The sequence below is a fragment of the Bacillus cereus group sp. BfR-BA-01524 genome (assembly GCF_022662595.1).
GTDB classification, from domain to species: domain Bacteria; phylum Bacillota; class Bacilli; order Bacillales; family Bacillaceae_G; genus Bacillus_A; species Bacillus_A thuringiensis_S.
This window is the reverse complement of sequence record NZ_JAKUDW010000032.1, coordinates 1-57,671: the sequence shown is the minus strand read 5'-3', so window position 1 is coordinate 57,671 and position 57,671 is coordinate 1. Positions and strand designations below refer to the sequence as shown.

Here is a 57,671-nt window from a genome sequence, read left to right as displayed (position 1 = left end):
TTGAGAAAAAATATATATGCATAAAAGCATATTTTATCCTACTCATTATCGTATACAATATTAACTGTAACAATACCGATTACAACTTATAAGGAGGCTTTTTCTATTATGAAAAAAATGATTTTAGTAGGTGCGTTAACTTTAGCAGGAATTACCGGCGCTACCGCGTTTATTCCTGAAACAAAAGTCGCTGCTGCCGCTCAAGAACAAAGCTTTACAAAATTTTATTCTTTGCAAACTGGAGGTAGTTCTGAACAAGAACCTATTTTCCTTCAAAAGGGACAAGAGTTAACAATTCAACCTAACAGCAAAACTCCTAGTTACAGTGTTTATGACTCAAATCATAACCTTATTGGACGTTATTCTGATGGTTACGGCCGAATTTTCACTGCAAAAACAGATGGAAATATGTACGTTCAATTTCATGCACCTTACGTTTACTATAGTCCTGTTAGCTTTTCTGTCACTTATACAATCCAATAAAATAAAGGGCCTTTCTCAGGGGCCCTTTATTTTGCTTCCCAATTCACTTTTACAAAACCATCTTTCACCATTAAACCACTTATACTAAATACATACTTTTCATTTGCTTTTAATGTAGCTTTAAAAGTACCTTTTTTCGATTCACAGATTTCTTTTAACTCTCTTATACCTTCTCCTTCTCCTTTCCTTTCATACAAGCTAAAGCATAAATTCCCACGTTTTGCATCTGTTTCATAAGAAAATGTTACTTCTGTATCTTTTGCATACTCAAGTTCAATATCTTTCCCAGCAATATCCCATGATGAAAATTTTGCCTCATAACTTGTCTCCCCTTGCTTCTCATTTTCTAAATATATATCACCAGCTCTCCACATATCATCTAACGTTTGAACAAAAGCAAAGCCGCTAAGTAATACAAACATCGCACTTGCAAATATAACAACTAATGTTACCTTTTGCTTTTTCATACTCTTCATCGTATATTCTCTTTCTATTTTCTTGTTACTTCTTCGTATCATATATAACAAAACTCCAATAAAAAATGGCAATACAATCGCTATAACACTCCACCACTTACTTATTCCACGCGTTTTCGCATCTGTATACACCCATGATGCTACACATACTAAAAGTGCTATAAAAGCCAAAAACATTGTAATCCCAGCTATCTCAAATACTACAAATGGATTAGCGAACTCTATCATGTAATTTATACTCCTTCTTTAAAAATGACTGTATGACAACATATATCGGAATGTATAGGTGCATCATAATAACTATCGTTATAATGACAGTTATTTTATGATCCAAATGACTAACAAACTGCTCTAGGGTGACTGTTAATACAATCATCCAAATAGCATGAATGAAAATAACCCACTTTTTCTCTAATTTCCGAGCATTTCGCACGCTCTGTTTCGTATGATTTATCAGCTCTTCACTAGGAATCATCTCTCCCGCTAAACTACTTTTTATCTTTTGATCAAATTTATCTTCCTTCATAAACGAACCCCTCCAAATGTTCTCGCATTTGCTTCTTCGCATAATTAAGGCGGTATTTCACTGTACCAATCGGTATATTTAATATTTCACTCATTTCTTTATAAGAATATTGTTCATAATAGTAGAGTACGAGCACAGTTTTATACTTTTCATTTAATAACTGTATAACTTCCCGTATCATTTCCGCTTCCACTTTTTGAATAAATTCTTCTGATATATTCACTTCATCTGCGAAATCTATTTCTCCACCATCTTCTTTATGAAACAAATCCAATATTCGATCTTTCCATCTTTTTTTCTTACGATAAAAATCATAAAACGTACGAACACAAATTGTAGTAATCCACTTTTTATAATTATCCACATAAGAAAGTTGGTGCCTAGAGGAAAAAACTTTTATCCACGTCTCTTGAAAAATATCTTCCGCATCTTCTTTCGTTTTCGCTAACTTATAGCATAAGGAATATATTTGCTGCTTATATATATCAATTAATTTTTCTACCTTTTCTTCCATCATAAGCCTCCTGTCATTTATATAAGACGACGCAAATTATCCTTTTGTTTGATAAAATTTTATTTTTTTATTATCTCCATACAAAAAGGCAATCACAACATCGTGTGATTGCCTTTTATTTAAAAACGAAAGTCCGCTTCCGTTTTTCTTTATTGTCCAGCTCCAGTGGCTAGAATACTCAGTGGCTTCGGGACTAAACAGTCGGTTCCGCTTTTCTTCATTACATTTTTTCCGGTGCAGATACTCCTACGATTGCTAATGCATTTTGAAGTGTAGTGCGTACTGCTTTCATTAACTCGTAACGAGCTTTACTTAATTCTAAGTTATCTTGGTTCAATACTTTTTCTGCATTGTAGAAGCTGTGTAATGCTGCTGCTAATTCAAATGCATAGCTTGTAATGCGGTGTGGCAGACGTTTTTGTGCTGCATCCGCAACTACAGCTGGGAATTCACCAAGTTTTTTCAGTAACTCTACTTCTTTCTCAGAAGTAACAAGTTTGTAATTCACGTCTCCATCTGCAGCTAATCCTAACTCTTCACCTTGACGAAGGATACTGCATACACGAGCATGAGCATATTGTGCATAGTATACTGGGTTTTCATTAGATTTTGATACAGCTAAGTCCATATCGAAGTCTAAATGAGAATCACCGCTACGCATCGCGAAGAAGTATCTCATTGCGTCCACGCCTACTTCTTCCATAAGCTCACGAAGTGTAACTGCTTTACCTGTACGCTTACTCATTTTCATTTTTTCACCATTTTGGTACAGTTGTACCATTTGGATGATTTCTACTTCAAGTGTTTCTTTATCGTAACCTAGCGCTTGAATAGCAGCTTTCATACGAGGAATGTAACCGTGGTGGTCAGCACCCCAAATGTTGATTAGCTTATCGAAACCACGCTCTAATTTATCGCGATGGTAAGCAATATCTGGCGTTAAGTATGTGTAAGAACCGTCATTTTTAATTAATACACGGTTTTTGTCGTCACCGTAAGTCATTGAACGGAACCAAGTTGCTCCGCCTTCTTCGAAGATTTCGTCACGCTCTTTTAATACAGCAAGTGCAGCATCAATTTTTCCGTTTTTGTATAATGATGTTTCTGAGAACCATACATCAAATTTAACACGGAAGCTCTCTAAATCTTTTTGAAGTTTTGCTAACTCATATTTCAAACCATATTCACGGTAGAATTCATAGCTTTCTTTTTCATCAGCTTTTGCGTAACGATCGCCAAACTCTTCAGCTAAACGTTTACCGATTCCAATGATATCCGCACCATGGTAACCGTCTTCTGGCATTTCTTTCTCTAAACCTAAAGCTTGCATGTAACGAGCTTCAACAGAAAGAGCTAAGTTATGAATTTGGTTACCAGCATCATTAATATAGTACTCACGAGATACATCGTATCCTGCTTTTGCTAATACGTTACATAAAGTGTCACCTACTGCCGCACCACGTGCATGTCCTAAGTGAAGGTCACCTGTTGGATTCGCAGATACGAACTCAACTTGTACTTTTTCACCTTTACCAGTATTCGTTTCACCGTAAGCTTCACCAGCGTTTACGATTGTTGGAATTAAATCTGTTAAGTAGCTATTATCCATATAGAAGTTAATAAAACCAGGACCAGCGATTTCGATTTTTTCAATAGAAGCTTTTGCTTTATCGAAGTTTGCAACTAGTTCTTCTGCAATCATACGAGGTGCTTTTTTCGCAACGCGTGCAAGTTGCATTGCCATGTTTGTAGAGAAGTCACCATTTGTTTTATCTTTTGGAGATTCTAATACAACGTTTGGAATCTGTTCTTCTGTCGCTAATTCTGCCTTTAATACAGCAGCTTGAATTTCTTCTTTAATCAATCCTTTTACCTGTTCTAAGGAATTCATTATTTTGCCTCCTTCAAATTAATTGTAATTGTATATCTGCCAGCTTCTTGTTCACTTAGAAGCAATGCGTACGTTAAGAAGAGTTGTCCTTTTTTCTTTTCATCCGACCATTTAAAAAGAACGTTATCAGTTTTCGTTTGCAGTGCAAACGTACCAAGTTCACTCGTATACGTACCCGTTGTCCATTCACCTTTCACATGCGTCTGACGCATAGAAATAGCACCTGAACGCATAATGAGAACTTGTTCATCTTGAATTTTAATAATTGTTTTCACTTCGCCTTGTTCGTTCGGCTCCTGGAATGTTACATATGTACCTTGACCTTTTACATAGTATTGACCATTTGCTTCAAAAGCAACGGTTTCCTTCCTCGCCCCTTCACGGATTTCTGTTACGAAATGAACGTGTACCGGCAAGCCTGCAAGTTGTTTCTTCACGTCTTGCACACCTTTCAAATGTTATAGATATTAAATACTACTTATAATAAATCACTTTTCCTATCATATCAAAAAAAGACGCTGTCTGTCTGCTGAAAAATCAGGAAAACTCCATTTCGAAAAATAATTCACTTCTACTTTATTTCATGTGATAAAATATTTTTTAAATCTAAATATTCTTTTAATTAGAGAGGTGAATTCAGTGATACCAACAAAGTTAAAAAAGGGTGATGAAATACGCGTGATTTCACCATCCTGTAGTTTAAGTATTGTTTCAAATGAAAATAGAAAACTTGCTATAAAAAGATTAACTGACATGGGCTTTCAAGTGACATTCTCAAAATATGCCGATGAGATAGATCGATTTGCTTCCTCTTCTATTTCTTCCCGCGTCCAAGACCTCCATGAAGCATTTAGAGACCCTAATGTAAAAGCTATTTTAACTACACTTGGCGGATACAACTCGAATGGTTTATTGAAACATCTCAATTATGATTTAATTCGTGAAAACCCAAAATTTTTCTGTGGTTATTCTGATATTACTGCCTTAAATAATGCAATTTACGCAAAAACGGGTCTCGTTACATATTCAGGTCCCCACTTCTCTTCATTTGGAATGGAAAAAGGACTCCATTACACGGCTGATTACTTTTTACAATGCTTAACCACTAATGGGCCTATTGAAATCATTCCGGCGGAAACGTGGAGCGATGATTCTTGGTATATGGATCAGGAAAATCGAGAATTTATTAAAAATGAAGGGTATGTTCCAATTCAAGAGGGGGAAGTGACAGGAGAAATTATCGGTGGCAATATGAGCACACTTAATTTACTACAAGGCACACCATATATGCCAAACTTAAAGGGCAAAATTTTATTCCTTGAAGAAGACAGTTTAACAGGAAAATCGACGCTTAAAACTTTTGATCGCTATCTACATTCCCTTATGCAGCAACCTAATTTTGAACATATAACAGGTATTGTAATAGGAAGAATGCAAAAAGAAGCAGAATGTACGATAGCGGATATTCAAGAAATGATTTCTTCAAAACCTGAACTTGCACATATTCCTATCATTGCAAATGCAAATTTTGGACATACAACTCCAATTTTTACTTTTCCAATTGGTGGACATGCCAAAATCATTTCTAACAAAGAAAATACATCTATCACTATTTTAACGCACTAAAAAAGGAGCGAACGATTCGCTCCTTTTATGGTTTTTCTATTTTTTGCAATGCTTTTTGCGGGATTGACTCTTTCGGTATTTCAGCCCATCCTTTTCCTTGCATACCTTTTGCATAAATTTTTATAAAAGCACCTGCATGCAATTCACGATTTACCATTCTTTTAATAATTTGTTGATTTCCGTCCTCTGTATACCCTTTAAATGTATACAAATACTCACCGTCTTTTTTCTCACCTTTATCTACAACCGCATAATAATCTTGTATTTCTTTATTTGAAAAGAAGTTGTCTACAAAAGCATGTACACCTTCTGTTTTTGTGTTTAAATAATATGCTGTTCCCCCTAAAATGATGGCGAATACAGCTAAAACTTTAATTACCAATTTCATACATGCGCCTCCTGTTTGCACTTCTTTCTCACTAGTATTATATCTATACTTTTATTATACGGAAAAGAGCATACTATACTCTATCTAAAAGTCTTACACTTTCCTTACATTATTGTAAGGGATTTTTTCTTACAGCAAGTTCCCAAGAAAAAATTTTTCCGTTTCATACACTTTTATATTATTATTGAATGATACGAATTTTTATCCCGCATTAACGGACAGTAAGACTCCCACCCCCAAATGCGGTGAATACGGGAAAAGTCGGTGGGAAACAACTGCCCGTAAATGCCCGATTGGTTCAACTAATAATCAGTGGGAAGGGACAAAACACCCACTGATTAAAGTTTCACTTTATTACAAAAATCAAAGGAGACAATTTTCAAATGGCTATCTTGCAAGGTTTAGCACTATTACTTGTTGTACTTTGTCTATTTACACTTTTCAGTTACCGTGCACCTTACGGAATGAAGGCGATGGGCGCTTTAGCTAATGCAGCAATCGCAAGTTTTCTTATTGAAGCATTTCACCGTTATATAGGTGGAGAAATGTTTCATAATGACTTTTTACAATCAGTAGGAGAAGCTTCTGGTAGTATGAGCGGTGTCGCAGCAGCGATTTTAGTCGCATTAGCAATCGGCGTTTCCCCCGTATACGCTGTTTTAATTGGTATCGCTACTAGTGGATTCGGTATTTTACCAGGATTTTTCGCTGGATACGTTTGTGCCTTCGTCGTGAAATTTCTCGAAAAGAAATTACCAGCTGGTGTAGAGTTTTTGGCAATCCTATTTATCGCTGCACCAATCTCACGTGGAATGGCAATGCTTATGGATCCGCTCGTTAACGCAACACTTGGTAAAATCGGTTCTATGATATCAGTTGCAACTACAGAAAGTCCTATCATTATGGGTATTATGCTTGGTGGATTAATAACAGTTATTTCTACCTCTCCACTGAGTTCTATGGCACTAACTGCAATGCTTGGATTAACAGGTTTACCAATGGCAATTGGTAGTCTTGCCGTAGCAGCCTCAGCCCCGATGAACTTTATTTTCTTTAAGCGACTAAAAATTTGCTCAAAGAAAGACACAATCGCTGTAGCGATCGAGCCTTTAACACAAGCCGATGTTGTTTCAGCAAATCCAATTCCAATTTATGCAACAAACTTCGTTGGCGGTGCACTTGCCGGTATTATTACATCGCTATTCCAGCTTGTTAATAATGCACCAGGAACAGCATCACCAATTCCAGGTCTTCTTGTCCTATTCGGATTTAATGACGTTATAAAAGTAACGATTGCTGCTGTACTATGTGGAATCGTTACCACTATTGTCGGATACATCGGATCTATTGTGTTCCGCAAATATCCGATCCGCTCTGCTGATGAAATTCGCGGCATTAATTCGGAAGAGAAAGTTGCATAAGAAAAAGAGTTGTTCTCAAATGATGAGAATAACTCTTTTTTTGTCCAGCTGCAGCGGCTAGAATGATCGGTGGCTTCGCGGCAAAAAGCGCCTCTACGTCTGAAGCTCCATCCCCCTCACATTCTGAGCGAGCCGCTTCCGCTTTTACTTCTATCCAGTTACGCCTCCTAGACCCTTGCGTCTAAGAACCTTAGTCACCGGGTCTAAACAGTCGGCTTCACTTTTATTTCACCCAACCGAGCAGCATTTCCCGCACGAATTTGCTTGCTGCGACTGGTGTTTGATCACTATGGTCGTAGACTGGAGCTACTTCTACTAAGTCTGCTCCAACTACATTTATATTTGAATTTGCAATTGCTACGATGGAATCTAATAATTCTTTAGATGTGATACCGCCAGCTTCTAACGTTCCTGTTCCTGGAGCGTGAGCTGGGTCTAATACATCAATGTCGATTGTGACATAGACTGGGCGTCCTGCAAGTTTCGGTAATACTTCTTTTAACGGTTCTAATACGTCAAATTTGTATAAGTTCATACCTACTTCTTTCGCCCATTCAAATTCTTCCTTCATTCCAGAACGAATTCCGAAAGAATATACGTTTTCCGGACCAATTAAATCACACACTTTACGAATTGGTGTAGAGTGGGATAAAGGCTCCCCTTCATACGATTCACGTAAATCAGTATGAGCATCCATGTGGATGATTGCTAAATCCGGATATTTTTTTGCCATTGCCTTAAAAATTGGCCAAGACACTAGGTGCTCACCGCCGAGACCTAGTGGAAACTTATCGGCATCTAAAAGTTTTGATACATACTCTTCAATCATGTCTAAGCTGCGTTGTGCGTTTCCGAATGGTAATGGGATATCACCCGCATCAAAATATTTTACCTCTTCTAGTTCACGATCTAAATACGGACTATATTCTTCAAGACCGATTGATACTTCACGAATACGTGCAGGGCCAAAACGAGATCCTGGACGGTAACTTACTGTCCAATCCATAGGCATCCCATAAATAACTACCTTTGACTCTTCAAAACTTGGATGACTTTTAATAAATACTTTACCTGAATAAGCTTCATCAAAACGCATATTCTTTTCCTCCTTATGTGGAACTTAAGGTATCCCAACCTTTCACTATTTCTCAAATTTGGAGCGAATTGCTCCTCTTTCTCGATTTACCGGGGTCTTCTTTTTAACAACAAGAAGACGATTTTCTCTACAGAAGTGTAAGTAGCTAGCATGTTCAAGTCTTCTGGACAAACACCTTAAATGAGCTACTCACACTTTATTTGTTCAAATTCGATTTTCTTACTTAATTAAATCGCCAACAAATTTCGGTAATGCGAATGCTGCGTTGTGTAATTCTTTTGTGTAGTATTTCGTTTCGATTTCGTGGAAACGCTCTTCACTTACTTCTAGTGGATCATGTTTTTTAGATCCGATTGTGAACGTCCAAAGACCACTTGGGTATGTTGGAATATTAGCTGTGTATAAACGAGTAATTGGGAAAATCTCTTTTACATCTTTAAACACAGTCGTAATTAACTCTGGTGTGAACCAAGGGTTGTCCGTTTGCGCAACGAAAATACCGTCTTCTTTTAATGCTTTAGAGATTCCAGCGTAGAAACCTTTCGTAAATAAGTTTACTGCTGGTCCTACTGGCTCAGTAGAATCTACCATAATTACGTCGTATTCATTTTCGCTTTCTGCGATGTGTAGGAAACCGTCTCCTACTTTTACTTCTACACGCTCATTATCTAATGCGCCTGCGATTGATGGTAAGTATTGTTTAGAGTACTCAATTACTTTTCCATCAATTTCAACAAGAGTTGCTTTCTTTACACTTGGGTGTTTTAACACTTCGCGAATAACACCGCCATCGCCGCCGCCAACAACTAATACGTTCTCAGGGTTTGGATGTGTAAATAAAGGTACGTGCGCTACCATTTCGTGATAAACGAACTCGTCCTTTTCTGTTGTCATAACCATGCCGTCTAAAATAAGCATGTTTCCGAACTCTTCCGTTTCAACCATATCAAGTTTTTGGAATTCTGTTTGCTCCGTATGTAATGTGCGGTTAATACGCGCCGTAATCCCAAAATGTTTTGTTTGTTTCTCTGTGAACCATAGTTCCATCGTACAATCACGCCTTTCAATGCAAATTTATAATGAGGACATCATTAATGTCCCCTAACAAAAATAAAACAAAACATCCAAAAAGTATAGTTAAAAGTACAAAAATACCGAAAATATATTTTAGTCAGAGGGTTCTAACATATATGTATAAAGAAAACCCTTTCTTAAGAAAGGGTTTTTGTCTCTAGTTCTACTGGTTTACGAATTGGAATTAGGATCATAATACAACCAACTAACACGACAATTCCCCCAACTAAAAATGGGCTTTGTGGTGAAACTGTGTGCCCGATAACTCCTGATAAAATTGGAGCAATCGCACCACCTAACCAACGAACAAAGTTATAAACACCTGACGTAACAGATCTTTCATAAGGTGAAATATCCATTACATAACTTGTATATAATGCATTGTTTAAACCAGATGCCAATCCTGATAAAACGATAAGAGTAATTTGTAACCACATAATTTTCACAAAGAATAGTGCAATTAAGAAAATCGCAAATACGAGTAAACTACCCTTCAATAATGTTTTTGGTTCATATTTCCCTTCTAGCTTATGTGCTAAAATTGCAGAACCGTAAGCTAACGCTAATCCCCATCCGCAAAATACAAAGCCTAATTGAATAGCTGATAAATGCATAATAAGTGGTGAATATGCTAACACGACAAAAAATCCGTAGTAGTATAGCATCCCTGAAATGGCACCTTGCATAAATGGTTTATACTTCACCAGGTTAAGTAATTCTCCCACGCCAGCAGCCTTACGCTTCACTTTTCGCTCTGGTTCTTTTACAAAAAAGAATACTAAAATAAATGCTAAGAAAATTAAAATACTCGTCGCGAAAAACGGATAACGCCAAGAATGTCCACCTAGTATTCCACCCAATAACGGCCCCCCAGCCATACCTAAACCGATCGCTGCTTCGTATAATCCTACTGCTTCATGAACTTCTTTACTTAATGCTATTAACAGCGTCATTGCTGTCGCAAAAAACATCGCATTTCCTAATCCCCATCCAGCGCGGAAAAGAGATAATTGAGCAATCGTTTGCGATATACCGCATATAAACGCAAATACAGTCACAATCGCAAGACCGATTGTCATCATTCGTTTATCACCAAATCTCGATGCAAATATACCGGCTGGTAACATCATGATTGCCATCGTTAAAATATAAGCGGTAAATAACATTTCAACTTGCCAATGCGTTGCACCAATTTTCTCAGCAATAATCGGCAAGATTGGGTCAACTACCCCTATACCCGAAAAGGCAAGAAAGGTAGCTACCACTGTAATCAATCTCCCTAGTTTTTGTTTGCTCTCCATTTTGATTACTCTCCTTTTGTACTCTCTAAAAATGTTACTGCACGATGTAAACTATCTTCAAGTTCTGCCTTTACACGTTGCATTTGCTCCATTTTTTCGTCTAACGTTTGCACTTGTTTTTCAAGCATATCTTTAATTTCTTGAATCACTTCGCGGTCGCGAGGGTTCTCGCTATTTCTTCTTTGTTCCATTCTTTCTTTTAATGATAAGAAATGTTGCATTTCTTGAAGTGTGATTCCTAGCACTTCTTTCGCTTCTACAATTCTTTTAATTCTTGCAATATCCTCATCCGTATACAGACGAATATTCCCCTCACTACGTTCCGGGGGATGAATTAAACCAATTTCCTCATAATAACGAAGTGTACGTTTTGTTAAACCAACTTGTTTTGTTACTTCATCAATTTTATACATGTTTATTCCTCCCTTCACTCAATTATTACATTTTACGTTAACGTTAACTTTTGTGCAACTGTTAGACTTTTGTAAATGTTTGTCATATTCAATTGTATTTTTCCTAAAGCAGTTTCATAATGAAAGAAAAGAGATAATAAGGAGATTTTCACATGAGTAAACCACTTATTTTCGCTCACCGCGGAGTAAAAGGAACACATCCCGAAAATACGATGATTGCCTTCCAAGAAGCTGAACGCATTGGCGCTCACGGAATTGAACTCGATGTCCATCTATCAAAAGATGGTGAACTTGTCGTAATTCACGATGAAACCGTCGATCGTACAACAACTGGCGTTGGACTTGTTTCGGAAAAAACGGTAGAGGAACTACAATCATTAGACGCCGGTAGCTATAAAGACCCTTCTTTCCATGAAGCAAAAATCCCAACGTTGCGCGAGGTTTTCATTTGGCTTTCCACAACGAACTTACAACTAAATATTGAATTAAAGACAGATGTTATTCATTACCCAAATATTGAGGAAAAAGCTGTTGCACTTGTGCGTGAATATCATCTTTCTAATCAAATTGTATTTTCATCATTTAACCATGACTCTGTTTCATTATTAGCAGAAATTGCTCCTGAAATCCCAAGAGCAATTTTATATGATACACCGATTGCTGATCCAATTGCCGAAGCAAAACAGAGAAAAGCAAGTGGGTTACATCCAAACTTCCAGCTATTAACGAAAGAATTTGTGCATTTAGCACAAGAGCAAGGATATGTTTTCCGTCCATATACAATTAACGAATACAAAGATTTACAAACTATGATTGATTATGGTGTAGATGTCATCATTACCGATTGGCCAGCACGTGCCTTTGAGCTCCTTTCTTAATGGAAGGGGCTTTTTATTTTCGAAATTTCATTGTTTAAAATAAACGAAAACCCTCAATACTAATACAATAACGCTTGTATTAATGAGGGGCTGAAAAAAGATGGATCAAACTATGAATCCAAAACTTAAAAAATATAAACGTCTTTTCTTCACCGCAATGTTTTCTTGCGTCCTTTTCTTCGTTTTTTCTTTTTTTGTTATTATTATAGTTGCAAAAATTATGGGACCTCCTCCTGTTGCGGTCCCGCAAACAAGCGTCTTTTACGCAAACGATGATACTGTTATTGGACAAAGTAACGAAATTCAAAAACGTTACAATGTCTCTCTTAATGAAATTTCACCTTATGTAAAAGAAGCGACTCTTTCTATTGAAGATCAAAGATTTTATAAGCATCACGGCTTCGATGTGAAACGGATTGCAGGTGCAATTGTTGCTGATTTAAAAGCGATGGCAAAGGTACAAGGAGCTAGTACAATTACACAACAATACGCGCGTAATCTGTATTTAGATCATGATAAAACGTGGAAACGGAAATTATTAGAGGCAATGTACACTGTCCGCCTTGAAGTAAACTATAATAAAAATCATATTTTAGAAGGATATTTAAATACAATTTATTACGGACATGGCGCTTATGGAATCGAAGCTGCGTCCCGTCTATATTTCGATAAAACAGCAAAAGATTTAACATTAGCAGAAGCTAGTATGCTCGCAGGTATCCCGAAAGGGCCAAGTGTCTATTCTCCCTTTTTGAAAGAAGATCGTGCTAAAGGGCGACAAGCTCTCATATTAGATGAAATGGTAGAACAAGGATATATTACGAAGCAACAAGCAGCCTTAGCGAAGCAAGAGCCACTAACTTTTGCCTCATTAGATACGAAAAAAGTAGCAGAAGTCGCACCATATTTCCAAGATGCTGTACAAGCTTCGCTTCTTCGTGATGTTGGATTAGACGAACAAGCTTTACAACGAGGTGGCTTGCGAATTTATACAACGCTAGACCCTAAACTACAAGCTGTAGCAGAACAGGCTGTAAAAGATCATATACCTGACACAACAAACATACAAACGGCTCTCGTCTCTATGAATCCAACGACAGGTGAAGTGGCTGCTCTTGTTGGCGGAACTGATTATACTACGAGTCAATTTAACAGGGCTACACAAGCCATTCGTCAGCCTGGTTCTACATTTAAGCCATTTCTATATTATGCGGCATTAGAACGAGGATTCACGCCTGCTACGCGCTTAAAAAGCGAATATACTGTATTTACTTTAGGTGACGGCGTTTCAAAGTATAAACCGAAGAACTATAAAGATTATTATGCAGATGATTTCGTAACGATGGCACAAGCTCTCGCAGTCTCTGATAACATATATGCTGTAAAAACGAATTTGTTTTTAGGAGATGACGCACTCGCAAAAACAGCGAAACAATTTGGAATTACAAGTGCATTAAAAGATGTGCCTTCTCTAGCTCTCGGTACATCACCAGTAAAACCAATTGAAATGGTTAACGCTTATAGCATGCTCGCAAACGGTGGAAAAGAAGTAAAACCTACTTTCATTCGCCGCATTATGGATCATGAAGGAAATATATTATATGATGCTCATTTAGAGAGTAAACAAGTTCTCGACAAGAGCAAAGCGTTTGTAATGCAAGAAATGATGACTGGTATGTTTAATAAGAAACTAAGCAGTTATGCCGCTGTAACTGGCCAATCGATGTTATCAAAATTATCAAGAACATATGCCGGAAAATCTGGTTCTACTGAAACGGATAGTTGGATGATCGGATTTACTCCGCAAATCGTAACAGGCGTATGGGTCGGATATGACCAACCTAAATCTATTTCAAACGTAGCAGAACAAGGATATGCGAAGAAAATATGGACTGATACGATGGAGAAAGGCTTAGATGGACAGCCCAAAAAAGAATTTAAACAACCAGGTGACGTCGTAGCGGTTAATATCAACCCAGAGAACGGTAAAATTGCTACAAAAAATTGTCCTATTTCTGTGAAAATGTATTTCGCTAAAGGTACCGAACCGACTGAATATTGTATGGATCACGTCGATGATAAAGAAGAATTTGAAAAAACGACTGAAGAAAAGAAAAAAACAAGTTGGTGGAAAAAATATCTTCCTTGGTAAAAAAAATAGCTGACGGGCATCCGTCAGCTATTTTTTATTCACTTAATAATGCACGGCGCAATTCTTCACTAGATTCGTTCCAAATCGCTTCATTATGTTCTTTCAAGAACGTACCAAGTACTTTTTTAGATGATTCATCCATATGTTCAACCATAATGTGACGCTTCATTGATTTATCCATTTTGTTTACGTGTTCTGGAAGTGATTTATATCCGCGGCGAATTTCACGGTCTACTGTCATTTCACAAGCTGTTACACCTGCGTAATAAGCACCAGTTGCAGTTCTTTCAATCGTTACCCAAACAAGCCAAAATGGTTTTCCGTTTGGAACTTCATCTTTATTTGTTAAAAACTTAATACCTTTTTCTACTGTACTACGCGCATGCATCGCACCGATATCAACGAATGCAGTTTTCTCTAGTACATCAACAAATACAGGTGAAATGTTTTCTAGGCTTAATGCCCCAACACCAAATCCACCATGTCCATCTGTTGAATCATTTTTCACGATATTAAAACCGATTTTTTTCTTTTTCTCTGTCATATGTAAAATCCTCCTCACTTAAAAATTATAAAAGGCCAAAAATAGGCGCAATGATACTTTGTAAAAACATTAATACATGCGGAATAACTACCTGGAAAATAGGTTGAATTGTGTAATTACTAAGCGGTGTAATAACGAGAATTAATAACGCAATCGCTCCATATTTTTCATACTGTGTCATTTTCGCGCGAATATTTGCTGGTGCTAAATCTTCCACTACACGATACCCATCAAGTGGCGGGATCGGTAATAAATTAAATACAAGTAAAACAATATTTAGCATAATAAAGAGCTCAAAAAACTTTCCTAATGTTTCAGCTACTGCAACTGGAACCGCATCTAACACTCCAAATACTGCTAAGCTATACAAAATAATTAAACCAATTGCACTTAAAATTAAGTTACTAATCGGCCCTGCAATTGAAACTAATATGCCTGCAAGACGCGGTCTTTTAAAGTTATATGGGTTAACAGGAACCGGTCTTGCCCAACCGAATCCAAGAATTAATACTGCAATCAAACCGATAGGGTCTAAATGAGCCATCGGCGATAACGTTAAACGCCCTTGTCTCTTTGCTGTATCGTCCCCAAATTTATATGCAACATATGCATGTGCAAATTCATGAACGGATAATGCAATAATAATCGCCATTGCTACCAACGGAATTTCGTGCAATGGATATCTAAATAACTGATCCATACTTCATCTCCTCTTCCATATGTCAAAAAAAGAAATTATTTGTTTTTTCGATTGTTCTTCCCCATAATCCGCTATAATAAGAGTGTAACTTACATAAAAGGAGCGATTGTACATGCCATACGTAACAGTGAAAATGCTAGAAGGACGCACAGAGGAACAAAAGAAAGCTCTTGCTGAGAAAGTAACAGCAGCAGTAAGCGAAACAACTGGTGCTCCTGAAGAAAACATCGTTGTCTTCATCGAAGAAATGTCTAAAAACCATTATGCAGTTGGCGGAAAACGCTTAAGCGACAAATAATTTCAAGTTTTTTCATAAGAAGCAGCCATTAGCTGCTTCTTATTTTTTTCCTTCTAACAACTCGATAATTCTCTCTTTATATTTTCCTTTTCTTCCATCTTCATAGATTAAATCATGCGGATAGAATAATTTTTGATCCGTTCTCTTCTTACCTGTAATCGCCTCAACAATATCTGATTCACGTGAAAGCTCTCTAAGCTCTCCATTTGGCATAAGCAGTAAGATTGGCAGACGTTCTTCTTCTTCTCCTGCACGATAAAAGTCGTACGGTAAGTCTGATGTTGAATCAACTATTAAATAGTACTCTGGATCAAGTCCAATTTTTTTAAATAAGCTACTTAATTCCATCCAATTATCTAAGCCATGCTTATCTGTAAACTCTACATATTTAAATAGATTTCGATTCATAAAACGTCGGCATAAATCGCTTAAAATTGGATCTTCTTCGTCTTGCCATACTTGGAAGTAATAATACATAACGTTCTCGTCTAACTTTAAATAATCCTCTACTGTTACTTCTTCTTCAAATAAAGAATAGAAATGAACCGGATGATTTTTAAATGTATAATACTTCTCATGCAATGCTTTAGCACGGTGTAAAATCTTCGTTAAAATAACTTCAGCACTTCGCGTTACCGGATGGAAATATACTTGCCAGTACATTTGATAACGACTCATAATATAATGCTCAACAGCATGCATACCACTATTTTTAATAACTACTTGATTCCCGTACGGACGCATTACACGTAATATACGTTCCATATCGAAGTTTCCGTACTTTACGCCTGTGAAATAAGCATCTCTTAATAAATAATCCATACGATCCGCATCAATTTGGCTTGAAATCATACTAATCGCTAATTTATTAGTAGACGTTTTTGCAATTACATCTGCTACCTTTTGTGGAAACTCCTTATCAACACGACTTAATACATCATTAATCTCCGTATCGCCCACAATAATCTTTTGCGTAAATTTCTCATGATCTAATGAAAATACTTTTTCAAACGAGTGAGAAAATGGGCCATGGCCGACATCATGAAGTAATGCCGCACATAAACATAACAATCTATCTTCAGCATTCCAATTTGGTCTGCCATCAAACACATCATCAATCATACGACGAATAATTTCGTATACACCTAACGAATGAGTAAAGCGACTATGCTCTGCACCGTGAAATGTAAAAAATGTCGTTCCAAGCTGCTTAATACGGCGCAAACGTTGAAATTCTTTCGTTCCGATTAAATCCCAAATAACACGATCACGCACGTGCACATATTTATGTACTGGGTCTTTAAACACTTTTGTTTCGCTGAGTTTGTCGTTTAAATATACCACTTTCCGACATCCCCCTTTCTTTACTACATTCTTACTTTATATTATAAACGAAATGAGAAACAGAAAGAAATGAAAGACTGTATTAATTCCCTTTATAAAAAGAAAAAATCACCTTTACCGAAGTAAAAGTGATTTCTTTTATACATTATTTCCCTAAAACGAACTCAGCAACTTCGTCTAAGATCATATCTTTCCCTAATGGGAAGTAACCTTTGTTTAAGTCTTCATTTTTAATTGTAAATACATGGTTGTTTTTAACAGCGTTCATGTTTTTCCAAATTGATTCTTCTTGGAATTCTTTTAAGCGCTGAGAACCGTCACCAGTTGTAAATACGAATAAGTAATCTGGGTTGTAATCGATTAAAGCTTCTTTTTGTACTTGCACTAACGGTTTATCAGTTGGTGTACCTTTAACTGCTGGTAGTTTTAAATCATTAAAGATTACGCTACCGTAACCGTAGTCACCGTATACGCGGAAAGCATTTGGATATGCAGCCATTTTCATAAATGTTGCTTCACCAGTTTTAGCGACGATTTTGTCATGTAATTTGCTTGCTTTTTCATCATACTTTTTGAACCATTCTTTTGTTTCTTTTTCTTTACCGAAGATTTGACCTACTTCTTCGAATTTTGGACGCCATTGATCTAATGGAGTGTTTAACATAACTGTTGGTGCAATTTTAGATAATTGATCATAAATCTTTTCTTGACGATTATTTACAAGAATTAAATCTGGTTTTGCAGCAGCTACTGCTTCGATGTTAATTTTATCGCCCCAAGCAGAACCAACTGGTTTAACGTCTTTTAGTTTCTTTTCAATATGTGCATCAATTTTTTCTTGAGATGTATTAGCAGTAATAACCGGTTTCATACCGAAAATTAATAATTCTTCTGTTGAACCACTAAGGTCAGCAATTTTTTTGGGGTTTGCAGGAATTTTAATTTCCCCTTTTGCATGTTTTACAGTGCGCTCTTCAGTCTTTGCATCTGCTTTCTTTTCTTCTTCTTTGTTAGAACAAGCTGCAAATAGTACAGAAGTTACAACTAATACCATTGCTAATAGTGCCATTTTAAAATTCTTCATGTTCCCACTCCTTCTAGCTGTATTTATCTTATAAGTTGCAATGAACTATAAGAAACGAAGATAACAATTAATCAATATATTTTTATTAATTGTTGTTAATAACCCATTCTAAAGGGCGTTCAACTTCCCATTCTTATACAAGAAGCTCAACGTCCATTAGAAGTCCCCCCTCTTCAGGAGGGGGTTCTACTTATGCTTTTTTACGCAATTGATTACTAATTATCGCTAAATCATATGTTAAACAAATTGGCTTACAGTTTACTGGACATGGAACGATTTGAGCTTCAATCTCAAATACGTTACGAAGTGTTTCACTTGTCATAACTTCATCTGGTGTTCCTTGTTTCATTAACTTACCTGCTTTTAATGCAATCATATGATCTGAGAAACGAGAAGCGTGGTTTAAGTCATGGATAACCATAACGATCGTTCTACCTTCTTCTTCGTTTAATTTTTTCAATAAGTTTAATACTTCTAATTGATGAGCCATGTCTAAGTACGTTGTTGGTTCATCTAATACAAGTAATTCTGTTCCTTGCGCAAGAGCCATTGCGATCCACACACGTTGACGTTGACCACCTGATAGTGCTTCTGCTGGACGATTCGCAAATTCTTTCATTCCTGTCACTTCAAGTGCCCAGTTAATGTAGCGATAATCCTCTTCTTTCAACGTGCCAAACCCTTTTTGATGAGGGAATCTTCCGTATGACACAAGCTCAAATACAGTAAGACCCGTTGGTACTTCTGCAGTTTGTGGTAAAATCGCCATTTTCTTTGCAATTTCTTTCGTTGGCTGTTTCTCAATTGCTTTTCCGTCAAGATAAACAGTACCTTGCTTTGCCTTCAAAATACGAGACGCCGTTTTTAATAATGTGGACTTCCCACAACCATTTGGTCCAATAATTGTTGTAATTTTCCCTTCCGGAATTTCAACTGTTAATCCATCAATAATTAAACCTTCATTATAGCCAACAGATACCGCATCTACCGCTAAAGTTGCCATACGAAAAGCCTCCCTTTATTTTGTCCTCATAAGTAAATAAATGAAATACGGTGCACCAATTACAGAAATAACAAGACCGACTGGTATTTCTGAAGTTGTTAGTACACTTCTTGAAATTACGTCTGCGAATAAAAGTAAAAACGTTCCTATTAGCGCAGCTGTGGGCAACATAATTTGATGCTTACCACCAACAAGGCGCCTTGCTAAATGCGGGGCCATTAAACCGATAAAGCCAATTCCGCCGGCAACAGCAACAGATGCACCTGCTAAACAAACTGCAATAAATAATAATTTACGTCTTTCTTTTTCTACGTTTACACCAAGGCCAACTGCTGTAGAATCGCCTAGGTTCATTACATTTAATATGTGTGCTTTACTTATAGCAAGAGGTAAGAAAATAACCATCCATGGAAGTACACTTAATACAAATTTCCAATCTGTACCCCACAGACTTCCCGCCAGCCAAATCGTAGCAAAACGAAAATCGTTAGATGTCATCTTCATAGAGAAAATTAAACTAACAGCTCCAAATCCAGCTGCAACGGCAATACCAACAAGTATTAATCGAGTCGATGAAACGCCGTCTTTCCATGCTAGTAAATAAATAATTACCGCTGCTAATATCGCTCCAACTAGTGCGAAAAATGGAAGAATGAATACAGATAAAAATGTACCAGTCCCTACTTTCCCGAAGAAGAAGTAGACGAATATAACAACTGTTAATCCCGCTCCAGCATTAATCCCTATAATACCTGGATCAGCAAGCGGATTTCTTGATAAACCTTGCAAAATCGCACCTGACATAGCTAAAGCAGATCCGACTAGTATAGCAATTACCATACGCGGCATACGGAATTCAAATAAAATAACAGACTGATCTTCAGCCCCTAGTCCAACCAATGACTTTAATACGTCCATTGGGGGTATTTTAAAAGTTCCTGTATTTAAACTAATAAGAAATATAGAAACGATTAGTCCTACTAAAATCGTTAATATAGAAATGTTCTTTTTTGTTAAGACACTCGTCCTCACATCTTTCCTCTCCCTTCATTACGTGCTAAGTAGAGGAAGAATGGAACCCCAATTAGCGCTGTAATTGCTCCAATTGGCGTTTCAAATGGCGGGTTAATAACGCGAGATAACATATCTGCACATTCAATTAACAGCCCGCCTAAGACCGCAGAACATGGAATAACCCATCTATAGTCCGAGCCTACAAGGAAACGAGTCATATGCGGGATTACAAGACCAACAAACCCTACTGATCCTGCCATGGAAACTGCGGAACCCGTTAAAACAAGAACAAGTACTGTTCCGATAAATTTAATTAATGTCGTATTTTGACCAAGTCCAATTGCAATTTCTTCACCGAAGCTCAAAATTGTAATATATCTCGACATCATAATTGCGATAAAAAGGCAAACAAGGCCAATTGGCACTAACATATTAATGCTTTGCCATTTCACTCCAGCAACTCCGCCTGCATTCCACATGCTCACCTCTTGGGCAAGATTGAAATACAATGCGATTCCAGATGAAATTGCCCCTAATAAAGCACTAATAGCTGCACCTGCTAAAGCTAATTTCACAGGTGTTAATCCACCTGGTGAAGAAGACCCAATTCCATATACAATGCTTGCACCAAACGCAGCTCCAATAAAAGATGCGATAACAAACAGTAAATAAGGTGAATTAGGGAAAAATGCATACATAATTGCAATTCCAAATACAGCCCCATCTGTAATCCCCATTAACGATGGTGAAGCAAGTGGATTTCTCGTCATACCTTGCATAATTGCTCCTGATACCGCTAAAAAGGCACCTGCAACTACGCCCCCTATTGCTCTAGGCATGCGAAGCTCTTGAATTACATTATGATGTGTAATAGATCCATCAAACTGAAATACAGCTTGCCATACAGTCTTTAAACTAATATCTGCAGCCCCAAAAGAAATAGAAACTGCCATGCTTAAAGCTAACAAAATTGTACCCGCTACTAAAATAATAGAAGCGATGAGCGGTCTGCTCTTAATCTCTTTAACATTCTCTTCTTGCTGTTCTATACTGCTTGCGCTCGCTTCCATCCCTCAACCATCCTAACCAACAACATATATTTATTAAAATGAAATTTATTCTCAAATAGTAATAAAAAAAATTAGGTGAATTGTTATTTTCCTGATAATGATTCTCAGAATCAGACACTTCTATTCTACCTATCGCTTTAAAAGACTGTCAACCATTATTTTGAAATATAAATTTATATAAATTGGAACTTTAATACAAAAGTTATGTCCATCCTTTAGAAAACGTTCGGCCACACAATAGTACTTTCGCAGAATAAATCGTTCCTCTTATGGGCATAAAAAAAGAAGAGTAATCTTTTCACTCTTCTTTTTCTTACTTATTTAACTTTGCTTCAATTTTTACGATTAACTCATCTTCCGTTGGAGCCGCAACTGGACGGTTATTTACAAATGCGAATGATTTTTTACGACCAGGACCACAGTAAGACTGACATCCAACTTCAATCGTTGCACATGAATCTACTTTTTTTAACTTCGGAACTAACGTTTTAACGTTCGTTGCCTGACAGTCATCGCACACGCGAAATTCGTTTCCCATTATATAACACTTCCTCTATTTTAAACTTTTCTCAAGTACGTTTAAAAATAAACACTAAATGGTATTTTACCGCTCTTTGAAGCTCGTTGCAAGTTTCCCTACAAAGCCTATTCTCTACATAATGCTACATATTTATATGCTCTCCTACAGAAGCGCTCACCATTCATGGGAAAATTTTTACCTTTCATCGAAATCTACCATATTTTTAAAAGCTTTGTATAAAAGTTTATTTTTTTGCCCATTATAAAAATAGGAAGTTCATAAAAAGAAAGGGAGTTGAATCTATGAAAGTAAGACAAGATGCTTGGACAGATGAGGATGATTTATTACTTGCTGAAACAGTACTTCGTCATGTTCGAGAAGGAAGTACGCAATTAAATGCATTTGAGGAAGTAGGAGATCAGTTAAATCGTACATCTGCTGCTTGTGGTTTCCGCTGGAATGCTGTCGTTCGCTATAGCTATGAACAAGCTCTTCAACTAGCAAAAAAACATCGTAAAGATAAAATGCGTGCTGCAAGCGGTGAACAAGCGAAAAAACGTTTACTTTATACACCACCAGCTTCAGATTCGGTAACTGATTATGAAGAATTAATACAAGAAGAATCAATTGTACAATATAAAGAAGCTATTCCATATCAAGAATCTACTGCTCCTGCTGCAAGAAGCTCTATGACAATGCAAGATGTTATTTATTTTTTACAAACAGTCGGATCTTCAAATATAAAAGTGACAGCTCTTGAAAACGAGAATACGAGATTGAAACAAGAAGTTAAAGCACAAATCCTTCGGAATGAGGAACTAGAAAAGAAACTAGAAAAGTTAGAAAAGCAATCTCATACTGTACAAGAAGATTACGAAACACTTATGAACATTATGAACCGAGCTCGTAAATTGGCAGTCATGGATGACGAAGAACGTTCTCAAACATCTTTCCGAATGGACCGAAACGGTAATTTAGAAAAAATTGCAGAATAAAAAGGATGCATGTAATGCATCCTTTTTATTATTTCACCTCTAAGCTCCCCCTTTATATGTGAGAAAACTCCATTCTTCATTTTTTGCTATAATAGAGATTGTCATTTTAAAGATAAGGGGTTAGTTATATGAGCAATTCCCGTTCCATTTTATCTCAGCCAGAGTGGCGCATTGTAGATCAGTCTAGTTTGGGACCAACATTCCATGCACTTCAGTCATTCGCAATGGATGACACATTATGCACAAGCATTGGAAATGGCAAGTCAGCCGCAACAATGCGTTCTTGGGTTCATCACAATACAATTGTCCTTGGCATTCAAGATTCACGCCTTCCGCATTTAGAAGAAGGTATTTCTTTTTTAAAACAACACAATTTCAATGTTATTGTTCGTAATTCTGGCGGGCTTGCAGTCGTGCTTGATGAAGGTGTTTTAAACGTATCACTTTTATTCCAAGAAACAGAAAAAGGTATCGATATTGATCTTGGATACGATACGATGTGGCATTTAATTAAGGAAATGTTAAAGGATTACAACGTTACTATCGAGGCAAAAGAAATTGTTGGCTCTTACTGTCCTGGTAGTTATGACTTAAGTATTCGCGATCAAAAATTCGCTGGTATTTCACAACGTCGTATTCGCGGCGGTGTCGCTGTCCAAATTTATCTCTGTGCTACCGGAAGTGGCTCTGAGCGTGCCGCACTCGTTCGTGATTTCTACAACCTAGCAATTCAAGGAGAAGAAACACGCTTTACGTACCCTGAAATTGTACCAAGTACGATGGCCTCACTCTCAGAATTACTTGGCGAAACCATTACAGTACAAGATTTAATGATGCGTCTTTTAAAAACATTACAGCAATTCGCTCCGAAGTTAACACCATCTCAATTAACAATAGATGAGATTCCTTTATATGAGACGAATTTACAACGTATTATTGATCGTAATAATAAAGCACTTGGCTTAGAAAAATAAAAATGACCACCCTAAGGGTGGTCATTTCCCATACTAATTCATTTTAGAATTAAAGTGCTTGAGCTGCTGTAATTAAAGCTAACTTGTACACTTCTTCTTCGTTACATCCACGAGACAGATCATTTACAGGCATGTTTAAGCCTTGTAAGATTGGTCCTACTGCTTCGAAGTTACCTAAACGTTGAGCGATTTTGTAGCCGATATTACCAGCTTCTAAGCTTGGGAATACGAATACGTTAGCATCACCTTTAATTGTAGAACCTGGAGCTTTTTTCTCAGCTACAGATGGTACGAATGCAGCATCGAATTGGAATTCTCCATCTAAAGTTAACTCAGGAGCCATTTCTTTTGCAATGCGAGTTGCTTCTACAACTTTTTCTGTTTCTGGAGATTTCGCAGAACCTTTTGTAGAGAAGCTTAACATAGCAACGCGTGGATCAATGCCGAATAACTCAGCAGTTTTCGCACTTTCGATACCGATTTCAGCTAAATCTTGGCTGTTTGGTGCAATGTTAATTGCGCAATCAGCAAATACATATTTCTCTTCTTCACGTACCATGATGAATACGCCAGAAGTTTTTGTAACGCCTGGTTTTGTTTTAATAATTTGAAGTGCTGGACGAACTGTATCAGCTGTAGAGTGAGCTGCACCACTTACTAAACCGTGTGCTTTACCCATGTATACAAGCATTGTACCGAAGTAGTTTTCGTCTTTAAGAATTTTACGAGCGTCTTCTTCTGTTGCTTTACCTTTACGGCGTTCAACGAAAGATGCTACCATTGCATCCATTTCTTCGTATGTAGCTGGGTCGTAAATATCAACGCCTGCTAATGTTAAATTCATGCTAGCAGCTTTTGCGCTAATTTCTTCCTTATTACCAACTAAGATTGGTTTTACTAACTCTTCTTTCGCTAAACGCTCTGCAGCGCCTAAAATTCTTTCATCAGTTCCTTCAGGAAGTACGATAGAAATGCCTTTTCCTTGAACTTTTTCTTTTACTGTTGTAAATAAGTTGCTCACGAATAAACCCTCCTACATATGTTAAAAAAACTCTATCTTTAAGAATACTGCTTTTCTTCTATATTTTAAACTTATAGCTCCCAAAAAATAGATAAAATAAAAATGATTATATTTTCATAAAATTCAGCCGTTAAATTCACCTTACTTAAACCCTTAAATGTGACAATTTTATGCGCCAAGGTTTTATATAGATGATTTTAAAACTATATATGCTATAGTTAACGTGTAAAACTATCATTAACTGAGGTGAATAGAATGAGTGAAGCAACAACAACGTTAGATGGCTGGTATTGTTTACATGATTTACGTTCTATTGATTGGGCTGCATGGAAAACATTATCTAGCGACGAACGCGGACAAGCAGTGTCTGAATTTTTAAATGTCGTTGAAAAATGGAACGAAGTAGCTACTGCGAAAAAAGGTAGTCACGCAATGTATACAGTTGTTGGTCAAAAAGCTGATATTATGCTTATGATTTTACGTCCAACAATGGAAGAGTTAAATGAAATTGAGACAGAATTGAATAAAACAACTTTAGCTGAATATATGGTTCCTGCATATTCTTACGTATCTGTTGTTGAATTAAGCAACTATCTTCCAGCTGATGAGGATCCATACCAAAACCCACAAATTTTAGCTCGCTTATATCCTGAATTGCCGAAAGCAAATCATATTTGCTTCTATCCAATGGATAAGCGTCGCCAAGGTAATGACAACTGGTACATGCTTCCTATGGAAGAGCGTAAAAAAATGATGTACAGTCATAGTAAAATTGGTCGTCAATACGCAGGTAAAGTACGCCAAGTGATTTCAGGATCTGTTGGATTCGACGATTTCGAATGGGGCGTAACATTATTTGCTGACGATGTTCTTCAATTTAAAAAACTTATATATGAAATGCGCTTCGATGAAGTAAGTGCTCGTTATGGTGAATTCGGAACATTCTTCGTTGGAAACATCTTACCAGACGAAAAAGTAGAGAAATTTTTACACATATAATATTGAAAAAGGGACGAAATTCGTTCCTTTTTTTATTTCCCTCTATATTTCTCCTCAAAAAACTCCTTTTTCCCGCAAATCCGAACAAAAATCGACAAATTCCTTACAAAATTGTAACTTTTCTATATCCAAATTCATGCTAAAATGATACGAGCTATATGCTAAATAACGATGCGAAGGTGATAATCTATATGAAAAAAATCTTGTCTATTTTACTATTGCTTGTATTGTCAATTTCTTCCTTAGGAGTAACAACATCCCATGCGGAAGAAAAAATACATATTGAGGCTGCTGCTGCACTTTTATTTGATGCAGATACAGGAAAAATACTCCACGAGCAAAATCCAGATGAATTGCTAGCTATTGCTAGTATGTCAAAATTAATTGTTGTTTACGCTGTTTTAGAAGCAATTAAAGAAGGAAAAATCACTTGGGATACGAAAGTAAATATTTCTGATTACGCTTATGAAGTCTCTCGTAATAATGAATTCTCTAATGTACCGTTCGAAAAAGGACGTCAATATACTGTAAGAGAATTATATCATTCTATTGTTATATTCTCTGCAAATGGATCTAGTATTGCTTTAGCAGAACTTCTTGCAGGAAGTGAGAAAAACTTCTTAAATCTTGCAAATGAACATGCAAAAAAGCTAGGGTTAAAGAAATATAAATTTGTAAACTCTACCGGGTTAAATAATGCTGATTTAAAAGGAAAACATCCTGAAGGAACCGATCCGACTGGAGAAAACTCCATGTCAGCTCGCGATATGGGTATTCTCGCAAAAACGATTATTACAAAGTATCCAGAAATGCTAGAGGATACAAAACAAAGATTTAGAAACTTCCCAGACAATCATCCAAAACCAATTCGTATGGAAAACTGGAACTGGATGTTACCAGGCGCTGCCTTCTCTTATGATGGAACGGATGGTTTAAAAACTGGTAGTTCTGATACCGCTGGATATGGATTCACTATTACAGCGAAACGTGGTGATGTACGTCTTATCTCGGTTATTATTAAAACAAAATCAATGGATGAACGCTTCACAGAATCTCGTGAATTAATCGAATATGGATTTAATAACTTTGAAAAACAAAAACTAAAAGTTAATAAAAACAATACAATCTCTGTAGTAAAAGGGAAAGAAGATCAAGTAACTGTTGCACCAGAAAAAGAAATAACAGTAATTGCGAAAAAAGGTAGCAAAGATCCTTATAAAATTGGGACTGAATTAGATAAATCTCTTGCTGAAGATGGACATTTAGTTGCTCCTATTAAGAAAGATGCCAAAGTAGGCTCAATTACTTTAGAATCAACTGATAAATATGGTTTCTTAGATGGTAATAAAAATATGAAAGTTACTGCAAAAACGACCGAAGAAGTTGAAAAAGCAAATTGGTTTGTGTTAACAATGCGCTCTATTGGAGATTTCTTCTCAAACTTATGGTCTAAAGTATTTTAATAATGAAAAGCTAGCTCACGCTAGCTTTTTTTATTTTCCGCTCTCAATGTAAAACTTCGTTTGGTTGTCATATCTGAGTCCTTTTCCTCATACGTATGAACTAGTAATTGTTCCACACTTCATCTAGAAATAAACCTCTTTCCAGCAGGTATTACAAAAAGAGAGGTGACACATAATGGGTGTTATTGCTTATAACGAAGAAGATGTAAAGTTGTTAGCTAGACTGATGCGTGCTGAAGCCGAAGGAGAAGGGCAGCAGGGGATGTTAATGGTCGGAAACGTTGGGGTAAATCGTGTCCGCGGAAATTGTTTAGATTTTAAAAAGGTCCGCAATTTACGTCAAATGGTTTATCAAAATCCTGGCGGTTTTGAAGCAACGCAAAAAGGATATTTTTATCAACGAGCGAGAGAGCAAGATATCGCTTTGGCGAGACGTACGATTCAAGGGCAACGTTTTTGGCCTGCCAATTTTGCCTTATGGTTTTTCAGACCTGAAGGTCCTTGTCCGCCAACTTGGTATAACCAACAAAACTCCGGCCGCTTCAAAAAGCACTGCTTCTTCCAACCATCTGGTGAAGACTGTCCTAGCGTATATTAAGAGATGAAAATGAGGAGGGATTTTTGAATGGCACAGCAACAAAATCCGTACTATGGAACAGGTTTTTATCAACCATCTGGAACTTATGTACAACCGCAACAAATGACTCAACAACAGCAGCAAGCGATGCAACAACAAACAGCTCAAGCTGCGCAAGCTCAATATGCAATTTCTCAAGGCATGTTACCTCTAGAGCAATCATATATTGAAAATATCCTTCGTTTAAACAAAGGTAAGCAAGCTACAGTTGTAATGACTTATGAACGTGGCAGTTCCCTTGGTACACAATCTTATACAGGTATTATTGAAGCAGCTGGCCGTGACCACATCGTTATTAGTGAACCGCAGTCAGGGAAGCGTTATTTACTACTAATGATTTACTTAGATTATGTAGAATTTCCAGAAGAAATTGCATATTTACCTAGTCAACAAGCAACTTATACTCCAAGACCATAAAAAAAGCTGGCAAATGCCAGCTTTTGTTTTTTATAATCCTTTTACAACTGCAGTCCCTACTAGAATCCACGCCACAATAAACGCTACACCACCAAGAGGTGTAATTGGACCAAAGAACTTAATGCCTGTCGTACTTAATGCATACAAACTACCTGAGAACATAATAATCCCAGCTACCATTAGCCAACCAGCAGTAGTTAAAAGTGATGATTGAACCTTATCCATCAATAAAGCAACTACGAATAGTCCACCTGCATGAAACATTTGATATGTAACGCCTGTTTTCCAAACTTCTAACATTTTTGCAGAAATTTTATTTTCTAAACCGTGTGCTCCAAAGGCCCCTAACGCAACAGATAGCCCCGCTGCAATACAGCCTAGTAAAAAGAAAATTTTCATCTTAATTCCCCTTTTTTACCTCTATCATAAGCAATTTTTTCATATAAGCCAAACGATTTAATCCTTAAAAATCAAATAAAGAATTACCATTTGCACCTTCTTCTTTAATATACACAGGTTCTCCAGAAACTGGCATAACTGGTTGAACTGTCGTTATAGGCTGCGCTCCAATTACTTGCGATTGAATTTGCGGCTCCCTATACGTAGAAGATTCAACTTGTTCATCTAATAGTAAATCGCATAAAGCACGCACAACTAATAAATGATCTTTTGATTTTTGTCCTTCACTACTTTTTGCCTTTGCAATTTCATTCGCCATTTTATTTAAAATCTTATCGCTCGATATTTGCATTCCTTATCACCTCGTACTTTGTAATTCTTTCTCAAATTGCCTCAGCTTCTCTACTGAACCAAATACTATTATCATATCATGTTCTTGTAATTTTTCCTGCCCCGTTGGATTATGTATAATATCCCCATTTCTCAAAATCGCTAATATCGTTACATCAAATTGATTCCTCACATCACTCTCTAGTAACGATTTACCAACTAGTATTGTATCTTTTCCAACTAAAATTTCTTCAATGACAAATGACTGTTCTATCCCATACAGCACTGTATCAATATAATGAACTGTTAATGGATTCGCAATACCTTTTGCAATATGAATTCCTGCCATACTAGATGGATTAATAACTTTATTTGCACCCGCACGCCTTAATTTCTCTTCAGTTTCTGGCTTTTCAGCTCTCGCCACAATTTTAATTGCATCGTTTAATCCTCTTGCTGTTAATGTAATAAATACATTTTCAGCATCATTTGCTACGATAGCAACTAAACCAGCCGCCTTTGAAATTCCAGCATGATGTAAAACTTGATCCTCCGTCGCATCTCCATGTATATACAAAAGCTTTTCCTTCTCTAATATGCTTTCATCTTTATCGACAACAACAAATGGAATTTTCTTTTCTTGCAATTCATGTACAACTTGAAGCCCCACTCTACCGCAACCACATACTATAATGTGATTTTGTAACTGCGCTATTTGTTTATCCATCTTCTTCCTCCGCACTGCATGAAATAAATTCCCTTCAATAATCATAGCTGCCACTACTCCAATTGCATATGTAACAATACCAACACCAACAGGAATAATAAGGAGCGCAAATACTTTCCCCACCTGTGTTACAGGAACGGCATCTCCGTATCCAACAGTCAATACCGTAATCATCGTCATCCAAAATGCTTGAAACAAACTAATCTCTTCAATCGTCATAAATCCTATTGTTCCTAGAATTACAACAAAGGTCATGCATATAACCGCTATCCATAATTGCTTACGTGCATTCATATCGTGTTTCAACTCTTTTCTCTATCTACAAATCTTTGCCAGTGGAAATAAAATACGTATATACTAGATACGGAATCTACGAAAGAGGTTGATATAATGAAGACATTTCTTTCCGCCTTACAATGGGCACTATTTATTTTAGCTGGAAGCCTTATTGTACCAATTAGTGTCGCAACTAGTTATGGCCTTGATGGTGCTGAAGCCATCGCATTCGTACAAAGAACATTATTTGTGCTTGGCTTTGCTGGTCTACTGCAAGCTATATTTGGGCATAAACTTCCTATTCAAGAAGGTCCTGCAGGCCTTTGGTGGGGAATTTTCTCCCTTTACGCAAGTTTAGGTGTCGTATTATTTGGATCAAGCAATGAGACACTTAAAGTTCTTCAATATGCTTTCTTATTAAGCGGTATTATTTGTATTATTCTTAGCGTTTTTGGACTTATTGATAAACTCGTTCGCTATTTTACACCGACAGTCATTGGAACGTATTTATTTCTTCTTGTCGCACAGCTCAGTGGCTCCTTCTTAAAGGGGATGTTTGGCCTTGATGGAAAACATACAGAAGTACAACCTAACGTATTTATTCTTTCACTCATTGTTATTTTACTATCCTTTTTCATCATGAAGCTACCTATTATTGGACAATATTCCGTTCTTTTCAGTATCATATGCGGCTGGATATTATTCGCATGCTTCGGATTATCTAATCCAATAACACCAGTGACAGACATAATCCGTTTTCCATCCTTATTTGTTTTCGGAATGCCTCGTGTTGAATGGAACATGGTAATTACGGTCATTTTCGTTACACTCTTACTTCTAACAAATATGTTAGCAAGTATTCGCGTTGTACAAAAGGTTGTCTCTAAATATGAAGAAAATGCTGCATCAGATCGTTTTAGACAAGCCGGTATTATAACAGGAATCAACCAATTGCTAGGCGGCCTGTTTTCAGCTATTGGACCTGTCGCTATTTCTGGATCAGCAGGTTTTATTGCAACTACTAATATTTATAAACGTCTCCCATTTATATTAGGGTCAAGCTTTATTATTGTCGTTAGTATATTTCCAAAGATTACTTCATTCTTTGCAGCAATTCCAGTTGCAGTTGGTTATGCCGCTATTTATCCTGTATTCGCAAGCATGATTGGCCTTGCCTTTCGAGAATACGAAACTGTCCAGGATAAAGAACGATTATTTAAAGTAGCCGGTCTTTCAATCTTCACAGGAGTCGGAGTTATGTTTGTTCCAGCAGGAGCATATTCCACACTTCCACCATTTCTAGCATCGTTTTTAAGTAACGGTCTCGTTCTTGGATCTGTAATGGCAATCTTGCTAGAAATACTATTTTCTCGTTCCACAGCAAAACAAATATCGTAAATTGGAAAACTTCCATTATTGCACTCTACCTTTAGAGTTGTTACGATAAAATCAAGCTTTAATCATTGGGGTTTTATCCATCCCCAATGATTATTACCCGATATTATGAGCAACACACTCATAATAATTTATCTACTTCTTTTCAAAGAGGTTTGATGTCTTACTATTATTCCTCATCCTCTTCATGAACATGTATTTTGATTTCAATTAAAGAAAGGAATTTTCTATATGACTTATAAAATGATTGTTTTAGATTTAGATGATACTTTATTACGTGATGACCATACTATTTCACCTCGTACGAAAGAAGCGTTAATGACTGCACAAGAGCAAGGGGTAAAGGTTGTACTTGCTTCTGGACGTCCAACGTTTGGTATGCGCAATGTAGCCAAAGAACTTCGTTTAGAAGAATACGGCAGCTTCATTCTATCTTTTAATGGCGCAAAAATTATTAACTGTAAAACAAACGAAGAAATCTTTAGTAGTACACTATCTCCTGAAATCGTTCACAACCTATTTGAAATTAGTAAAACTGAAGATGTATGGATTCATACTTATATGGGCGATGATATCGTAACGGAAGAAAATAATCCTTATACTGAAATTGAGGGCGATATTACTGGTATGCCAATTGTTGTAGTAGATGACTTTAAAGCCGCAGTTAAAGAGCCTGTAGTAAAAGTATTAATGAATAAAGAAGCTGAACGCCTTGTTGAAGTTGAAAAGAAACTACAAAAACAACTAGAAGGCCAATTAAGCGTGATGCGTTCGAAACCATTCTTCTTAGAATTTACTGAAGCCGGTGTTACAAAAGGAACGAGCTTAAACAAACTGATTCAAAAGCTTGGCATTAAGCGTGAAGAAGTTATCGCAATGGGCGATAGCTATAACGACCAAGCAATGATTGAATTTGCTGGTCTTGGCGTTGCAATGGGCAATGCACCTGATGATATTAAAGAAATTGCAAACTACGTAACAGATACAAATATGAACGATGGTGTTGCAAAAGTTGTAGAGAAATTCGTTTTAAAAACGGATGTACTTGTTTAATATTTTCATTCACAAAACCTATTTGAAGTCAAATACTTCAAATAGGTTTTTATTTAAATTCTCATGCTTTTGTGACTATATTTTGAACTTTGCACTATTCTCGTAGTGTAAACTTTCTTTTTGTATATAATGAAACAAAATAGACTATTTTATTTTGAAAAAGAATACAAATTTACTATATACAAGCATACGTTAAAGGAGGCTACTTTATGTTATCTACACCAATCGGACGATTAAGAGCAATTGGACTAGTTGAGGGGATTTCTTTCCTATTACTATTATTTGTAGCAATGCCATTGAAATATTTCGCAGGATTTGCAACAGCTGTTAAAATTACAGGCATGGCTCATGGTGTTCTATTTATTCTATTCATCTTTGCAGTAATTCAAGTAACAATCGTACACCGTAAATCAATTTTATGGGCACTTGGAGCATTTGTTTCATCAGTTATCCCATTTGGTACTTTTGTACTAGATGCAAAATTAAAGAACGAGCAACAATAATAATAAAAAGGTAGTTAACGACTGTTAACTACCTTTTCTATTTATAAATTTGGAATTTCCCAATCAATTTCTCTTTCTCCCATATTAGCTAAAATCGTATTTACTTTAGAGTATGGCTTACTACCAAAGAAACCACGTCTTGCCGATAATGGGCTTGGATGTACAGATTCGATAATATGATGATTCGAATTCGTAATTAACTTCTTCTTCGCCTGCGCATGGCGCCCCCATAATATGAAAACAACTGGCTTTTCACGTTCATTCAACAGTTCGATCACACGATCTGTGAAGTGCTCCCATCCTTTTCCCTTATGAGAATTTGCTTCACTTTGACGAACTGTTAATACGGTATTTAGTAGTAATACTCCTTGCTCCGCCCACTTTACTAAATAACCGTTATTCGGAATTTCATAACCATATTCATCTCGAAGTTCTTTATACATATTTAACAATGATGGTGGTGTCTTAACACCAGGTTGCACAGAGAAGCTTAAACCATGCGCTTGATTCGGTCCATGATACGGATCTTGTCCTAAAATAACAACCTTTGTATTTTCATAACTTGTATACTGAAGAGCGTTAAAAATATCTTCTACCTTCGGATAAACCACATGTGTGCTGTATTCTTCTGTCAAAAAACTGGATAGAGTAAGATAATACTCTTTCTCAAATTCTGGTGCCAATAATGGTCCCCAATCATTTTTTAAAACATTTTCCATGCTTTCACTTCCTGTCAAATTAATTCAACATATCCTGTTTTGTAAATACTAAGAACGAAATAATAAGAGAAACAACTGCCCAAACAGTTAAATTCATCAAAGAAAATCCCATTGATAAGCCTTGTAATGCAGGTAATTTTCCTGATAAATAATCCGTTAATGATAAATTCACACTAAAAATATATTTCGCGCCTTCCCAAGATGTTGCGAACGAGCTTAAGATACCGCCTGCAATTAATGCAGCTAGCATAACGCCCATACCCGCTGGTGTATTACGAATTAAAACAGAGACCATAAATGATATAGTTCCGACAACGATAGCAACAAACCAGGCTAGTCCATATGCCATTAAGATGTATTGCCACTGCGGAATAAGATGCACAAAGTTTGTATTTAACGTTTCCTTATCAATGACAAACCCTGTTAAAACAGGTAAATTCCATCCCGAGTACCCAAATACAAGCCCTGATAATATGTAAGCAAACAAACCTACAAGAAGCAGTATGAGCGAAATGAAAAATAACATCGTCACGTATTTACTAAGGAGTATTTTCCAGCGCCGAATCGGCCGCGTAAGTAACATCTTCATCGTCCCATCACTTCGTTCTCCTGAAACGATATCAATGGCGACAATCATTACGAGAAGCGGAATAAACAATGTAATTCCTTGTTCAATAAATGCCCTGACAAAAGTCGGTGCACCCGGCGCCATCGGGTTAATATCATGATCTAAATAATATTGTTGTTGCTCAACTCTTACCTTTAACCAATCACGCCATTCTTCTGGCAACCTAGAATTGTTTAACCGGTTCTGAGAATCAACAATTTGCTGTTGCAATGAAACCTTCCAATCAGTTGTACCGAGTCTTTTTTGTGTCGTTTCTATTTCACGATACTGCGCATACACAAAAAGCGGGATCAAGATTGCTAAAATAAGCATGACAACAAAAATACGTTTCTTACGGTAAATCTTTTCTGATTCATTTAAAACTAGATTCGCAAATTCACGCATGCTGCTCACCCCTTGTGAGTTCAATAAATAAATCTTCTAGCGTAAATACAAGCTCCTTAACGCTATGTACATCTATCTCATTTTCTACAAAGTTTTTATTCCAACTACTTATAGATGCAATATCCATGCGGCATAGTAATCGCTCGCCTTCTACACTCACTTCTCTTACTTCTTCGGCCGCTTCTAACATATCTTTCGCCTTAGAAATTGGTGTAACAATCCATTCTACACGATCACTTGCCGTTTTAATTAATTCTTCAACCTTGGCAACTGTTATCATCTTTCCTTTATGAATAATAGCAACACGATCGCATATCATTTGCACTTCACTTAGCAAGTGACTTGAAATAAACACGCTCATATTTTCTTCTTCCACAAGCTTATGTATAAATTCCCTAAGTTCTCTAATCCCAGCTGGATCTAAACCATTCGTTGGCTCATCTAATATAAGCAATTTAGGATTCCCAAGGAGCGCCTGCGCAATTCCAAGGCGCTGTTTCATACCAAGTGAGTACGTTTTTACCTTGTCATGAATTCTTTCATCCAAATGAACCATTTTAGCAATTTCAATAATACGTTCATCTGATATATCACCTAACATACGAGCAAATTGCTTTAAATTTTCCCATCCCGTTAAATATGTGTACAACTCTGGGTTTTCAACGATACTCCCAATTTGACGCATCGCTTCTCTGAAATTTTCCTTAATCGAATAACCACCGATAGAAATTGTACCTTCTGTCGCCTTAATTAATCCGACTAACATTCGAATAGTAGTCGTCTTTCCAGCACCATTTGGTCCTAAGAACCCGAACACTTCTCCTTGCTTTACATCAAAGGAAATATTCTCTACAAGAGTCTTCTTTCCAATTACCTTCTTTAAGTCTCGTACGGAAAGTATCGTCGTCATTTTACCCCTCCTTGTTCTAGTTTTAATTTACTTACAACATTTTGAACTAAACGTTCTGCCATATACGTATAACCTACTTCGTTCGGATGAAAATGATCAGAGTATAATAAATCTTTCCCGCGGTTTTGGAATAAATCAAATGTCGGTGTAATATACACATTTTTATCGTTTAGCGCTAACTTCTCTAAAGATGCATTCCAGTCCACAACTATGTTTGAAGACCCTTTTAAATCTTCTACATCTTCAAAAGGATTGTATAAACCAAGCCAAAAAATCGGACTATCTGTATTTAATTTACGAATTTCTTCTATAATTTTCTTCGCTTCATTTTGAAACGTTTCTGTATCAGGACGATACGTCTCTAAATCTATTTTCCCGAGCGATTCCCAGCCTGGAAACAAATCATTCCCACCAATCGTTAACACGATTACATCTGCTTGCTTAATTGAATATTGAGCGCCACTACTTTCAATTTGTTTTAATAAATCAGGCATTTTTGCACCACTAACTGCTAAATTTGTTAATGCAATTTTTTGCTTATAATCTTTTTGTAAATCTTCTTTCATTCGCCCAACATAGCCAATTCCTTCTTTATCACCAACGCCACGCGTTAATGAATCACCTAAACTAACGATTTGTAACGTTCCCGTTTTCTTTTTCTCTTTCGCCACTACATCGGTCTTTTTAATTAAATTTGAAGCTTTCGGATTTAATACATCATTTACACCTGAAACAAAGCCATATGCAAATAAACAGAAAGATGCAATTGTAATGAGTAGAATTACTTTTACTACTTTTGATCTCATATCAAAACCCCTTTTAGCCCTCATAGATTGTCCATAATTATACCAAACGACATTTTGAAAAGCGATTTTCACACCTTCTCAATTATGTCGTTTCTCTATCTACTAACTCTGGTAATAACTCTATATGCTTCACATCTAATTTCTCTTCATTAATTTTTTCATATAATAATTCAAACGCTTTCACTCCAACATTTTTACTAGAATGCGAAATCGTCGTTATACCCAATATATCTGCCACCTCTTGATCATCACACCCAATAATCGTAATATCCTCCGGAATACGAATTCCTTGTTTTTTTGCTTCTGTAACCATCCCCGCTGCAATATGGTTACAAGATACAAGGAACGCCGTCGGTTTTACTGACATATGAGCCCATTCTCTAATTACATTACGTCCATCTTCCACTGTAAAACAACCCTCAAATTTCCAGGTCTCTAACGGTGTTACGATACTCTGTTGAAGCGAATCTTCATACGCCTTCTTTCGTCTTTGGCTATTAACACTATTACTTCTTCCAATACAATATCCAATACGTGTATGACCGGCATCTATTAAGCTTTTCATCCCATGTGAAAATACTTTGTAGTAATCAATATGGACACTTGAAATGCACTTCGAATCTATTTCTTCACACATAACAATCGGGCCGAATTTCGTATATTCTTCAAGCTTCTCCTTACTATTTGCCCGAGAACAAATAATAACCCCATCAAGCTTTTTCATTTTTAACATATTTAAAATTTCTAGTTCTCTTTCTTCGCTATAATTTGTCTGGCAAAGCATCATATTATAATTATTCTCTGCTGTTTCTTTTGATATTCCCTCGATAATAGCGCTATAATATTGATCATTTACGTGTGGCAATAAAACGCCAATTACATTCGTTTTTCCTTTCACTAAATGAATTGCATTCACGTTTTGCGTATAATTTAATTCTTCTATAATCGCTAAAATTTCTTTTCGTTTCTGTTCATTTACGTACGGATGATTATTTAGTACACGTGAAACAGTTGAAACAGATACTCCAGCAAGTTCAGCAATCTTTCTTATATTTGTCATCTCATTTTCCCCTTCTCACAAAAATTCTCCCTTGACCTGGTAAGCTTTCCACAATATATCCTTTCCTAGCAAATACATTTAGAAAGGATATACAACTATGCTTCGATTCAAATTAGAATATATATTTTTCATTAGCGGTTTACTCATTCTTGCCATCGGTATTAATATGATGACGACAATTACTTCCTTTGGACTTAGTCCTTATGATTCCTTCTTTATTGCACTATATCAAAATTTTGGGATAAGTATTGGTTTTTGGATTTTCATGATTAACTTTGCCTTTACACTTATCGTACTCTTTTGGAATAAAAAACAAATTACAATCGGTACAATTGTAACGATGGTTCTTATTTCTCTTTTTGTTGATTGGATTGGTTCCATTACAACTATTATGGACGCTATCCGCTCTCTTCCAAAATATATAACACTTATTTGCGGAAATCTATTCGTTGGAGCTGGAATTGGTCTTTACGTCTCTACAAACCTTTGCGCAGCGCCTCAAGAAGCTTTCGTTTTAACGGTTGCTGAAAAGAAAAAATGGACGTTTAGAAGAACAGAGATTTCATTAGCCTTTTTATTTTTAACGTTAAGCTTTTTATTAGATGGACCTATCTATTTTGGAACAATCATCTTATCCTTTACAACAGGCTGGATTATCCAAGCATTTATTCAAGTTGGTACGCAGATTTTAAATAGAAAAGAGCCTATTAAGCAAGCTGCTTAATAGGCTCTTTCTGTTTTATGGTAAGAGATACTACTTAGCATCCCCTTCAATTCGATAGTTCGCTTTCAAACAATCTATTTCTTCATACCCTTGCAACGTATGTAGAATATAATCATAATCAGCAAGCGACGCACGATGCGTTACAATTACAATTTCAGCCTTTCCTTTCTCTTCAAGCGGCATTTGAATAATTTTCTCAAAACTAACTCCGCGCTCAGAGAACAATGAAGTAATTTTTGCAAATACACCAATTTCGTCTTTTACATGAAGTCTTAAAAACTTTTTCACGACAATTTCGTCTGGCTCTTTTAATACTTTTTGATATTGCGGGACTACAGCACTATTTCCTGTTACCCCTAATCTAATATTTTGCATTACAGCAACTAGATCAGAAACAACAGCTGTCGCTGTCGGTAAACTTCCTGCACCTGGTCCATAAAACATCGTTTCTCCAACCGCTTCACCATACACATACACAGCGTTATATTCATTTTGTACCGCCGCAAGAGGATGTGTATTTGGCAGTAAAGTTGGTTCAACCGTAACCTCCAATTTTTCACCATCTCGTTTTGCAAGACCGATTAATTTAATTGTATAACCTAAGCTCTTACTGTATTCAATATCTTCCTCTGTAATAGAGGTAATTCCTTTTACTTTCACATCTCCAAGCTCTACATTTGTAGAGAAACCGAGAGTAGCTAAAATCGTCATTTTTCTTGCTGCATCTAAACCTTCTACGTCTGATGTTGGATCTGCTTCTGCAAATCCAAGTTGTTGGGCTTCTTTTAACACGTCGTTATATGCTCTCCCTTCGTCTGACATTTTCGTCAAAATAAAATTTGTCGTTCCATTTACAATTCCCATTACTTTCGTAATAAGATCTGAAGAAAGTCCTTCTACGATACTGCGTAAAATTGGAATTCCCCCTGCCACACTCGCCTCATAGAATAAATCAGCCTTATTATCTTTTGCTATCGCTAATAATTCAGCTCCATGTAATGCCATTAAGTCTTTATTTGCAGTTACAACATGCTTTCCGCTTTTTAAGGCTTGTAAAATATATGATTTTGCATCATCAATGCCACCCATCACTTCGATGACAACATCAATATTTGGATTATCTAAAATTTCATTTGCATCTTGTGTTAATAGAGTAGAAGGTACCTCTACCTCTCTCTCTTTCTCCATGTTTTGCACTAATACTTTCGTTACCTTCACTGGACAACCTACTTGGTGTATGAGTCGTTCTTGATGATCCGTAATAATACGAACCACACCACTGCCAACTGTCCCAAGACCTAATAACCCAACTTGAATTTCTTTCATAGTACTGTCCACCCCTCAAAAATTGTGTTTAGATGAAATTATATGAGTAAAAAATCTGAAAAACAATGTATTTTGAACATTCGGAAAAATATAAGTTAATCTTTACAAGGAAAACGTTGCCACGTGTTACACAATCTTTCTTTACAATATATAAGGGGTTTCTTGATACACGTAATAATTCAACCAATTAGAAAACAATAAATTCCCATGACTCCTCCACCTAACAAGCGGCTTTTCATCTGGATTATTATGTTTAAAATAGTTTTTTGGCACATCAATATTTAATCCCTTGTCACGATCTCGTTCGTATTCTTGTTTTAACGTCTCACAACTATATTCGCTATGTCCAAGGGCAAAAACTTGCCTTCCTTCTGGCCCAATAACAAGGTGAACACCTGCTTCTTCAGAGTTTGCTAACAATGTTAATTCTTTCACTTCTCTAATATCATTCTCTCGTACTTCTGTATGACGAGAATGCGGAGCAAAAAACAATTCATCAAATCCTTGTAACAATTTCACATGTTGCTCGCAAACCTCATGTTCAAATACACCGAACATTTTTTCCTTAAGGGGATACTTTGGAACACCATAATGATAGTACAAGCCAGCCTGTGCCCCCCAGCAAATATGGAGCGTAGATGTTACATTCGTTTTTGAATACTCCATAATACGTTTAAGCTCTTCCCAATAATCTACTTCTTCAAAAGAAAGAGTTTCAACTGGTGCTCCTGTAATAATGAGCCCATCAAATTTTTCATTTTCAATATCACGAAACGTTTTATAAAAGCTCATTAAATGGTCCTGCGCTACATTACGAGACAGATGTGATTCCATATGAAGTAAATGAACATCTAATTGCAACGGTGTGTTTCCAATTAAGCGAAGTAATTGCGCCTCTGTGTCTTGCTTCGTTGGCATTAAATTTAATATAGCAATTTTTAAAGCGCGTATATCTTGTGTTTCTGCTCGCTCCTTCGTCATTACAAAAATATTTTCTTTTTGCAACACTTTGCGAGCCGGTAAATCTTTATCAATTATGATCGGCATGTGTTTTGCCTCCAACTAGAGCTGCTTCCAAATCTGCAATAATATCAGAAACATCTTCTATACCAACCGATAAACGAATTAAATCAGATGTAACACCAGCTAAACGCTGATCTTCAGCACTTAATTGTCTATGCGTCGTACTAGCAGGATGTATAACGCAAGTTCGTGCATCAGCTACGTGTGTTACGAGAGTTGCTAGTTTTACATTTGCGATAAATTCTTTTGCTGCTTCTAATCCCCCTTTAATCCCAAATGTTAAAACCCCACTAGCACCTTTTTTCAAATACTTTTGTGCTAACGAGTAATTTTCATTACTATCTAATCCCGGATAATTCACCCATTCAATACGTTCATGATTAGCAAGCCACTTAGCAACCGCGAGAGCATTTTCGCTATGACGCTCCATTCGTAAATGTAAAGTCTCTAAGCCAATATTGCTAAGATATGCATTGAATGGGCTCATACAATTCCCATAATCTCTTAATAGCTGAACACGTGCTTTCACAATATACGCTGCTGCACCAAAGTTTTGAACGTAACTTACACCGTGATAACTTGGATCTGGTTCAACAAGCTCAGGATATTTTCCATTTGTCCAATCAAAGTTTCCACCGTCAATTACAATACCGCCTAAGGAGCTCGCATGCCCATCGATATATTTCGTCGTAGAATGAACAATAATATTCGCCCCATGTTCAAACGCTTGGCATAAATAAGGAGTTGCTAATGTATTATCAACGATAAAAGGTACCTCTAATTCTTTAGCGGCAGCTGAAAATTCTTTGAAATTTAAAACGTTCATCGCTGGATTTCCTAATGATTCTGCATAAATGAGTTTCGTCTTGTCATTAGCAAGTGCCACAATTTCATCTGCCGTTAAATTTGGATTAAAGAACGTAACATCAATGCCAAGTTTACGCAAACTCACTCCAAATAAATTAAACGTTCCCCCGTAAACCGTTGAAGAGCAAAGCAAATGGTCTCCACTACTACAAATATTTAAAACTGCGAGCATAATGGCTGCTTGCCCAGAAGCCGTTGCAACAGCTCCTACACCGCCTTCTAAATCTGATAACTTCTGCTCAAATGCGGCTAGAGTAGGGTTTCCAATACGCGTATAAATATATCCTTCTGCCTCTAAGTTAAATAGGGCTGCTAAATCATCTGAAGTATCGTATTTATACGTTGTACTTTGATAAAGTGGTAAAACACGTGGTTCACCATTCTTTGGCGTATAGCCACCTTGCACACAAATCGTTCCTTTTCCCCATGATTCTCCCATCTCTCATTCTCCTTTCTTTTATACAAAATAAAAAACTGCCCCTTTCCTGAAAACAAGAAAGGAGCAGTTTGAAAACACGCTCTAAAGGCTCTTTCTTATCTCTCAGGATTACTACCTGCAGGATTTGGCACAATTCCGTTATACGGCTGTTGCCAAGGTTTCATCGGGCCTGTCCCTCCACCTTTTCTTGATAAGACTATGCAATTACCGTTGATTTTATAGCAATAATTTCCTAATGTCAAACTATTTTTCTGAATGTTCTAAAATAAACGTTAACAATTTCATATAAAGCAACAAAAGAAATATATTCTAATCTATTTCAAAAAAGACCTTTAAAAACCTCAAATCAGTCTATAAAATTAAATAAGTAATTTAACCTATAAATTCAAATTCTCCAAAATTTAGCCTACATGTTGAATAGGCGATCCTCTCAAAAAGATACTATATATATTCAATCCATTTTCCACTAGTATATTTCACTTTTTTCCCTACTAAGATTTACATAACGGAGGTATAACATGACAGATAAAAAAGATATGCAGTACATACTTGCTCTATATGGCATTCTTCTAGGATCTATAGTAGGAGCTACAGTTTGGTTATTTTTAGTCACAATAAATATTGGAATCCACTTTATTTGGGGATACTTGCCTGAAGTTCTCTCTTTTCCCTCTTATTACACCCTTTGCATAACAATAATTGGCGGGGTCCTCGTTGGTCTATCACAAAAATATTTCGGTACATACCCACGCCTTATGCCTGAAGTGATGACTGAATATAAAAAAACTGGTCGAATCGAATATCGCTTTGTCCATCGGGCTACTTTAACCGCGATTATTGTTTTAATTTTCGGTGCTAGTCTTGGTCCAGAAGCCGCACTAGTTGGAATTATAGGCGGACTTTGCACATGGGTAGGGGATCGCTTTAAATTTGCCTTGAAGGGTATGGATGAGCTAACCGAGATCGGAATTGGCGCTACTTTAAGTGTCATTTTCAACGCACCATTATTCGGTTATTTAGCACCGAATGAAAATGAGGGAGAACAAATTGCTGCTTTTTCTAAAGGAAAAAAGGCGATTGTATACTTAGCTACTACCTTCGCAGGTTTTTCTGTTTATTTACTACTGAGTAAACTCGATAATCGTGGATCCTTTATTGTTGATTTCGGGGAAGGTTCACTTTCTTTCAATGAATGGATCGCATTTCTTCCACTTGCTAGTATCGGTGCTATAGTTGGTTTCTTTTATTTCAAGTTAGAATTCACATTAGAGAAGTTAATTCACCCTTTTAGAGAATACAAGCTGACACTCGGAATTCTCGGTGGTATTTTATTAGGAATTTCAGGAACTTTTCTTCCATACACATTATTTTCAGGGGAACATCAATTAAAAGAATTAGTTGTTGAATGGAGCCATTTATCTTTTTGGATACTACTTCTTTCAGGGATTTTAAAGTTGTGCATTACTGCCATTTGTTTGAACACAGGGTGGCGAGGTGGACATATCTTCCCAATTATATTTTCTGGGTCAAGTATCGGATACGCTGTAGCATCTATTCTTCCTATAGATCCAGTAGCATCTGTTGCCATCGTAACGACAGCAATTTCGAGCTATGCGTTACGAAAGCCAATAGCTATAACATTACTATTACTTATGTTTTTCCCGCTTAATTTGCTATTGCCAATGCTTGGTGCAGCTGCTATCGGGAATGCCTTTCCACTTCCAAAACATAACGAAACTACAAATTAATCAAAATAGGCAGTGGGGACGAAAGCTCCACTGCCTATTTTTTTATTACACGCGCTGCTTTAATAACGCTTCTAACTCTTCAAAATTATGCACTTCATATGTCGGTATAATTCCACTATCATTTAATTTACTTTCTGGGTTAAACCAACAAGTATCAATTCCCGCTACGTATCCACCTTTAATATCGGCGCTTAATGAATCTCCAATAATCAGCCCTTCTTCAGGTGCAAAGTTAGGAATCCGTTCAAAAACATAATCAAAATACTCTTTCATCGGCTTTTGAAAACCTGTATCTTCAGAAACAAAAACATCTTTAAACAATGAATGTAGCCCTGCATTACGCAAACGTTTATCTTGCGTCTTAGAAACACCATTTGTCACTATATACAACTCATACTCCCCTTGAATTTGATTTATAAATTCAAACGCACCTTGCATGAGTTGATTTCCTTCTTCTAAGTAGCTACGATAATTATTTTCGAATAATATACCATCTGCTTCTTCTCCATACTCTTTAAACAACATAGAGAATCGTGTATTTACAACTTCATTGCGTGATAGTTCACCTTTTTCAAAAGCATCCCAAAGGCCTTTATTTATTTTTTTATAACGAGCCTCTATCTCGTCCGTTAAAGGAATCCCCTTCTCTTCAAAAAGCACCCGTAAAGCTACTTTTTCAGCCTTCTGGAAATCTAATAATGTATCATCTACATCAAATAGCAATGTTTTATATTTTTTCATAAATTCATCACACTCTCTTTTCTACAAAAACAAATTTACATCAATCGTATCATTCCTTCTTGTAAAGATAATAGGAGATATCTCATACTATAAATAGGGGTGAAAATATGAAAGTCAGCAAAAATGAGGAAGAAATTTATCAATACATGCGAATCCATCAATTCCATACCCTATTTTCATTTCATGTCTTGCCATATGTAGAGCTACATTCTTTTCAAACGAAAGAGATGATATGTAGCGAAGGAAATGCTCTCCCTTATCTCTATTACTTAATTTCTGGGAAAGCAAAAATATATATGAATCATAAAAACGGGAAAGTTTCATTAATTAATTTTATTCAAGCACCATCTTTTATCGGGGAATTAGGATTAATAGGAGTAGAAAATATTACTAAGTCCGTTGAAGTACTAGAAGATTGTGTTTGTTTGGCACTTCCTCTTAAAGATTGTCAGCAACTTTTATTACAAGATGCAACGTTTTTACAGCACTTATGCAAATTTATTGGAGAAAAGACAATTACTCGCACTGAAAATTACGCAAAAAACTATAGTTATCCTTTTGAAAATCGATTAGCTGCTTTTATTTTATTAACAGAACAAAATAATTGTTATATAGAAAAGCATACCGAGGCCTCGGAATATTTAAATGTCAGCTACCGTCATCTTTTATATGTATTAAATCAGTTTTGCCAACAAAATTACTTAAAAAAAGACGGAAGAACCTATTACATACGAGATCGAATTCAATTAGAAAAACTTGCTGATGAACTAAAAATATAAAAAAACAGCATTAACATTTACATGTTAATGCTGTTTTTTCGAGTGACGATTATAATTTTAATTAAAATTTACTTGCTACTTTAGCTGCTTCTTCAAGACCTGCAGCAATGATTTCTTCTGCTTTATCTGGGAATTGGTTATGTCCTTCAATAACTATTGTTTCCATGTTTGTCGCGCCGAAGAAGCCCATCATACTTGCTACATATTTAACAGCCATTTCTACCTCAGCTGCTGGACCTTCTGAATATACGCCGCCTCGTGCATTTAATAATGCAATCTTCTTATCTCCGATTAGGCCAACTGGACCTTCTGGTGTATATTTGAACGTTTTACCAGCACGGTTTAAATAATCAATATATGTGTGTAGCACTGCTGGAATCGTTAAGTTCCATAATGGGAAGCCGAAAACAACTTTATCAGCTTCTAGGAATTGATTTAAATACTTATCAGCAACTGCTACTGCTTTTGCCTCTTCTTCTGTTAAATCAAATCCTTTACCTGCCTTGAATGTACCATTGATCATGTCTACACCTACATATGGTAATTCTTCTTTATATAAATCCAGTTCTACCACTGTATCATTTGGATGTGCTTCTTTATAGTTTGCTAAAAATGCCTCATATAATTTCACACTAACTGCTTGTTCCGCTGGACGGTTGTTTGCTTTAACGAATAAAACTGTTGCCATTATTTCTTCCTCCTAGTACTCACTCTTATGTTGTTATATGCTTTCAAAAAAGGTATCCCTTGTAATTGTTGTTTTGTTGCTTACAAACATATTTTATCTTTATATCAGGACAATTTCGTCCTCACATAGACGTATTTTTCCATAAAAAAAGTCCACCTTCTAAAGGCGAACTAGGTCTTACGACTTTCGTCTTATACAATTCCATTTTTCACTGCATATAATGCCGCTTGCGTACGATCAGATAAATTCAACTTACTCAAAATGCTACTTACATGCGCCTTAACTGTCTTTTCTGTAATAACTAAAACAGATGCAATTTCCTTATTGCTCATCCCTTTCGCTAATAGCTGCAATACTTCATTTTCTCTCGCTGTTAGTACATCCACTTGAATAAAAGGCTCTTCTTCCTTTTCTTCTACAGGTAATGTTTGAGAGAGAAGAGCATTTGCTATATCCGGATGTAATTGAATATTACCTTTATATGCGCTTCGAATAGCTTCAACAAGCTGATCCGGTTCTACATCTTTTAAAATATATCCACTTGCTCCAGCCCTTAATGCAGGTAACACATGCGCCTGATCAGAAAAGCTAGTTAACACAATTACTTTCACATTTGGATACTCTTTTTTAATATATGCCGTCGCCTCAACACCATCCATTTCAGGCATATATAAATCCATTAATATAACATCAGGATTTGTTTCTCCTACTTTCACTAACGCTTCTTTCCCATTATTCGCTTCTCCAACTAACTCTAAATCTTCTTGCGTACTTAAGAAAAATGCTAATCCTTTTAAAACGACTGTATGATCATCAACTAACAATACTTTTATTTTCACAAACTTCCCTCATTTTCACATCATAATGGTACATTTACTTTTACGCTCGTTCGTTTATTACTACTTACAATTTTAATTGTTCCACCAACTAATTCTACTCTTTCACGCATCGTAGTCATACCTAGTGATTTCTTTTCTTTTATATTCTTTTCCACAAAGCCCTTTCCTTGATCAACTATTTCTAATGATACATTTTTCTCATTCACTGTAAAATAAATCGTCGCTTCTTTTACACCTGCATGCTTACTTACATTGTTCAGTGCTTCTTGGCCAATGCGCCACAAAGCTTCTTCTACTACACGAGGTAAATCACGAACACCTGTAACTTGCTCCCTAATTTTCAGTCCCAAATTTTCACCGTACTGCTTTAGAGCTGGCAATAATCCTTTTTCTAATCCTGCCGGACGAAGCTGCCAAATTAATGTCCTCATTTCTTTCAAAGCTCCTTGCGCAAGTTCACGCATCTCATGCAAAGATTGATCTACCTTTTCATTTTTACCTTTTAAAACTGCCTCGGCGCCTTTTGTCATAAAGGTTAATGAAAATAATTTTTGCGAAACAGAATCATGTAAATCTCTTGCTAGCCGATTTCTTTCTTCCATTCGTACAAGTTCACGGCGCTGCTCGTTTAACCTCAAATTCTCTATTATTAACGAAACATGGTTCGATAGTGCTTGAATTACATCTATTGTATTAGCATCAAACTCTCCATTATTCAAGCTAACACATAAAACACCAAATATATGGTTTTGAATATGTATTGGCGTAGCGATAACAGCTCGATTTAGATGTACATTATGTCCTATTTGATGTTTTATTAGAACTGGTTCATCTTGTTCTAACGCCTTCTTGGCCGCCTCTTTTACATCCTCTTGTAACTCTTCCTGAACGTAAGACGCTCGCAAAGATAGTTCTTTTTCCTCCCTAATAAAAAGTGCCACTTGATTCCATTGAAATACCTCACCTACGTGATTTACCACCTTTTCAGGTAGTACATTAAACTTATGAATCGTTTTTAAATCTTGAATGAAACGCTCTAATTTCACATAATAATGTGCTCTTCTCTTTTCATTTTCATATAATTTTGTTCGCTTTAAAGCCGTACCAATTTGGAAAGCAACCGATTGGAGTAATACTAATTCTTCTTCCGAAAAATGTGTTTTACCCGGACTTGCAACATTTAACAACCCAAATTTTTCTCCTCCAGCTTTTAAAGGAACCGTAGCATGATGAAGAATACCCTCCGTATCTCCCCAATTATATTCAATTGCATTATTAATTCTTTTACATTCAATAATATTAACGGCTCTCTCTAATTTCCCATCTACAAAACCTCGTAAACACCAACACTCACCTTCGCACATCGGGCGTTTATTTTCATATGTAAGTGCCTCTGGTAATTGGTAATCAATCAACTTCGTATACTTCCCATTTTCATCCGCAAGAAAAATCCATCCTGTCGTTAAGCCTGTCACACTTAGTAATTTCTCTAGGACAGCTTGCAATACATGATATGTATCATTTGATGTATTTAAAGTTTCTGCAATTTCCTTTAATATAACTAATTCATTTGTACGATTATCTCGAAACATACTCAGTCTCCTGCATACAAGATTTTAAATAGCTCTTAAAATAAATCATCTACTTTTCACTTTGTACTTATTCGTAACATTGATATAATGGTGAAAACATAGTTTTCATTATATCACTTGAGGGGGCTTTCATAATGACATTAAATAAAGCACTTACTATCGCTGGTTCTGACACAAGTGGCGGTGCTGGTATACAAGCAGATTTAAAAACATTCCAAGAACTTGGCGTATACGGAATGACATCTCTTACAACAATCGTAACGATGGATCCACATAACGGTTGGGCACATAACGTATTTCCAATCCCAGCTTCTACATTAAAACCACAATTAGAAACAACAATTGAAGGTGTTGGCGTAGACGCTTTAAAAACAGGTATGCTTGGATCAGTAGAAATTATTGAAATGGTTGCAGAAACAATTGAAAAGCACAATTTCAAAAATGTAGTAGTTGACCCTGTTATGGTATGTAAAGGTGCAGATGAAGCATTACATCCTGAAACGAACGATTGCTTACGTGACGTTCTTGTGCCAAAGGCATTAGTTGTAACGCCAAACTTATTTGAAGCTTACCAATTAAGCGGTGTGAAAATTAATTCTCTTGAGGACATGAAAGAAGCAGCGAAGAAAATCCATGCTTTAGGTGCCAAATACGTACTAATTAAAGGCGGAAGCAAACTTGGTACAGAAACTGCAATCGACGTCCTATACGATGGAGAAACATTCGATCTTCTAGAATCAGAAAAAATCGATACAACCAATACACACGGTGCAGGTTGTACATATTCTGCTGCAATTACAGCAGAACTTGCAAAAGGAAAACCTGTGAAAGAAGCAGTAAAAACTGCTAAAGAATTCATCACAGCTGCTATTCGTTACTCATTCAAAATTAACGAATACGTAGGTCCAACTCACCATGGTGCATATCGTAAATTCGTTGTATCAAAAGAACTTGTCTAATATATAAATAAAAACACTCACAAGGTTCATACATTGCCTCTGTGAGTGTTTTTATAAGCTTTATGTCTTCTGGTCATCTTATCTTTAAGATGCAGAACTAACCTTATTTCTACCATTTCGTTTCGAGTAGTATAACGCATCATCCGCCGCTTGAATAAATTGCTCTGGTGATTCTTTATATTCTGAAATCCCTACCGAAACTGTAATTTTTATTTTCGTTCCATCTAACAATTGAAATGAATGTTTTTCAACAGCTATACGAGTTTGTTCCCCAATACGAATTCCATAAGCTATTCCTTTCCTTGGTATCAAAAGCGCAAACTCCTCTCCACCCTTTCGAAAAACCAAATCCGGAAATGCTGACATTTCTCGCAAAATATGCCCTACTTGTTTTAACACTTCGTCTCCCGCTGGGTGCCCATACGTATCATTTACATGCTTAAAGTGGTCAATATCTATAAGTAGTAAACAAAGTGAATCATTTTTCATACGCTTATTACCAATATGACGATTCATCTCTAAATCAAATTGTCTTACGTTTCCTAGGCTTGTCAATGCATCTATCGTTGCGTATTGCTTCATCGTTTGAAATAACCCATTGGATTGTAAAACATATTTTGCACTTATGAATGTTATGTAACCTGTAATAATACTAGAAATTAAATATAATCCCACTATGTGAATGTCTTTAATTAGCCATATATATAACGCTGGGATTAGAATAGATAAAATATATGCGTGTAACCATACCCACTTTTCCCCTAAAGAAAGCTTCATTCGCGAAATAAAGATACTCCCTATTCCTATCGCAATGATTGTATAAAAAGCCACTTGAGAAGCTAATGAATAATCCATAAACAACAGCCTTGTTACTAAAATCATACCAATTGTTATAGTACTCGCTATCGGCCCTCCAATAATAACAGCTAGAATAACTGCTAAGTAGCGTAAATCCAATAGGATAGTACCAACATGAACACCGAAATACATTAGTAATATACCTAATATCCCAGTAAAAATGCCCACTACACATTTCTGCCCAAAAGAGAATCCTTCTTTTAACGGCTTATCTCTTAAAAGCTGACCTCCAACAAAAATAAAGGAAAGAATAATTGTTGTATTTACAAATAAGTCCCTTAACATAAAATAATCTCCTTACTTTTCTATCTATCCCTTTCCTTACTTTATTGTATACGAAATACCTTTAATTCCCAAAGTTTTTTGTTTATTTTTGCTGTTTCACGTGGAACAGCAAAAAAATAAAAAGGGCGAAAGCTCGCCCTTTTTCATTAACAACAACGTGATATTTTTCCACCCTTTGCGTTAAATCTCGCTTCTTGTGCCTCAGCAAAAAACTGCTTTTGACATACAACCTCTTCTTCTGGATGATGCTTTTTCATATGCTCTACGTATACTTCATAACTTGGTACCCCAACAAGCAAACTAATAAAGCGCTTCCTTTCCTCCCATACTTGCCACAGCTTTTTAAGCATAGTTCCTCGACTCACTTTCATCTCTAGGAATATATGGTGCCTCTTTTAACGGCATTGGCTTATTTCTTAATACTTGGATCCAAATTCGAAGTGCTGAAATTAACACAGCAATTACAACTATCATAAAAATCCCACAAAGCGCTGCATCGATATAATCATTAAAAATAATTTGCTTCATTTGAGAAACATTTTTAGCTGGTGCTAACACTTTTCCTTCATCTAACGCTCCCTGGAATACCTTCGCGTGAGATAGAAATCCGATTTTAGGATTTTCGTGAAATAGCTTTTGATAACCAGCTGTCATCGTTACAATAAGCAATCCCACAGTTGGAATAAGTGTTACCCAAACATACGCCTTTTTCCCCATTTTGAACAAAATTGTCGTTCCAAGTAATAATGCGATACCCGCTAACATTTGATTTGCAATACCGAAAAGTGGCCATAATGTATTAATTCCACCGAGCGGATCTATTACCCCTTGGTATAAGAAATATCCCCACCCTAATACACATAACGTTGTAGCTATTACATTCGCTAATGTAGAATCTGTTTTCGCAAACGGCTTATATACATGCCCTAAAATATCTTGAATCATAAATCGTCCTACACGCGTTCCTGCGTCAATCGTTGTTAAAATAAATAGTGCTTCAAAAAGAATGGCAAAATGATACCAGAATGCCATCATCGCCGTTCCACCTATTACTTGTGAGAAAATATATGCCATACCTATCGCTAACGTTGGTGCGCCACCTGTACGTGATAAAATTGTTTGCTCTCCAACATTTACAGCAAGTTCTTTTAGTTCATTTGGTGTAATAGCAAATCCCCATGAAGAAATAACTTGAGCTGCCTGCGATACATCCGTACCAATAAGTGCCGCCGGACTATTAATCGCAAAATAAGTTCCTGGCGTTAATACACAAGCTGCAATCATTGCCATCGCTGCTACAAACGACTCCATTAACATTGCTCCGTAACCGATTGGCTGTGCATGTCCCTCTTGCTCAATCATTTTTGGAGTTGTACCAGATGAAACGAGAGCATGGAATCCAGAGACCGCACCACAGGCAATCGTAATGAATAAGAACGGGAATAAATTACCGGAGAAAACAGGACCAGTTCCATCAATAAATTGCGAAACTGCTGGCATTTGTAAATCGGGTGCTACAATTAAAATGCCAATCGCCAAGCCAACGATTGTTCCAACTTTTAAAAACGTACTTAAATAATCACGTGGTGCTAATAACATCCAAACTGGTAATGCAGATGCAATAAATCCATATACAATAAGCATAATAGCAATTGTTTCACCACTAAATGTGAACATACTTGCAAGTGTTGGATTTTCTGCTACATACTGTCCTCCAATAAGAGATAAAATAAGTAGGATAATACCAATTACTGACCCTTCTCCAACACGACCAGGCCTAATATAGCGCATATAAACTCCCATTAAAATAGCGATAGGAATAGTTGCTGCTATCGTAAACATTCCCCAAGGACTTCCGATCAGTGCCTTTACTACGACTAACGCTAATACTGCTAATAAAATAATCATAATTCCTAAAATACCTATCATTGCAATTAGTCCTGTAACAGGTCCAATCTCATCCTTGATCATTTCTCCTAACGATTTACCATTACGTCTCATCGAAGCAAATAAAATGACAAAATCTTGGACAGCCCCCGCAACAACTACCCCAACGATAATCCAAATGGTCCCTGGTAAATATCCCATTTGTGCTGCTAAAATCGGTCCTACTAAAGGTCCCGCCCCAGCAATCGCTGCAAAGTGATGCCCAAACAATACCCACTTATTTGTTGGAACATAGTCTTTCCCATCGTTTAATGTATGGGCTGGTGTTTGCCGATTATCATCTAAATTAAAAACCTTTCTCGCTATAAATCTACTATAAAAACGATAAGCAACTGCATATACACATACGGCAGCTACTAAGAGCCATACAGCATTAATGGTTTCACCTTGTGATAAAGCTATTACCCCAAAAGCACCTGCTCCTACTGCTGTAATAACGCCCCAAAGTAAGATCGATTTCAATGTCTTCACATACAATTCCCCCAATACTATTTCTTAGTGGAGATTGTACTAAATTTTCTGAATATTTAACTTGAATCCTCCTTATCATGAAGGATTTTCAGTTTATCATGTTAAAATACTATCATTACCTACTATAATTCAATGTTATTTCGAAGGCGTTTTACATAATTACGACTGACTGGAATCGGTTGCTCATCATACCTATCTAAATACAAATTATACGTGCCATTATAATAAGGTTTCAGTTCTTTTACATATGACATATTAATTAAATAGCTTTTATGCACACGTAAAAAATCATATGCATTTAGCTTATTTTCTAATTCCTGAAGTGTATATGTTGAAATATACTGATTATTCGTTGTGTAAATTGAAACAGTTTTATTTTCTTTATTTTTACTTACATATACAATATCTTCTGGGAGCATATATCGTATACCCTCTTGACTTTCTATCGGTAGTTTCCGCAAATAACTCTTTGCTTTCTCACCTTGTTCTTTACCTATTTTATATAAAAGAAATTGTAAATCTTCTTCACGAAATGGTCGTAATAAATAATAAAATGCTTGGAAACGAAAAGCTGTAATAGATTCCTCTATGTTTTCACCTACAAAAATAAATTTTGTATAGCAATTTATTTCTCGTAATAAACTTGCATATTCAAAACCAGTACCATCTAGTAATTTGGAACTTAAAAAAACAAAGTCTGGTATATGTTTTTTCATCATAAATAAAGATTCTGTTCCTGTCTTTGCTTCAAAACATTCTACATTTCTCATATTTTCAGTGAAATTTTCAGCTAACTCTCTTCTCTCTTCTGCCTCTTCCATGATCAGTAAAATTTTCATTTCTTCAACCACCTAATTCTTTGTCCATATGTCCTGCTGTATACATTCGCTTTTATAAGAAATAATCCCTTTTTCTTACTATACCATTATTTATCTAAAAAAACAGAAAAAAGGAAACCACTTCGGTTTCCTCTCCCCTTTTATCCTACATTAACTGCCTAGAAAGAGCCGAGTAGTGTAGGATAATAAACGGTCAGGGATACGTTTAAAATTTCATTTTATACTAATTCTCGTTGCTTCGTTTCCTGTCCAAGTATTACTACAGCGAATACACCAATTAAAATTGATCCGCAGAAAATCGTAAATATTAATGATAGTGAAGCTTCTGAGGCAACTAAATACCCCACTAATAGTGGCCCAAGAATACCACCAATACGCCCAAATGCTGCTGCCATTCCTGCACCTGTACCACGAATAACGGTTGGATACTGCTCAGGTGTATAGGCGTATAATGCTCCCCAAGCACCTAAGTTAAAGAAGGATAGTAACATACCTGCCACGATTAATACTGTTAATGAATCCGCAACCCCAAACAAATAGGCACTGCAGGCTGTTCCGATTAAATACGTAACCAAAACAAATTTACGACCGAGACGTTCAATAAACCAAGCAGCAGTGAAATATCCTGGAAGTTGAGCTAATGTCATAATAAGTACGTATTGGAAACTTTTTATTAAACTAAATCCTTTTAGCACCATTACACTTGGTAACCAAAGGAACATTCCATAATAGGAAAAGACAACACAAAACCATAGAATCCATAGCATAATTGTTGCTTTACGATATTCCCCAGACCAAACTGATTTTATATTTTCAATAACAGATGGTCTTTTTTCAACTTTTTGGAACCTTGGGGAATCCGGTAAATTCCATCTTAAATATAAAGCATATAGTGCTGGAACTGCACTCAATACCATCGCGACTTCCCAACCATATTTCGGAATAACAAAATACGAGATAAGAGCTGCAATTAACCATCCACCTGCCCAAAAACTTTCTAATAACACAACAATTTTCCCACGCTCATGTGCTTCAACACTCTCTGATACTAGTGTAGAGGCAACCGGAAGCTCTCCGCCAAGCCCCATACCAATTACAAAGCGTAAAACGAGAAACATCGCGAGTGTCGTCGTTAACGCAGTTAAACCACTACCGATAGAAAATAATAATAATGTAATAATAAAGACTGATTTTCGCCCTATTTTATCTGATAGTATCCCAAAAATAAGCGCTCCTACTGCCATACCGATTGAGTTAATACTACCTATCCATCCCATTTCCTGGCTCGTTAATCCCCAATCCTTTTGCAAGGCTACCATTACAAATGAAAGCATTCCGACATCCATTGCATCAAATAGCCATCCAAGCCCAGCTATACCAAGTAGTTTGCGCTTCGAAATTTCTTTTACCTTGCCCACTAGAAGTCCTCCTCACACAGGTGTCTTTACACATCATTTTACATGTGTAAATTGTATAAGTAAAATACTTTTGTGTAAAAAATTTCTCCTTCATCATTCCCAAAAAGTAAAACGCCTATCCCGATTGGTGAGGGCTAATAATCAGTAGAGATGCCTCACTGATTAAATTTTCAATTTATTAAAAACGAACAAATAAAAAAGCAGCGATATTTCGCTACTTTTTCGAACGCATTACTTCTTTTAAAAATTCCGCTAATACTAACTGACGACGCCAGCGTGTTGGATTACTGCATAATCTATAAAACCACTCTAAATGAATCGCTTGAATCCATTTTGGTGCACGTTTTACCTCTCCAGCCCATACGTCTAAACTTCCGCCTACTCCAACAGCCATTTTCGTTTCTAAACGATGCTTATTGTTTTGGATAAAGTTCTCTTGTCTTGGGAAACCGAGTGCAACAAGTAATAAATCTGGTTTTGCTTCTTGAATGCGAGAAATGATATTTTCTTCGTCTTCTTGTTTAAAATAACCATCTTGTGTCCCGGCGATGGATACAGCTGAATATGTCTTTGTTAAGTGATCTGCTGCAGCTTGTACAACATGCGGCTTTGCACCTAATAAGAAAACAGATACTGGTTTACTATCCTCTGATAACTTCGCAAGTAAATTACACATTAAATCAAAACCTGCTACACGCTCTTTTAAAGGTGTACCAAGCATGCCACTTGCCTTTACAACCCCAATACCATCAGGTGTAATTAAATCTGTATTCAATAATGTTTGATAGAACTTTTCATCCTTTTTTGCGCACATAACAATTTCAGGATTTGCTGTTACTACCTGAAACGTATGAGTTCGCTCCGCTTCTAGTTGTTCTTTTAAATATTGGACCGTTTCATCCATTGTCATTGTAGAAAAAGGAACGCCTAGAATATCAACTGTTTGTACTGCCATAGTTAACTATCCTCTCTATCATTACAAGTTTTTCGCTATTAATTGCTTATATGTTTCTTTTGTATCGTCATATAGTTTTTGAAGTGAGAAGTCCATAGTAGCATGCTCATAAATATGTTTACCCATTGCTGCTAACTCTCCGGTCTTCCACTTATCATACGCTTCTTCTAAAGCTAATGCCAATGCCTTTCCATCACCTGTTGGCACAATCCATCCGTAAGTTTCATCTACGATTAATGGTTCAATTTCTCCAGCTCTAGTCACAATTGATGGTACACGTTGGTTTGCCGCTTCTAATAAAACTAGTGGGAACCCTTCACTATGGGAAGTTAATAAATTTACATGTGACGACGCAAATAATTGTTTTACATCTTGACGATGTCCTAAAAACTCTACTTTATCGTTAATCCCTTTTTCAGTAGCTAATGACTTTAGATTTTCTTCTAATGGGCCATCTCCAACTAATAATACTTTAATTTTCTCTAATTTTGTTTGTTGTAACGCATCGAATAAAACTTCATGTCCTTTGACAGGATGTAATCGTGCTACTTGAATTGCCGTAAATACATCTTCATCAATATTGAACATTTCTTTTTTATTATAGCCTTCTGCTTTTTCCTGATCGTATTCAATTCCATTATAAATAACATGCATCTTGTCATTTGAAATGCCTAATGCTGCCAAGCTTTTTTTCAATCTATTTGTTACAACGAAAAATAAGTCTATATTTTTTAAGGCTTTCAAATTTAATTTCGTAAAAATCCAACCTTTTAAGCCCTGTTTAGTAAAGTCTTGAAATGGATCACTATGAATAGTCGTTACCCATTTTGCCTTTATTCTCTTTTTCATTAAAGAAACATAGAAATTAGCCCTAGGACCATGCGTATGAACTACATCAAATTTTTCTTTATTAATAAAATCACTTATATTCTTTAAAATGGATAAATCATAGCGCGATTTTTGTGAAAACACATGGACTTTTATCCCTAACTCCCTTGCTTCCTTCGCAACAATTCCATCTTCAAATACTGCTAATTCTACTTCACCAGTTGGAAACTGATCGAGAAGTGAAATAATATGTGTTTTCCCTCCCCCATCTTCTGCTCCTGCATTCATATGCAATATTCTCATATTTTTTCCTCCTTTAAATCCTCGCTACGTTTCCATCTATTTTTATTTTACTGTACTAAAAAATAAAAGCTAACAAAAGTTAGCTTTTATTTTTATCATTCAATTTCTAGGTCTACTATTAGATAAGCTAACACCACTACAAAGTATATCCCAACTCCTGGTGCTGTTAAAATATGTCCTGCAATATAAGCAATACCTAACGCTAACAATAAGCTTGCTGAAATCATTCCATATTTTATATTAAATATGTCCTTAAATCTCGTAGCAAATGCTAGTAGAATTCTTAGCCCGTAATAAATAAATGGAATCATTAGTAATACAAAGCCAATAATCCCGAAATCATAAAACCAATCATGGAAGTCCATTTCAATTAGTTTTGGATCTGGCTGCTTTTGTTCATTATATTTAAAGTTACCTGCATAACCCATTCCTAATAACTTTTGTGACATTGGCGCTTCTTTAAAGAACTGCTTATGTCTTTCTTCATATACTTGACGTCCACTGAAAATAAGATTTTCTTGATTTTCTTT

61 protein-coding genes and 1 riboswitch are annotated in these 57,671 nt (G+C 36.3%); of the genes, 19 read left to right on the top strand and 42 right to left on the bottom strand.

The window, feature by feature from the left end; translation table 11 throughout:
• Window positions 1-108 precede the first annotated feature (108 nt).
• Complete coding sequence (locus MR170_RS13885; RefSeq protein WP_029443678.1) at window positions 109-483, top strand: hypothetical protein; 375 nt, start codon at window positions 109-111, stop codon at window positions 481-483.
• Window positions 484-509: 26 nt separating this feature from the next.
• Here MR170_RS13885 and MR170_RS13880 read toward each other — a convergent pair whose 3' ends face one another.
• The 5 genes from MR170_RS13880 to MR170_RS13860 form a co-directional block, all read right to left on the bottom strand.
• Complete coding sequence (locus tag MR170_RS13880; protein WP_242308470.1) at window positions 510-1,187, bottom strand: ABA4-like family protein; 678 nt, start codon at window positions 1,185-1,187, stop codon at window positions 510-512.
• Window positions 1,171-1,485: an anti-sigma factor gene (locus MR170_RS13875; RefSeq protein ID WP_242308469.1), complete on the bottom strand. Its 315-nt coding sequence runs from the start codon at window positions 1,483-1,485 to the stop codon at window positions 1,171-1,173. Before MR170_RS13875 ends, MR170_RS13880 begins: the two co-directional genes overlap by 17 nt.
• Window positions 1,472-1,999 carry an RNA polymerase sigma factor gene (locus MR170_RS13870; protein ID WP_242308467.1) on the bottom strand — a complete coding sequence of 176 codons (528 nt, stop codon included), beginning with the start codon at window positions 1,997-1,999 and terminating at the stop codon, window positions 1,472-1,474. Before MR170_RS13870 ends, MR170_RS13875 begins: the two co-directional genes overlap by 14 nt.
• A 220-nt stretch (window positions 2,000-2,219) precedes the next feature.
• Complete coding sequence (gene argS / locus MR170_RS13865; RefSeq protein ID WP_001086464.1) at window positions 2,220-3,890, bottom strand: arginine--tRNA ligase; 1,671 nt, start codon at window positions 3,888-3,890, stop codon at window positions 2,220-2,222.
• Window positions 3,890-4,327, bottom strand: a complete 438-nt coding sequence (locus MR170_RS13860; protein WP_000744343.1) for a YwiB family protein — start codon at window positions 4,325-4,327, stop codon at window positions 3,890-3,892. The genes argS and MR170_RS13860 overlap by 1 nt, the downstream gene beginning before the upstream one ends.
• A gap of 202 nt (window positions 4,328-4,529) precedes the next feature.
• Here MR170_RS13860 and MR170_RS13855 point away from each other — a divergent pair, with 202 nt between their 5' ends.
• Window positions 4,530-5,516, top strand: coding sequence for a S66 family peptidase (locus MR170_RS13855; RefSeq protein WP_242308465.1), 987 nt, complete (start codon window positions 4,530-4,532; stop codon window positions 5,514-5,516).
• A gap of 25 nt (window positions 5,517-5,541) precedes the next feature.
• Here the strand turns inward: MR170_RS13855 and MR170_RS13850 are convergent, their stop codons facing one another.
• Complete coding sequence (locus tag MR170_RS13850; RefSeq protein ID WP_016079615.1) at window positions 5,542-5,904, bottom strand: YxeA family protein; 363 nt, start codon at window positions 5,902-5,904, stop codon at window positions 5,542-5,544.
• 383 nt (window positions 5,905-6,287) lie between these two features.
• On the opposite strand from MR170_RS13850, the gene MR170_RS13845 reads away from it, so the two are divergent.
• Complete coding sequence (locus tag MR170_RS13845; RefSeq protein ID WP_048564302.1) at window positions 6,288-7,325, top strand: PTS sugar transporter subunit IIC; 1,038 nt, start codon at window positions 6,288-6,290, stop codon at window positions 7,323-7,325.
• 223 nt (window positions 7,326-7,548) lie between these two features.
• On the opposite strand, the gene speB is transcribed toward MR170_RS13845, so the two are convergent.
• The 4 genes from speB to MR170_RS13825 all read right to left on the bottom strand — a co-directional run bounded on the left by speB (window position 7,549) and on the right by MR170_RS13825 (window position 11,209).
• Window positions 7,549-8,421, bottom strand: a complete 873-nt coding sequence (gene speB, locus MR170_RS13840; RefSeq protein ID WP_001209831.1) for an agmatinase — start codon at window positions 8,419-8,421, stop codon at window positions 7,549-7,551.
• Window positions 8,422-8,640: 219 nt separating this feature from the next.
• Complete coding sequence (speE, locus tag MR170_RS13835; RefSeq protein WP_000424696.1) at window positions 8,641-9,468, bottom strand: polyamine aminopropyltransferase; 828 nt, start codon at window positions 9,466-9,468, stop codon at window positions 8,641-8,643.
• A 164-nt stretch (window positions 9,469-9,632) separates the two neighbouring features.
• Complete coding sequence (locus tag MR170_RS13830) at window positions 9,633-10,796, bottom strand: MFS transporter (protein WP_000444236.1); 1,164 nt, start codon at window positions 10,794-10,796, stop codon at window positions 9,633-9,635.
• Between the two features lie 5 nt (window positions 10,797-10,801).
• Window positions 10,802-11,209, bottom strand: coding sequence for a MerR family transcriptional regulator (locus MR170_RS13825; RefSeq protein ID WP_000276560.1), 408 nt, complete (start codon window positions 11,207-11,209; stop codon window positions 10,802-10,804).
• Window positions 11,210-11,361: 152 nt separating this feature from the next.
• Between MR170_RS13825 and MR170_RS13820 the strand changes: the two genes are divergently transcribed.
• Complete coding sequence (locus tag MR170_RS13820) at window positions 11,362-12,087, top strand: glycerophosphodiester phosphodiesterase (protein WP_043935102.1); 726 nt, start codon at window positions 11,362-11,364, stop codon at window positions 12,085-12,087.
• A 100-nt stretch (window positions 12,088-12,187) separates the two neighbouring features.
• Window positions 12,188-14,239 carry a transglycosylase domain-containing protein gene (locus tag MR170_RS13815; RefSeq protein WP_242308463.1) on the top strand — a complete coding sequence of 684 codons (2,052 nt, stop codon included), beginning with the start codon at window positions 12,188-12,190 and terminating at the stop codon, window positions 14,237-14,239.
• Window positions 14,240-14,273: 34 nt separating this feature from the next.
• Here the strand turns inward: MR170_RS13815 and MR170_RS13810 are convergent, their stop codons facing one another.
• Window positions 14,274-14,783 carry a YwhD family protein gene (locus tag MR170_RS13810; RefSeq protein ID WP_016079611.1) on the bottom strand — a complete coding sequence of 170 codons (510 nt, stop codon included), beginning with the start codon at window positions 14,781-14,783 and terminating at the stop codon, window positions 14,274-14,276.
• Between the two features lie 25 nt (window positions 14,784-14,808).
• Window positions 14,809-15,483 (bottom strand): site-2 protease family protein, encoded by a 675-nt coding sequence (locus tag MR170_RS13805; RefSeq protein ID WP_000372443.1) that lies wholly within the window; start codon window positions 15,481-15,483, stop codon window positions 14,809-14,811.
• 112 nt (window positions 15,484-15,595) lie between these two features.
• On the opposite strand from MR170_RS13805, the gene MR170_RS13800 reads away from it, so the two are divergent.
• On the top strand, window positions 15,596-15,781 hold the full coding sequence (locus MR170_RS13800) for a 2-hydroxymuconate tautomerase (RefSeq protein WP_001147171.1): 186 nt from the start codon (window positions 15,596-15,598) through the stop codon (window positions 15,779-15,781).
• 39 nt (window positions 15,782-15,820) lie between these two features.
• Here MR170_RS13800 and MR170_RS13795 read toward each other — a convergent pair whose 3' ends face one another.
• The 6 genes from MR170_RS13795 to MR170_RS13770 form a co-directional block, all read right to left on the bottom strand.
• A complete protein-coding gene (locus tag MR170_RS13795; RefSeq protein WP_016079609.1) occupies window positions 15,821-17,125 on the bottom strand; it encodes an HD domain-containing protein in 1,305 nt (434 codons plus the stop codon).
• Window positions 17,126-17,270: 145 nt separating this feature from the next.
• Window positions 17,271-18,209, bottom strand: a complete 939-nt coding sequence (locus MR170_RS13790) for an ABC transporter substrate-binding protein (protein ID WP_000787724.1) — start codon at window positions 18,207-18,209, stop codon at window positions 17,271-17,273.
• Window positions 18,210-18,399: 190 nt separating this feature from the next.
• On the bottom strand, window positions 18,400-19,212 hold the full coding sequence (locus tag MR170_RS13785; RefSeq protein ID WP_242308462.1) for an ABC transporter ATP-binding protein: 813 nt from the start codon (window positions 19,210-19,212) through the stop codon (window positions 18,400-18,402).
• Window positions 19,213-19,227: 15 nt separating this feature from the next.
• Complete coding sequence (locus MR170_RS13780; RefSeq protein WP_001260757.1) at window positions 19,228-20,244, bottom strand: FecCD family ABC transporter permease; 1,017 nt, start codon at window positions 20,242-20,244, stop codon at window positions 19,228-19,230.
• Window positions 20,241-21,296: a FecCD family ABC transporter permease gene (locus MR170_RS13775; protein WP_029443687.1), complete on the bottom strand. Its 1,056-nt coding sequence runs from the start codon at window positions 21,294-21,296 to the stop codon at window positions 20,241-20,243. The genes MR170_RS13780 and MR170_RS13775 overlap by 4 nt, the downstream gene beginning before the upstream one ends.
• Window positions 21,297-21,609: 313 nt before the next feature.
• The gene (locus MR170_RS13770) at window positions 21,610-21,834 is read right to left on the bottom strand and encodes a YuzB family protein (RefSeq protein ID WP_000526079.1); all 225 of its coding nucleotides are present in this window, start codon (window positions 21,832-21,834) and stop codon (window positions 21,610-21,612) included.
• A 284-nt stretch (window positions 21,835-22,118) separates the two neighbouring features.
• Here MR170_RS13770 and MR170_RS13765 point away from each other — a divergent pair, with 284 nt between their 5' ends.
• Window positions 22,119-22,811: an RsfA family transcriptional regulator gene (locus MR170_RS13765; RefSeq protein WP_016079607.1), complete on the top strand. Its 693-nt coding sequence runs from the start codon at window positions 22,119-22,121 to the stop codon at window positions 22,809-22,811.
• A 128-nt stretch (window positions 22,812-22,939) separates the two neighbouring features.
• Window positions 22,940-23,785: an octanoyl-[GcvH]:protein N-octanoyltransferase gene (lipL, locus tag MR170_RS13760; RefSeq protein ID WP_000071944.1), complete on the top strand. Its 846-nt coding sequence runs from the start codon at window positions 22,940-22,942 to the stop codon at window positions 23,783-23,785.
• A 49-nt stretch (window positions 23,786-23,834) separates the two neighbouring features.
• Here lipL and pta read toward each other — a convergent pair whose 3' ends face one another.
• A complete protein-coding gene (pta, locus tag MR170_RS13755; RefSeq protein ID WP_000067215.1) occupies window positions 23,835-24,806 on the bottom strand; it encodes a phosphate acetyltransferase in 972 nt (323 codons plus the stop codon).
• Between the two features lie 255 nt (window positions 24,807-25,061).
• On the opposite strand from pta, the gene hemQ reads away from it, so the two are divergent.
• The 4 genes from hemQ to gerQ all read left to right on the top strand — a co-directional run bounded on the left by hemQ (window position 25,062) and on the right by gerQ (window position 28,322).
• Entirely contained in the window at window positions 25,062-25,805 is a 744-nt protein-coding gene (gene hemQ, locus MR170_RS13750) for a hydrogen peroxide-dependent heme synthase (RefSeq protein ID WP_016079605.1), read from the top strand.
• A gap of 191 nt (window positions 25,806-25,996) precedes the next feature.
• Window positions 25,997-27,268 (top strand): serine hydrolase, encoded by a 1,272-nt coding sequence (locus MR170_RS13745; protein ID WP_016079604.1) that lies wholly within the window; start codon window positions 25,997-25,999, stop codon window positions 27,266-27,268.
• A gap of 175 nt (window positions 27,269-27,443) precedes the next feature.
• Entirely contained in the window at window positions 27,444-27,866 is a 423-nt protein-coding gene (gene cwlJ, locus MR170_RS13740) for a cell wall hydrolase CwlJ (protein WP_016079603.1), read from the top strand.
• A gap of 27 nt (window positions 27,867-27,893) precedes the next feature.
• The gene (gene gerQ, locus MR170_RS13735; protein ID WP_016079602.1) at window positions 27,894-28,322 is read left to right on the top strand and encodes a spore coat protein GerQ; all 429 of its coding nucleotides are present in this window, start codon (window positions 27,894-27,896) and stop codon (window positions 28,320-28,322) included.
• A 30-nt stretch (window positions 28,323-28,352) separates the two neighbouring features.
• Here gerQ and MR170_RS13730 read toward each other — a convergent pair whose 3' ends face one another.
• From MR170_RS13730 to MR170_RS13720, 3 genes are all read right to left on the bottom strand, one after another.
• The gene (locus MR170_RS13730; protein ID WP_000688315.1) at window positions 28,353-28,721 is read right to left on the bottom strand and encodes a DUF423 domain-containing protein; all 369 of its coding nucleotides are present in this window, start codon (window positions 28,719-28,721) and stop codon (window positions 28,353-28,355) included.
• Between the two features lie 64 nt (window positions 28,722-28,785).
• Window positions 28,786-29,073 carry a YwdI family protein gene (locus tag MR170_RS13725; RefSeq protein ID WP_029443689.1) on the bottom strand — a complete coding sequence of 96 codons (288 nt, stop codon included), beginning with the start codon at window positions 29,071-29,073 and terminating at the stop codon, window positions 28,786-28,788.
• A gap of 6 nt (window positions 29,074-29,079) precedes the next feature.
• Window positions 29,080-30,072, bottom strand: a complete 993-nt coding sequence (locus MR170_RS13720) for a potassium channel family protein (protein WP_016079600.1) — start codon at window positions 30,070-30,072, stop codon at window positions 29,080-29,082.
• 96 nt (window positions 30,073-30,168) lie between these two features.
• Between MR170_RS13720 and MR170_RS13715 the strand changes: the two genes are divergently transcribed.
• The 3 genes from MR170_RS13715 (at window position 30,169) to MR170_RS13705 (ending at window position 33,005) form a co-directional block, all read left to right on the top strand.
• On the top strand, window positions 30,169-31,452 hold the full coding sequence (locus MR170_RS13715) for a purine/pyrimidine permease (protein WP_016079599.1): 1,284 nt from the start codon (window positions 30,169-30,171) through the stop codon (window positions 31,450-31,452).
• Between the two features lie 228 nt (window positions 31,453-31,680).
• On the top strand, window positions 31,681-32,502 hold the full coding sequence (locus MR170_RS13710) for a Cof-type HAD-IIB family hydrolase (protein ID WP_000221382.1): 822 nt from the start codon (window positions 31,681-31,683) through the stop codon (window positions 32,500-32,502).
• A 209-nt stretch (window positions 32,503-32,711) separates the two neighbouring features.
• Window positions 32,712-33,005: a DUF3817 domain-containing protein gene (locus MR170_RS13705; RefSeq protein ID WP_000953396.1), complete on the top strand. Its 294-nt coding sequence runs from the start codon at window positions 32,712-32,714 to the stop codon at window positions 33,003-33,005.
• Window positions 33,006-33,046: 41 nt separating this feature from the next.
• Here MR170_RS13705 and MR170_RS13700 read toward each other — a convergent pair whose 3' ends face one another.
• The 5 genes from MR170_RS13700 to MR170_RS13680 are packed head-to-tail and all read right to left on the bottom strand — an operon-like array spanning window position 33,047 to window position 37,512.
• Complete coding sequence (locus MR170_RS13700) at window positions 33,047-33,724, bottom strand: uracil-DNA glycosylase (RefSeq protein ID WP_016079597.1); 678 nt, start codon at window positions 33,722-33,724, stop codon at window positions 33,047-33,049.
• Between the two features lie 19 nt (window positions 33,725-33,743).
• Window positions 33,744-34,736: an ABC transporter permease subunit gene (locus tag MR170_RS13695; RefSeq protein ID WP_001206482.1), complete on the bottom strand. Its 993-nt coding sequence runs from the start codon at window positions 34,734-34,736 to the stop codon at window positions 33,744-33,746.
• Entirely contained in the window at window positions 34,729-35,646 is a 918-nt protein-coding gene (locus MR170_RS13690; RefSeq protein ID WP_242308460.1) for an ABC transporter ATP-binding protein, read from the bottom strand. The genes MR170_RS13695 and MR170_RS13690 overlap by 8 nt, the downstream gene beginning before the upstream one ends.
• Entirely contained in the window at window positions 35,643-36,524 is an 882-nt protein-coding gene (locus tag MR170_RS13685; RefSeq protein ID WP_016079595.1) for an SGNH/GDSL hydrolase family protein, read from the bottom strand. Before MR170_RS13685 ends, MR170_RS13690 begins: the two co-directional genes overlap by 4 nt.
• A gap of 10 nt (window positions 36,525-36,534) precedes the next feature.
• Entirely contained in the window at window positions 36,535-37,512 is a 978-nt protein-coding gene (locus tag MR170_RS13680; protein WP_016079594.1) for a LacI family DNA-binding transcriptional regulator, read from the bottom strand.
• 97 nt (window positions 37,513-37,609) lie between these two features.
• Here MR170_RS13680 and MR170_RS13675 point away from each other — a divergent pair, with 97 nt between their 5' ends.
• A complete protein-coding gene (locus tag MR170_RS13675) occupies window positions 37,610-38,236 on the top strand; it encodes a YczE/YyaS/YitT family protein (protein ID WP_016079593.1) in 627 nt (208 codons plus the stop codon).
• A 30-nt stretch (window positions 38,237-38,266) separates the two neighbouring features.
• Here MR170_RS13675 and MR170_RS13670 read toward each other — a convergent pair whose 3' ends face one another.
• The 3 genes from MR170_RS13670 to MR170_RS13660 all read right to left on the bottom strand — a co-directional run bounded on the left by MR170_RS13670 (window position 38,267) and on the right by MR170_RS13660 (window position 41,891).
• A complete protein-coding gene (locus tag MR170_RS13670; RefSeq protein ID WP_242308459.1) occupies window positions 38,267-39,562 on the bottom strand; it encodes a homoserine dehydrogenase in 1,296 nt (431 codons plus the stop codon).
• 141 nt (window positions 39,563-39,703) lie between these two features.
• The gene (gene metA, locus MR170_RS13665) at window positions 39,704-40,609 is read right to left on the bottom strand and encodes a homoserine O-acetyltransferase MetA (protein WP_242308458.1); all 906 of its coding nucleotides are present in this window, start codon (window positions 40,607-40,609) and stop codon (window positions 39,704-39,706) included.
• Entirely contained in the window at window positions 40,593-41,891 is a 1,299-nt protein-coding gene (locus tag MR170_RS13660) for a bifunctional O-acetylhomoserine aminocarboxypropyltransferase/cysteine synthase (RefSeq protein ID WP_242308457.1), read from the bottom strand. The genes metA and MR170_RS13660 overlap by 17 nt, the downstream gene beginning before the upstream one ends.
• Before the next feature lie 92 nt (window positions 41,892-41,983).
• Window positions 41,984-42,088: riboswitch (SAM riboswitch) on the bottom strand.
• 321 nt (window positions 42,089-42,409) lie between these two features.
• Here MR170_RS13660 and MR170_RS13655 point away from each other — a divergent pair.
• Window positions 42,410-43,639: a chloride channel protein gene (locus MR170_RS13655; RefSeq protein WP_242308456.1), complete on the top strand. Its 1,230-nt coding sequence runs from the start codon at window positions 42,410-42,412 to the stop codon at window positions 43,637-43,639.
• 45 nt (window positions 43,640-43,684) lie between these two features.
• On the opposite strand, the gene MR170_RS13650 is transcribed toward MR170_RS13655, so the two are convergent.
• Window positions 43,685-44,380, bottom strand: a complete 696-nt coding sequence (locus MR170_RS13650; RefSeq protein ID WP_029443694.1) for a YjjG family noncanonical pyrimidine nucleotidase — start codon at window positions 44,378-44,380, stop codon at window positions 43,685-43,687.
• Window positions 44,381-44,487: 107 nt separating this feature from the next.
• Here MR170_RS13650 and MR170_RS13645 point away from each other — a divergent pair, with 107 nt between their 5' ends.
• Window positions 44,488-45,159 (top strand): transcriptional regulator YeiL, encoded by a 672-nt coding sequence (locus MR170_RS13645; protein WP_029443695.1) that lies wholly within the window; start codon window positions 44,488-44,490, stop codon window positions 45,157-45,159.
• Between the two features lie 61 nt (window positions 45,160-45,220).
• Here the strand turns inward: MR170_RS13645 and MR170_RS13640 are convergent, their stop codons facing one another.
• From MR170_RS13640 to MR170_RS13630, 3 genes are all read right to left on the bottom strand, one after another.
• Window positions 45,221-45,847 (bottom strand): FMN-dependent NADH-azoreductase, encoded by a 627-nt coding sequence (locus MR170_RS13640; RefSeq protein ID WP_050844766.1) that lies wholly within the window; start codon window positions 45,845-45,847, stop codon window positions 45,221-45,223.
• Between the two features lie 191 nt (window positions 45,848-46,038).
• Window positions 46,039-46,686, bottom strand: a complete 648-nt coding sequence (locus MR170_RS13635) for a response regulator (RefSeq protein ID WP_242308455.1) — start codon at window positions 46,684-46,686, stop codon at window positions 46,039-46,041.
• 20 nt (window positions 46,687-46,706) lie between these two features.
• Window positions 46,707-48,278: a GAF domain-containing sensor histidine kinase gene (locus MR170_RS13630; protein ID WP_016079586.1), complete on the bottom strand. Its 1,572-nt coding sequence runs from the start codon at window positions 48,276-48,278 to the stop codon at window positions 46,707-46,709.
• Window positions 48,279-48,412: 134 nt separating this feature from the next.
• On the opposite strand from MR170_RS13630, the gene pdxK reads away from it, so the two are divergent.
• Window positions 48,413-49,237, top strand: a complete 825-nt coding sequence (gene pdxK, locus MR170_RS13625) for a pyridoxine/pyridoxal/pyridoxamine kinase (protein WP_000174252.1) — start codon at window positions 48,413-48,415, stop codon at window positions 49,235-49,237.
• 84 nt (window positions 49,238-49,321) lie between these two features.
• On the opposite strand, the gene MR170_RS13620 is transcribed toward pdxK, so the two are convergent.
• The 8 genes from MR170_RS13620 to MR170_RS13585 form a co-directional block, all read right to left on the bottom strand.
• The gene (locus tag MR170_RS13620) at window positions 49,322-50,380 is read right to left on the bottom strand and encodes a GGDEF domain-containing protein (protein WP_016079585.1); all 1,059 of its coding nucleotides are present in this window, start codon (window positions 50,378-50,380) and stop codon (window positions 49,322-49,324) included.
• 146 nt (window positions 50,381-50,526) lie between these two features.
• Window positions 50,527-50,730, bottom strand: coding sequence for a YbdD/YjiX family protein (locus tag MR170_RS13615; RefSeq protein WP_016079584.1), 204 nt, complete (start codon window positions 50,728-50,730; stop codon window positions 50,527-50,529).
• Entirely contained in the window at window positions 50,723-52,798 is a 2,076-nt protein-coding gene (gene cstA, locus MR170_RS13610) for a carbon starvation protein CstA (RefSeq protein ID WP_043935111.1), read from the bottom strand. Before cstA ends, MR170_RS13615 begins: the two co-directional genes overlap by 8 nt.
• A 122-nt stretch (window positions 52,799-52,920) precedes the next feature.
• Window positions 52,921-53,637 carry a LytR/AlgR family response regulator transcription factor gene (locus MR170_RS13605; protein ID WP_000698259.1) on the bottom strand — a complete coding sequence of 239 codons (717 nt, stop codon included), beginning with the start codon at window positions 53,635-53,637 and terminating at the stop codon, window positions 52,921-52,923.
• Window positions 53,638-53,855: 218 nt separating this feature from the next.
• The gene (locus tag MR170_RS13600) at window positions 53,856-55,055 is read right to left on the bottom strand and encodes an MFS transporter (protein ID WP_000521106.1); all 1,200 of its coding nucleotides are present in this window, start codon (window positions 55,053-55,055) and stop codon (window positions 53,856-53,858) included.
• A 214-nt stretch (window positions 55,056-55,269) separates the two neighbouring features.
• Window positions 55,270-56,010 (bottom strand): WecB/TagA/CpsF family glycosyltransferase, encoded by a 741-nt coding sequence (locus tag MR170_RS13595; RefSeq protein ID WP_000290751.1) that lies wholly within the window; start codon window positions 56,008-56,010, stop codon window positions 55,270-55,272.
• A 21-nt stretch (window positions 56,011-56,031) separates the two neighbouring features.
• The gene (locus MR170_RS13590) at window positions 56,032-57,141 is read right to left on the bottom strand and encodes a glycosyltransferase family 4 protein (protein ID WP_016079581.1); all 1,110 of its coding nucleotides are present in this window, start codon (window positions 57,139-57,141) and stop codon (window positions 56,032-56,034) included.
• A gap of 95 nt (window positions 57,142-57,236) precedes the next feature.
• The coding region (locus MR170_RS13585; RefSeq protein ID WP_242308454.1) for an O-antigen ligase family protein at window positions 57,237-57,671 on the bottom strand (435 nt) is incomplete at its 5' end.

Coding starts and splice junctions, on each gene's coding strand:
- MR170_RS13885 (WP_029443678.1), top strand. CDS start 109: ATGAAAAAAATGATTTTAGTAGGTGCGTTAACTTTAGCAGGAATTACC.
- MR170_RS13880 (WP_242308470.1), bottom strand. CDS start 1,187: ATGATAGAGTTCGCTAATCCATTTGTAGTATTTGAGATAGCTGGGATT.
- MR170_RS13875 (WP_242308469.1), bottom strand. CDS start 1,485: ATGAAGGAAGATAAATTTGATCAAAAGATAAAAAGTAGTTTAGCGGGA.
- MR170_RS13870 (WP_242308467.1), bottom strand. CDS start 1,999: ATGGAAGAAAAGGTAGAAAAATTAATTGATATATATAAGCAGCAAATA.
- argS (WP_001086464.1), bottom strand. CDS start 3,890: ATGAATTCCTTAGAACAGGTAAAAGGATTGATTAAAGAAGAAATTCAA.
- MR170_RS13850 (WP_016079615.1), bottom strand. CDS start 5,904: ATGAAATTGGTAATTAAAGTTTTAGCTGTATTCGCCATCATTTTAGGG.
- MR170_RS13845 (WP_048564302.1), top strand. CDS start 6,288: ATGGCTATCTTGCAAGGTTTAGCACTATTACTTGTTGTACTTTGTCTA.
- speB (WP_001209831.1), bottom strand. CDS start 8,421: ATGCGTTTTGATGAAGCTTATTCAGGTAAAGTATTTATTAAAAGTCAT.
- speE (WP_000424696.1), bottom strand. CDS start 9,468: ATGGAACTATGGTTCACAGAGAAACAAACAAAACATTTTGGGATTACG.
- MR170_RS13830 (WP_000444236.1), bottom strand. CDS start 10,796: ATGGAGAGCAAACAAAAACTAGGGAGATTGATTACAGTGGTAGCTACC.
- MR170_RS13825 (WP_000276560.1), bottom strand. CDS start 11,209: ATGTATAAAATTGATGAAGTAACAAAACAAGTTGGTTTAACAAAACGT.
- MR170_RS13820 (WP_043935102.1), top strand. CDS start 11,362: ATGAGTAAACCACTTATTTTCGCTCACCGCGGAGTAAAAGGAACACAT.
- MR170_RS13815 (WP_242308463.1), top strand. CDS start 12,188: ATGGATCAAACTATGAATCCAAAACTTAAAAAATATAAACGTCTTTTC.
- MR170_RS13810 (WP_016079611.1), bottom strand. CDS start 14,783: ATGACAGAGAAAAAGAAAAAAATCGGTTTTAATATCGTGAAAAATGAT.
- MR170_RS13805 (WP_000372443.1), bottom strand. CDS start 15,483: ATGGATCAGTTATTTAGATATCCATTGCACGAAATTCCGTTGGTAGCA.
- MR170_RS13800 (WP_001147171.1), top strand. CDS start 15,596: ATGCCATACGTAACAGTGAAAATGCTAGAAGGACGCACAGAGGAACAA.
- MR170_RS13790 (WP_000787724.1), bottom strand. CDS start 18,209: ATGAAGAATTTTAAAATGGCACTATTAGCAATGGTATTAGTTGTAACT.
- MR170_RS13785 (WP_242308462.1), bottom strand. CDS start 19,212: ATGGCAACTTTAGCGGTAGATGCGGTATCTGTTGGCTATAATGAAGGT.
- MR170_RS13775 (WP_029443687.1), bottom strand. CDS start 21,296: ATGGAAGCGAGCGCAAGCAGTATAGAACAGCAAGAAGAGAATGTTAAA.
- MR170_RS13770 (WP_000526079.1), bottom strand. CDS start 21,834: ATGGGAAACGAATTTCGCGTGTGCGATGACTGTCAGGCAACGAACGTT.
- MR170_RS13765 (WP_016079607.1), top strand. CDS start 22,119: ATGAAAGTAAGACAAGATGCTTGGACAGATGAGGATGATTTATTACTT.
- lipL (WP_000071944.1), top strand. CDS start 22,940: ATGAGCAATTCCCGTTCCATTTTATCTCAGCCAGAGTGGCGCATTGTA.
- hemQ (WP_016079605.1), top strand. CDS start 25,062: ATGAGTGAAGCAACAACAACGTTAGATGGCTGGTATTGTTTACATGAT.
- MR170_RS13745 (WP_016079604.1), top strand. CDS start 25,997: ATGAAAAAAATCTTGTCTATTTTACTATTGCTTGTATTGTCAATTTCT.
- cwlJ (WP_016079603.1), top strand. CDS start 27,444: ATGGGTGTTATTGCTTATAACGAAGAAGATGTAAAGTTGTTAGCTAGA.
- gerQ (WP_016079602.1), top strand. CDS start 27,894: ATGGCACAGCAACAAAATCCGTACTATGGAACAGGTTTTTATCAACCA.
- MR170_RS13730 (WP_000688315.1), bottom strand. CDS start 28,721: ATGAAAATTTTCTTTTTACTAGGCTGTATTGCAGCGGGGCTATCTGTT.
- MR170_RS13725 (WP_029443689.1), bottom strand. CDS start 29,073: ATGCAAATATCGAGCGATAAGATTTTAAATAAAATGGCGAATGAAATT.
- MR170_RS13720 (WP_016079600.1), bottom strand. CDS start 30,072: ATGAATGCACGTAAGCAATTATGGATAGCGGTTATATGCATGACCTTT.
- MR170_RS13715 (WP_016079599.1), top strand. CDS start 30,169: ATGAAGACATTTCTTTCCGCCTTACAATGGGCACTATTTATTTTAGCT.
- MR170_RS13710 (WP_000221382.1), top strand. CDS start 31,681: ATGACTTATAAAATGATTGTTTTAGATTTAGATGATACTTTATTACGT.
- MR170_RS13705 (WP_000953396.1), top strand. CDS start 32,712: ATGTTATCTACACCAATCGGACGATTAAGAGCAATTGGACTAGTTGAG.
- MR170_RS13700 (WP_016079597.1), bottom strand. CDS start 33,724: ATGGAAAATGTTTTAAAAAATGATTGGGGACCATTATTGGCACCAGAA.
- MR170_RS13695 (WP_001206482.1), bottom strand. CDS start 34,736: ATGCGTGAATTTGCGAATCTAGTTTTAAATGAATCAGAAAAGATTTAC.
- MR170_RS13690 (WP_242308460.1), bottom strand. CDS start 35,646: ATGACGACGATACTTTCCGTACGAGACTTAAAGAAGGTAATTGGAAAG.
- MR170_RS13680 (WP_016079594.1), bottom strand. CDS start 37,512: ATGACAAATATAAGAAAGATTGCTGAACTTGCTGGAGTATCTGTTTCA.
- MR170_RS13675 (WP_016079593.1), top strand. CDS start 37,610: ATGCTTCGATTCAAATTAGAATATATATTTTTCATTAGCGGTTTACTC.
- MR170_RS13670 (WP_242308459.1), bottom strand. CDS start 39,562: ATGAAAGAAATTCAAGTTGGGTTATTAGGTCTTGGGACAGTTGGCAGT.
- metA (WP_242308458.1), bottom strand. CDS start 40,609: ATGCCGATCATAATTGATAAAGATTTACCGGCTCGCAAAGTGTTGCAA.
- MR170_RS13660 (WP_242308457.1), bottom strand. CDS start 41,891: ATGGGAGAATCATGGGGAAAAGGAACGATTTGTGTGCAAGGTGGCTAT.
- MR170_RS13655 (WP_242308456.1), top strand. CDS start 42,410: ATGACAGATAAAAAAGATATGCAGTACATACTTGCTCTATATGGCATT.
- MR170_RS13650 (WP_029443694.1), bottom strand. CDS start 44,380: ATGAAAAAATATAAAACATTGCTATTTGATGTAGATGATACATTATTA.
- MR170_RS13645 (WP_029443695.1), top strand. CDS start 44,488: ATGAAAGTCAGCAAAAATGAGGAAGAAATTTATCAATACATGCGAATC.
- MR170_RS13640 (WP_050844766.1), bottom strand. CDS start 45,847: ATGGCAACAGTTTTATTCGTTAAAGCAAACAACCGTCCAGCGGAACAA.
- MR170_RS13630 (WP_016079586.1), bottom strand. CDS start 48,278: ATGTTTCGAGATAATCGTACAAATGAATTAGTTATATTAAAGGAAATT.
- pdxK (WP_000174252.1), top strand. CDS start 48,413: ATGACATTAAATAAAGCACTTACTATCGCTGGTTCTGACACAAGTGGC.
- MR170_RS13620 (WP_016079585.1), bottom strand. CDS start 50,380: ATGTTAAGGGACTTATTTGTAAATACAACAATTATTCTTTCCTTTATT.
- MR170_RS13615 (WP_016079584.1), bottom strand. CDS start 50,730: ATGCTTAAAAAGCTGTGGCAAGTATGGGAGGAAAGGAAGCGCTTTATT.
- MR170_RS13605 (WP_000698259.1), bottom strand. CDS start 53,637: ATGAAAATTTTACTGATCATGGAAGAGGCAGAAGAGAGAAGAGAGTTA.
- MR170_RS13595 (WP_000290751.1), bottom strand. CDS start 56,010: ATGGCAGTACAAACAGTTGATATTCTAGGCGTTCCTTTTTCTACAATG.
- MR170_RS13590 (WP_016079581.1), bottom strand. CDS start 57,141: ATGAGAATATTGCATATGAATGCAGGAGCAGAAGATGGGGGAGGGAAA.